Origin of the sequence: Runella sp. (genome assembly GCF_965279615.1) — a bacterium.
Lineage (GTDB): Bacteria > Bacteroidota > Bacteroidia > Cytophagales > Spirosomataceae > Runella.
Genome location: NZ_OZ257252.1, coordinates 2306727 through 2364397, shown reverse-complemented (window position 1 = coordinate 2364397; position 57671 = coordinate 2306727). Strand labels below are relative to the sequence as shown.

Here is a 57671-nt window from a genome sequence, read left to right as displayed (position 1 = left end):
CAACGAAAGATAATACAGCCATTCGAGCCCTTGCATAAGTCCTAATAAGCCGCCACCTTTCATGGTCGTAATTCCTGTCACAATTCCGACATTTGGCTTGAAATGCATAAGCATATTTTCGACCCAGCCCGTAGGAACTTCAATATCAGCATCGGTAAAGAATAGGTAATCTCCTTTGACTTTATGGGCCAATTGTGCTAAGACATTGGTTTTGCCTTTGAGTAAGCTTCCTGAAAGTTTGGAGGCTTCGGGAAGGATTTTTACCAACTCAAAATAGGGTTTATCCTGAATAAACTCCTGAATTAATGCGGACGTATTATCTTCCGAAGCATCATCGCCAATGAGTATTTGGAGGTTTTCTGAGGGATAACTCAATGCTGCCACTGACTTCAAGCAGGTAATGATATTGTCGGATTCGTTGCGAGCGGCGATGAGAATAGAGACTTTTTTCACAAACTGCTTTTTTGCAAAGGTAATGGTTCTTGGAGTGTATTGAGCGTTGGCAAAGCGTTTATTCATTATTGTTGCTTCCAACTTAGGTGTCGTTGTCAGTAAACAAAACATCAACTGTAATTTATTTAGACACTTTAGTGAACGGTAATTGAATAGGAAATTGTTAGAGTGAACATAGTGTTAGCCTTCTTATTTACAATGAATTACAGTTTACAAATCGTATGACTACACATCGACTTACCACCAAAGTTAAAAACAGCAAACTTCTTGAAAAAGAAGAAGAACGGAGAGATTTAGGGTTTGGAACGCGCCTTACAAACGACAGCGGAAGATTGATAAATACCGATGGCACATTCAATGCCCGCCGCATCAATGTTTCGTTTTGGGCATGGTTGGATATATTCCACCGCCTGACGGTCCTTTCGTGGCCGCGCTTTTTTTTGGTTGTGTTCCTGATCTATTTTGTGGTGAATTGCTTTTTTTCGCTGCTTTACATGCTGATCGGCGTTGAACATTTGCAGGGGATTCAGGCCACCGGAACAATGGAGCAATTTTGGGGAGCGTTCTTTTTCAGCGCTCAAACCTTAACCACGGTCGGTTATGGCCATGTAGCGCCGGTAGGATTAATGGTCAGTGCGCTGTCGTCCATTGAGTCATTAGTGGGCGTTTTGGGATTTGCTATCGCTTCGGGTTTGGTGTATGGACGGTTTTCTCGCCCCATCCCTAAAATTCTTTTTAGCCGGAATGCTATCTTTGCTCCTTATTTAGATATTAACGGCTGGATGTTTCGAATGATCAACGAAAGTCCGACGGAATTGGTAGATGTGCGGGTCGACGTTTCCCTGTCTCGATTGGAAACGCTCGCCAACGGGCAACGCTCGCGGCGTTATTATCCGTTAAAATTAGAACGCAGTCAGGTAAATTTTTTCCCTTTAAGTTGGACACTTGTTCATCCGATAACTGAAACCAGCCCCCTGTACGGTGCCACGGAAGAAAGCATGGCGGAATCAGATACTGAATTTCTGGTGTATGTCCGGGCGATTGAAGAGACTTTTTTACAACCGGTACACGCTCGCTATTCATTTAGATATGAAGAGATTGTCTGGGGAGCCAAATTCAGCCCAATGTTTGATAGCGGTAAAACGGAAGAAATAGTAAGAGTAGACGTACAAAAAATTCATGATTTTGAGCCAAAAACCCTGAATTAAGATTTCACTGATATTAGTCAAATGATGGACAATACGAACGACGAAATCCCTAAACGCACCACCAATTACGCCAAATATTCGGGCATTGGACTGCAAATGTTAGGCACCATAGGACTGGGTACGTATGCAGGAGTGAAGCTTGATGAATGGCAGGGAAATAAAACTCCCGGCTGGACGTTGGCGTTGGCATTACTTTCTATCAGTGCGGCTTTATACAATTTTATTAAGCAGGTAAAAGGATAAGGCAGAAAGGAGAATTGCCCCAATAATTTTTTGTTATTCACTGTACTTGCCCGATAATTATTGCCTCTATTGTAGATTAACTTTTATAAAATGCTTCGAACCATCCTTGTCACTGTCATTTTGGGAATTGTACTTTTTACAGCCGATTACTTTTCAATAGGCACCTACATTCACCCTGAAAAGTGGAGCATCCTGGCATTTTTCTTTGCCGTTTCACTGCTTCAACATCGGTTGATGGAACAGGGTTTTAAGGAAAACAGAGAAAAATTCGTCCAATTTTACCTGACAACGGTGGTTGTGCGCCTGTTGCTGTGCCTTGTGTTTGTAGGGGTGTTTTTGTATTTCAAAGTACCGTCACCGAATAGCTTCGTCATTACCTTTTTTGCATTTTATTTATTTTATACTTGTTTTGAAATCTACGGATTGTATCGTAACTTGCGCCGCGATTTGGAATAGGAACGTATTCTTAATTTGTAATCAGTTAATCGTCAGTTATGTTTCAGAGCTTACGTCATACATTTTTCGCGACATTCGCGCTACTTTTTGTTACTTTTTCCGTTGCTTTCGCCGAAGAACCTGCTCATGATCACGAGCATAAAGAAAGCAAATTCAACATTGGAGAAATGATCATGCACCACATTGCGGATGCCCACGAATGGGAATTTGCCCACGGTGCCGCTATTCCTTTACCGGTGATTATTTATGATAATGGCTTGAAGGTATTTTCATCGAGCAATTTCTATCATTCTCCCGATGTTACTCACGAAGATCACGAAAACCATGTATATCCTAATAAGTCATTGGGATATGTTTTGGAACACGAACACATCTATCGCATCGGTGCTGACGGAAAAGCCGACAAAGATTCTCATATATTGGATTTTTCCATTACTAAGAACGTGGCCTCTTTGCTTTTAAGCGCCGTCATTTTGTTGCTTATCTTTACTTCAGTAGCCAAAGGATATTCTAAGAATAAAGGCAAGGCACCTTCAGGTATTCAGTCTTTTCTTGAGCCGATCATTTTGTTCATTCGGGATGAAGTTGTGAAGCCCGCCATTGGTCCTAACTACGAAAAATACCTTCCTTACCTGTTGACGTTGTTTTTCTTCATTTGGGTAAACAACCTTTTGGGTTTGGTACCGGGCGGAGCAAACTTAACCGGAAACATCGCCGTAACACTTATTCTGGCGGTTATCACCTTTATCATTGTTCACTTCAGTGCCAATAAGCATTACTTTGCTCACTTGATCAAACCAACGGGTGTACCGGTAGCCCTATTACCGATCATGATTCCTGTAGAGATCGTCGGAGTATTCATGAAGCCTTTCTCTCTGATGGTTCGACTTTTTGCCAACATCACGGCCGGTCACATCATCATTTTGAGCCTTTTAGGTTTGATCTTTATTGCCAACAATTTAGGCGGTGGCGGTACCGGTTGGGCAGTAAGTCCGTTGGTGCTTATCTTTACGTTATTTATGAACGTCATTGAGTTGTTGGTGGCGTTTTTGCAGGCGTTTATCTTTACACTGCTAACGTCTATGTATATCGGAAGTTCTATCGAAGAGCATCACGAAGCCGACCACGGGCATTAATAATTGCCGTTAAGAGTTAAAAATCAGAATTGACAAATAACTCTCAGCATTTTCAATCGAATTCTTTTGTTTCACTATATAATTTATTACAATCATGTTGCTTCAAATCTTACTCCAAGCTGCTGCTGAAAGCGGTGCAGGTCTAGCGGTATTAGGTGCCGGTATCGGTGCAGGTTTAGCTGCAATCGGTGCAGGTCTGGGTATCGGCCGTATCGGTGGTAGCGCAATGGAAGGTATTGCTCGTCAGCCGGAAGCTGCCGGTCGTATCCAAACTGCGATGTTGATCATCGCGGCTTTGATCGAGGCCGTTGCTCTTTTCGCTGCCGTTATTTGCTTGTTGATTTCTTTCAAGCTCTAATCGCAACAAATGTATTTCGTACTGTGCGCATTAGGCGTCGGTACGAAATACTCCTTTTGTAGTAAACAAGAGACATTCTAAATTATTATCTCAATCTGTAAACTGTATTCAAATGGAATTGTTAACCCCCGCAATCGGCTTACTTTTCTGGATGTTGGTGGTATTTGTTATCTTGGTGGTTATCCTGCGCGTAGCTGCCTGGAAGCCCATCATGAATGGCTTAAAAGAACGCGAACACCAGATTCAAAGTGCGCTTGATCTGGCCGAAAAAACCCGCGCCGACATGGCAAAGTTGCAATCAGACAATGAAAAACTGTTGATTGAAGCCCGTGCAGAGCGCGACAGCATTTTGAAAGCCGCCAAAGAATCGGCTGACCGTCTTATCGCCGAAGCAAAAGACCGTGCAAGTATTGAAGGAAAACGTATCATTGAAGATGCGCGCGAAGCCATCAACAACGAACGCGTTGCCATTGTTGCTCAAATGAAGAAAGAGATCGTTACGATTTCGCTTGATATCGCCGAAAAAGTGTTGCGTAAAGAATTAGGTGACAAATCTGCTCAGGAGAAATTGGTCACTGATTTGGCAAAAGAAGCAAGACTTAACTAGTCAATTATCATTCAACATTGAACATTGGCCTGATGCCTGTTCAATGGTAACTGCTCAATAAATTATGTCTGAATCTACCGTAGCATTACGATACGCCAAATCACTCATCGACTTGGCACAGGAACAAAACTTAGTGGACACAGTTTATCAGGACATGCTTTTCTTCAAAAAAACAGCAGAAGAAAATCGTGGACTGATGTTGGCCCTGAAAAGCCCTGTGGTACGTCACGACAAGAAATTAGCTATTCTGGAAGGTGTATTCAAATCCAGAGTAAGCCCGACTTCTTATACCATCTTTACGATCATTACGAAGAAAAACCGCGAAGCAATCATGTTCAGCATTGCGGAAGAGTTTGTTAAGCTTTATGATGAGAAAAAAGGCATTGTCAAAGCGGTCATTACTTCTTCGATGCCATTGACAGCTCCATTACGTAAACAATTTGCGGGTTTAGTAGCGGAAGCTACCGGCAAAACGGTTGAATTAGAGGAGAAAGTAGATGAGAAACTCATTGGTGGATACGTATTACGGGTTGGAGACAGACAAGTAGATGCCTCTATTCGTACGCGCTTAAACGATTTAAAATTAGAGTTACTCAACTAAGATATTATTTTTTATCTGCTTAGAGTGACAGAAGCCCTCATTGCTTTGCGGTGAGGGCTTTTTTGTGTCTTTCTTTATGTAAAAAAAACCTTCTCTTTGTGAGAAGGAAAGCAGATCATAAAGCATCAAAAATTTCTTCGATGGCATCGGCCAGCGCTTCGTCTTTTTCGGTGATTTTATTGCCCGCATCGTGCGTGGAGAGCTCGAAAGTAACTTTATTGTAAGAGTTTGACCACCAAGGGTGATGCTGCATTTGTTCGGCCACTTCGGCTACTTTGGTCATAAAAGCAAATGCTTCTTTGAAGTCTTCAAATTCGTATTCCCGAACGAGTTTATTGTTTTGTTCCAGCCACATAATTTTGTTTGTTATAGTGAGGATTAACCGCCTGTATCTCTACTAACGATTAATCCGCCACAACTAACATACTTTTTTATTCTGTAATGTTATCTGACACGGAAAAGGAAGCCCCGGATTAAGCTTCCATCGCATCATACACTACAACCTTGCTCCATAAATGAGAGTAATTCTTGATGAATTCCTGATGGATCGGATGATCCTGATATACTTTTTGGCCTGCTGTATCGTCAAAGAACATCAGTTCCGATACGTCCCAGGTAGTATCTACTACATCTCTTTTTTCGGTACTGGCCAATACACCAACATGTATTTTGCGGATGGTTTCTATTTTAGATAAGGTTTTTACGCCTTCTACCAATTTATCGCGGTCGGTGACCGATCCGGGATTTTTCAGCCAGAAAAAAACGTGATGAACCAATTGCTTTTTTAGTGGAGCATCAGCTAAAGCAGAAGTGGCAGCCCCGGTACCGATCATGGCAGCAGTAGTTAAAAAGGAACGACGATTTGATTTTTTCATAGTAAAAATTAAATAGGTGAGTATATAACAAAAGTACAAAAAAGAGGATTGACCATTGTTATTCTACCGTTACTGATTTAGCCAAATTACGTGGTTGGTCTACATTGCGCCCTCTCATTACGGCCACGTAGTAGGAAAGCAATTGGAGTGGAATGGATGAAAGCAAAGGAATCAATATATCATGCGTTTCGGGAACTTCGATCACAAAATCGACCATGCCGGGAATGAGCGTGTCTCCTTCGGTCACGATGGAGATCACGCGGCCTTTGCGTGCTTTTACTTCCTGAATATTAGAGACGATCTTTTCGTAAGAACTGTCTTTGGTGGCAATAAAAACGACCGGCATGTCTTCATCGATCAGCGCAATGGGGCCGTGTTTCATCTCGGCTGCGGGATAACCCTCGGCGTGGATGTACGAAATTTCTTTCAATTTCAGGGCACCTTCCAACGCAACGGGAAAATTAAGGCCACGACCTAAATAGATGAAGTTACGAGCGTACGTGAAGATATAAGCGATTTCCTTGATGCGGTCGGCGGCTTTAAGTACTTGTCCAACTTTGCTTGGGATGTTTACCAGTTCAGTAAGTAATTGCTTATAAAGTTCTTCCGTAATGGTGCCTCGTTTATGTGCAATAGCAATGGCCATTTGCGTCAGCACCGTTACTTGGGCCGTAAAGGCTTTGGTACTTGCTACGCCGATTTCCGGTCCGGCGTGGGTATAGGCACCGGCGTGGGTTTCACGGGCGATGGAAGAACCCACCACATTACACACGCCGAAAATGGTCGCTCCTTTTGATTTAGCGAGCTGAATGGCTGCCAAGGTATCAGCCGTCTCCCCTGATTGAGATATGGCAATGACGAAGTCGTCTGCGTGAATGATGGGATTCCGATACCGAAACTCAGAAGCGTATTCTACTTCTACGGGAATTCGGGCAAGTTCTTCAAAAACGTATTCGGCTACCAAGCCGGCATGCCAAGATGTTCCGCAACCAACGATGATGATGCGTTTGGCGTCGGCCAGTTGGTCCATGTAATCGCTCAAGCCGCCTAATTGCAGAATACCTTCTTCGCTGTTGACTCGTCCGCGCATACTGTCGGCAATGGAGCGAGGCTGTTCGAAGATCTCTTTCAGCATGAAATGATCGTATCCGCCTTTTTCGATGGCTTCCAGTTCCAATTCCAGTTTTTGGATATAAGGTGCCTGCCGCTCATTTTCGAGGTTGACGATTTTGAGTTCACCATTCCGAACAAGTGCTATTTGGTTGTCGTCCAAATAAATAACGTCTTTGGTGTATTCAATAATGGGCGTAGCATCGGAAGCAAAAAAGAATTCGTTTTTTCCGACGCCAATCACCAACGGACTGCTTTTGCGGGCGGCGATCAACTGTGTAGGATCATCTTCAGACATCAGAACAATGGCGTAAGCGCCAACAACTTCCTGTAAGGCAAGGCGTACGGCTTCTTCCAACGAACAATGGGTTTCCTGTTGAATATCTTCAATAAAATGAACCAGTACTTCCGAATCTGTCTGAGAACGAAATTCGTGGCCTTTTTTGAGCAATGCCTGTTTTAGACTATCGTAATTTTCGATGATGCCATTATGAATGATCGCCAGCTTTTTATGATTCGAATAATGAGGGTGAGCGTTCACGTCATTAGGCTCTCCGTGGGTTGCCCAGCGCGTGTGTCCTATGCCTACGGTAGCATGCAGGTCTTTATTCTGCAATTCATTTTCAAGGTCAACAACTTTGCCTTTTTTCTTGTAAATTTTTAAGCCGTCGCCGTTGAGAAGCGCAACACCTGCACTGTCGTAGCCTCTGTATTCGAGACGTTTGAGGCCTTTTAGAATGAGAGGACACGCTTCGCGGTATCCTACATACGCTACAATTCCACACATATTGAGAGATGTTTAAGGTTGGTGAAGGCCTCTATCATTTTTAAAATAAATTACCAACTGAAAGCGCCATACAAACTTTTTTGAAAAACTTACTTTTGTACAATAAATTTAGCCAAAATCCTCGAAATGTACTGAAATATTACAAAAACAAAAAGAGAGCGAAATATTTTCGCTCTCTTTTATAAGAATCATCAATATGCTGATCTATTACTTTATTAGGGTATAGAATATTCTCAATTTTACGTTTTCCTTTGTGGGGTTTATCGTTAAACGATCCACTTTATTGCCAAGAAACGGATAAAAACTCGTCAATGCCTGATTGTTGGTAACGTATGTCTGCAAGGTAGGACCCTGACTGGCGGGCAATAATAACAAGCCCGTACTTTTTTTGAAACCGATAGAAACCGCCTGCAAATATGTAGTAAGTACAAAATTATAATTACGGAATTTAGAGGTATACGGAACGATCTGCGGTAAAACATACGACTGGAAAGTCGCACCGTCTACCGGCAGCAGCAATTCAGTATCTCCTTTGGATCGTAATAATCGATTGGTCTCATCGGTCTCGGCCATCGTGAGGGCACTTGGCAACCCGAATAATCCTCCGACGTGTTGCGGTTGATTGGGTACAATATTTAATTCAGCGCGATTAATGGCTACTCGGCCATCTCCAAACAATTTTGACAAATACGGAAACTCAACTTTAGTCACTACCCCAAGCGCATCCTGAACATAGTTAAGACCACCGGTTTGCGCCGCAGAAAGAGGTTTCAATGGTTGGATAGAACTCAATGCTGTTCCCTGACGGTCTGCCTGCATTTGGTTAAATCGTTTCAGAATGGGAACCTGAAAAATATAGGCAATCGTATCGTTGGTGATATGGTAGTAGAGATTAAGGCTAATACCTGAAGTTCCCGGAGAGAAACCCATCATCATTCCATTACCTGCCGAAGGAACCAACGTAAATCCTTTGAGCATCTGGGCGAATTTAAGCGCAGTACTCACCTCTGTTTTTCCACTCAGATCCAAAATTTGCTGCCCCAGGGTTTTTGAAAGCTTAAATTGGAACGTATTATTGGTAGAAGGAGCAGGATTAAATTTTACAGTGGCCAATGGAGATGCTTCGTATGGAATACTACTGTTGTTGTAGTATGTTTTACCTGTTCGAAGTGTATCGGTCAGGCGGTGGAGGCCGATCTCAAACGGTTGAAGTGTATCTCCGTATAAATACGAATAAGCAACATCCAAATTGAGTGAATCAACCACGTAGGTGTTTGTACTCCCATCCGCATTTAAATTCAAGATCCGTCCCATTTCGAAGAAGGGCTGTCCCGAAACCCGACCAAAGATCGGGTCTCGGTATCTTCCCACCAGCAATTGTTGAGTATTGGACGTGCGTACAGAATCCATAAGAACGGTGCTGGTACGAACGGTAAGCGTATCGGTAAACTGTACCTCTGCTATTACTTCCGGAGGGAGCCCTATTTCTTTGGGCGCCTCGCACGAAGCCAAGGTAACGGCCAAAGCGATGACTGAAAAACAGGCAGCCTTAACCGGCCAATTCATTATATAAGTTGTAATAAGCGTCGGTATAATTTTCGTCTTCTTCAACCAGTTCAAGCTTGCGTTCGGGCAATTCATCAAGGATTCGGTTTAAACTTTCACTAAAATCGTCATCAGCTTTTACTACAGCATCGGCATACGCACATCCAATTTTGATAAAACCTTCAAAATCGGCAGAACGAAGATGTGCCAATGCCTCATCGCTGACATCCATGGCTTTGGCTTTGTCCATAATTCCACCTTCAAATTTGTAATTGAAAGCGTTGTTATAAACGGTGAAAACACACTTCGTATCCTTAAACATCGGATCGTTTTTGTAAGTGGTTTTGAGGTACAAAGGAATCAGAGCGGTCATCCAATCGTTGCAATGCACGATGTCGGGAGCCCAGCCCAACTTTTTAACGGTTTCGAGTACGCCCTTGCAAAAGAAGATGGCGCGCTCATCGTTGTCGTCAAAGAAGTTGTTGTCCTTGTCTAAGAAAACGGACTTTCTGTGAAAATAGTCTTCGTTATCTATAAAATAAACTTGCAACTTGGCGCTTGGGATAGAAGCGACCTTGATTACCAGCGGTTTCTCATCGTCACCGACTGAAATATTAATACCTGAAAGGCGGACTACTTCGTGAAGGCGATTTTTGCGCTCGTTGATGAGTCCGAAACGTGGCACTAATATGCGTATCTCCATGCCCCGCTCTTGCATCGCTTGGGGAAGTCTTCTAACGTAGTCGGCTACCTCGGTGATCTGGAGAAAGGGATTTATCTCGCTGGCTACATACAAAATCCGTAGTTTACTCATAGGCTTTGGTAAAGCTTGATAGGATTGGTTTTGAAGAAAAATTTTGCAAAATTATACAAAATTTTGGCGATTTTCAACCATATTCCCTGAGATTTATTTGATATAGGTGAAAGATATTACCTTTGCAGCCTCAAATTCTTCTGTATCGAATCTATGAAAACACCTTTGGTTGAGAGCTTGGTAGGTTGGGCCACGTTGGGCTTTTTTATTTTATGGGTCATGGAATTCCGCCGAACTGAGTTTCAGGAAAGTTATTGGTTGTTAATGCTTAGCCTGTCTTGTTTGCTGGGTTTTCAATATTTACGCTATCGTCGCGGAGCGGTACCGCTTATTGATCCGGAAACCAAAAAAGAGGCAAAACCAAAGGCAACGGTAAAGCCTTCGATCAAAAAGAAAAAATAATAAAAATTGGTGTTAACTGTCATGAAAATTTTTGAAGATTTCAGGATATTGAATGACTTACAGGAGCCAGAGCGTAATCAAAAAGATACCATCTCCCAAGCGCCGGTAGCGTTCGTCGGCGAGGGCGGTGGCCGAAGAGCGTTTTAACCAATGCATACAGGCACTCATCACAACGACCACTACTGCCGCTCTGACGCAATACCGATGAGTAGTGAAGATAATGACGCAAATTGCCCCCACAACGATTAAGCCTAAAAGCCAATTCAGCACCGCAGAAACCGTTTCTGTACCCCACGCAATGGCCAGTGAAAAGCCCTCTTCCAGTTCGAGCGATTCATACCATGAGAACAGCAATAAATTCTGAAAGGCCAATAACCCATATAAACCCATCAACACGGGACTTTCCCACGCAAGGGTAGTCTCGGTCAGGATGGCAGGTCCCCAGATGCCTGCGGTGTACGCAAGGGCCACCAGCGGCTCTTTAAAGATCTGCGCCGTATGCGTAGAAGAAATTTTGAAGGTAAACCACAAATAAAGACCCACAATACCGGCTAATCCTGCCCCAAATAAAAGCACTTTGGAGGGCAACCAAAAAACAAGCACTAATGCAACAAGCGCAAGACCCGCAACTATTTTAATAAGCAACGGCTCGTGTTTAACGTGAAATTCATGTCTGGGAGTAGGCGCGTGGTCAGATTTGCGATTATCTAACAACCGATCTGTGACGTAAATAATAAATACGGCAATGCCTACCAAAAGAGTGGATACCCATGAAACTTCGCCGTGACCGTTGGGTAATCGACTCGCAATGATGTGGGTTACAACAGCTCCCGCTACTACATCCAGACTGAGCCAATGCGCTCGTTGGAGGTAGTAATTAATGATGAAAACCGTATCTTGAAGCCACTTCATAAGTGTGGGAAGTTAAGAATTGGAAAGATTTGAAGCAAAAAGACGAACTGTTTTAACTCTTTGCTTTTAGGCTTCCTTTGATCTCTCGGATGCGTTCATTGAAGTTCCAATTATGAAAATCGACGTTGGGGAGGCAGGTGGTTTCCAGATAATCCATGACCGTTGGTGGGTGAACAACCCGTTCGCCCACGCGGACATCAATGTATTTTGACGTTACCCAAAGTACATTTTTAAGCTGAGTTCGGTTATCGTCCGTCATGTAATATTCGGTGACGGTGGTATCTTGGTTAAAATAGATCAGTCGAGAGGTAATACGGACCCATTCACTCACCATCGCCGGACGTACGTATGCGATCTGATGCTGATAAACGACCCAGCTTTGGCCCAGTTCGCGGAAAAGTCGTCCGAAATTAAATTCGTATAGTTTTGCTACCTGATCTTCCCGGGCGTTGAAATAATAATCAAAATACTTGGCATTGTTGAGGTGTTGCAAAGGGTCGCAATCCTGAAAACGGATGATTACCCGAGATTCCGGTTCTTTGGGATATTCTTTGCCCGGTATACGTTCGAAAAACATGGAAGTAACAGTAAGTCGTTGAATGAATGAGTTATCTGTAAGGCGCTATTGCCCCTTTTTTTTTGCAAACCAATAGCCGTTTATCTCCATTGGCGAGCGTTGTAGCCGGCAAATATACGTCACCACCGTCTTTTAGTTTTAGTTTTTTACGAAGTTGGTCAGGAAATTACGAATGGTAAGATTCGCTTTTCCACTCAATCCTTTGCATACCAAAACGGTACGGCCACATAGTCAGTCCACACTTTTTTGGGAAGGCTGTCGGTTTTCATGGTTTTTATGTAGAGCGTATTTCGACCTATTTTGCATTTTTCGGTACTCAAATATGTCTTTAAGCCTTTCGTAGTGTGGTATTCTTCAAAGAAAAATTCTACGGGTGTTAATGTACTGTCATTCAATATTATCTTAAAATACTGATTAAAGCAGTCGAGCCGGGTTTTATCTTTCAGTATTCGTTTTTTATAGTTTTTGAGAGTGTCGGGAAGCGTTGGGGCAGAGCAAAACTTCGATAAATCGGCATCAAGCCCCTTATTGTAGGTGATAAACAGCTTCACAAAAGGTTCTTCAATAACGTCAGACTGAATACCGGCTATTACTATTCTTTCGCCTTCCTGCCTGAGATTATCATAATAATTGGCTATTAATTGATGTTCTGCCGAGCCGCTTGAATAAAAATTGCGAGATTCTAAATAAGGAAGACCGTTGTGATCTAATAACTTGAGTGTATATATAAAAATAGACACCCCAAAAAACAAAAAACCGATCAAAGCAATAGCTCGGAAATACTTTTTACGAGGTAGGTTCGAGCCAAATGTAAAGTTTATGTATTGTATGGGCTTATACATACCCATATATAACCAAGTGCTTTTCTGTATGAAGTGTTTATATAATTTCCCTACCAAAGGGTGTTCTCTGTATTTCTCTTTTGAACTAAGTAAAAATATGAGCATGCTTACTACTGCTATAGCCAAAGCAATTGCCATAAAAATAGGTTTAGCTTTGGTGTAGAGCTCCGGAAAATACGTTCTAACGCCAACTGTGCCAAGAAATATAACGACATACAATAGGGCAAGCATTAGGCTAAACAGAACCAATACAAAAGCAATGGAAAAAATTTGACTGCATATTTTGTCCAATCTGACGATGAAACCGTCTAAACTGCCAAATTTCTTTTTATAGATTTCTGCCAACTCTTTATTGGTATTCGGTATATTTTCGAAGTTTATGCCTTGCGGAAATACTGCTCTCAAACCTACCAAAGCTATCCAAAATGCCCGAAGTATAAAGTGTGAAACAAAGGTGATAATAAGTAAATAGGTAGAAGATTTGGCAAAACTATAGGCTAAAATAGGAAATAATTGATCCGGAAGATCATTGGTGAGTTGGTAGTTTTCAAAATAACTCGCTATAGCTTGGTCGGTTAGTTCCGGCAGAAAAGAGGTAGAAAAAATAGCCGCACCGGAGACTACAAATTCCAGGTTCCAGCTTTGGTTTGATAATTCCTGGATCCAGTTGCTTTTTTCGTGAGGAGGAATTTCCATAGAAATTATTTTATGGTAGTTTAGGTGGTAGCAGAAATAAAAATTTATTAATTTTTTGGCTGCAGCTTTATAAGTAGTTGTTATAACGATGCCTTGTTACACACCAATAGTCGTTTATCTCCATTGGAGAGCGTTGTAGCCAGCAAATATACGTCACCACCGTCTTTTAGTTTCAGTTTTTTACGAAGTTCATCGGCCGTTGCCGGAAAATTACGAATGGTCAGGTTTGCTTTTCCATTTGTTAAATAAGGGATAAGGGCCTTAGTATCAGCTTTTATTACGTCGATGAGTTCAAATATTCTTCCAGGGAAATGGGGGAGTAAACTTTCAGAGGTATAAAGGTGACTGTGCGGAGCGAGCTTCGCAACTTGGTACATTGCGGCCAATGACTTAAAAGCACCTGCCTTTAAAACCGCAGCATTGGGTTCATAAACGTATCGAAGAGGATTGCTGAACGAAACTGCGGCAGTAGGTTCATCGGCCCATTGAAAATCAAACGATTGGCTACTGCCGTCGTTCTTAAAGTTAATGGTTTTTACGAGCAGCTCAGAAGAAGAAATTCCGATTTCCAATAACAATTCTTTGCATTCATTTTCAACGGCCACTACATACACCGTTGTGATCTGCGGTACTTCCCGAAGTGTTTGTGTTAGGTCTAATAAGGGAGAAACTTTAATAAGAAGTCGGTGAGCTTTTTCCAACAACAACGGTAAATGAGTTGTAATATCAGGCTCGCAATCGGCCAATCCTACTACGCGGCGTTGATCGGCGGTGCGGCGGGCGGGGTCCAAATAGAGCCAATCTGCTTTGTCTTTCAATTGACGTAAATGAGCAATAGAATCGCCGCAGATAGCGGTAATATTGTTGGCTTTTAGTACCTCAAAGTTATGGTGCGCCCGTTCTGCCAGTTTTTCATTTTGTTCAATATACGTAACGGAATCAAAATAATTTGAGAAAAAAAAAGCATCAATTCCCATGCCGCCGGTCGCGTCGATCAGTGTATGTGAGGCTGCCTGACGCATGATTTCAGCTTTGTAACGGGCGGTGGTTTCGGAAGAACTTTGCTCTACCGAAACGGCAGGAGGGAAGACCAAACGAGGCTCGGCAAACCAGGTCGGAAGTTTGTTCCGTGCCTTTTGCCGAGCCTCAATTTGTGCAATTAAAAATTCTTTCTCCTTCCCGAATTTAAGCAGTAAAGCAGTTGGAGTAGCCGTAATATGTTGTTGGATAAAGGCAATTTGTTCGTTAGATAGCATTGTACTTCGCAACCGCAATCACGAGCTCACGCTCGGTTTTCATTTCTAATTTTTCGTGTTCAAAAAGAGCTTTCAACGCCTCTTCTTTGTCAGACAGGGCACCTAAAACTGATTTTTTGTTCTTTTTGACTTTTACCATGCTGCCGTCCGCTTTAATGAGATAATACTCGTTGGCATCCTCATAGGTATCAAAGCGTACGTTGTTGCTGTACGGGTCTTTGAAATCGGCTTTTTTTAGCGCCTTACTGACTAATTTTACTAAGCTTGTCTTGCCTTCGTACAAGGTCAGAAAGTATACTTCACGCAGGTCGTATTTTGGGGTTTGGGCAGCCGGATAACGCTTGAATTCAAAATTTGCCTTTGTCACCGGATCATTGATCACAAAAGAACTGATCTGGTAGGGAAATACAATGATAGAATCGCCACCCGGGCGTTTCATGAGCAATTCTTTGCTGTAGGCATTGTATTTAATGGGCACTTCTTTAAAGATACGCCCATCCACAAAAGCCAGTTGACCTTTGATCCATTCTGAAATAAAAAAAGGCGAGCCTTTGATTCCTTCATAGCGACTATCAAAAGAAGAAGTCATGTAAGTACCCGTACTGAGGCGCCCGTCTACATCCCGGATGAGGTTGTTGGCATTGTTGGTTTGGGCAAAAAGCGAGGTGCCTGCCAAGACACAGAAGCTGAAAAGGAATACATTTTTCATGTCTTATTGTTTTTATCGGCCGTACAAACAGCAGTTAGCTTTTGAGGTATTCAAAGCTACGATAGATAAACGTCAAACCCAAACCAATGAATGAATCTTTTGGGCAGATAAAATGAAAAAATAGTACGAAGCTAAGATATGCACTCGACGCTTTTGGAGTGAAACCAATAAGAAAAGGCCTCAGAAACTATCGTATTTGGCTACAACCCTTACCAATTCAGCTTCGGTTTTGACAGTTACATTTTGTTGTACCATAAAATCCTTTACTGCGGGCTCTTTATCAGACAACGCTTCCGTAATGGCTTTTTTGCTTTTTTTAACTTTTGTGAGGGTATTATCGGGCTTAAGCAGGTAATATTCGTGTGCGTCTTCGAAGGTATCGTAAGGGATATTGTTGCTGTAAGGATCTTTGTAATCTGCCTTTTTGATCGTTTTATTGATCAACTTTACTAAGCTTGTTTTTCCTTCATACAGCACCAAAAAGAATAGATCGCCGGCGTTGTTCTTCGCCATTTTTGCGGTAGGGAACCGCTTAAATACAAAATCATTTTTGGAAACGGGATCGTTGATCACAAACGAATCCATCAAATTGGAAAATACCTCAATGGAGTCACCAACGGGGTTTTTCATAAACAGTCGTTTGGTGTAGGCGTTGTATTTCAGCGGAACATCCTTAAACAATCGACCATCTGTCAACGAGACCTGACCATTGAGCCATTCATTAATAAACAACGCAGAACCTCTAAAACCTTCGTACCGAAAATCATGGCCGGTGTACGCCCCATCCATCCACATGGGTTGTTTGGGAACAGGATTGGTCGTTTGAGAAATAGCGACGTTTATAATTCCCGGCAGTCCAAAAAGAAGTAGTAAAGATATTCTCATGATTGTATTTTGAGCGTCAGTCAGAAATATTGGTTTTCTGACTGACATTCAATTATATGTTTTTGCTATTTTTCGCCTGCTTTTTTGAAGTAATTATCGGCTTCGCGCTTGTAAAAAGGTGCAAAACTTGGCGGTACAGTACGCAACAACTCGGTTTGTCGCTGCTTGTCTTTTACGTATTGTTCAAACTCGGCGGGCGGATTGCGCGGTTGTGGCTTGGCCGTTTCGGCTTTGCGTTGAGTATCTTCTTCCTGTTGACGTAACGCTTTTTCAGATTCCAACAAACGCGTCACAATTTCCTCCTGACGTTTGATCACTGTAGGATTAATGCGCTTGTTCACCAAGTCGGTTTCGGTCTCATCCATTTTTTCCATTAACTCTTTAACGTCATTGCCAACCTTACGACCGCCTTCCGAGCCTTTTTGAGAATCCATTAACTCCTTAAGCATCTGACGAATACGTGCCTGTTCGGCGGCCATTTGCGCCAATTGCTCCGACATCTGTCGTCCGCCCATGCCGCCTTGACCCTGACCTTGCCCTTTTTGCATTTGCTGGATGCGGTTATTGAGCTGCTTTTGCAGTTCACCCAAATTGCCCGGACTCTTTCCTTTGCCTTTACTGCCTTTTTTGTTGCCACTGCCCGGACTGGCCATCGCCATCATCGCTGCCTGCATTTGCTGAAGCGTCTGGCTAAGCATCAGCGATAGGTTGTTGATGGACGTCATGGCGAACTGTTGCTTGCTGGTAGCCATATTGAGGCGGCGTTCGCGAATGTAGCGTGTGCTTTCTGTCATGTGAAACTTCATGTCGTTGAGCTCACGGGTCACAAACGTCTGGATTTGCATCACTCGTTTGGCCAACGCGTACAAACTGTCTTCTATCACCTTGGCATCGTCCTGAAGTTTAAGTTGATCCTGTGCCAATTTGATGAAACGAGGGTCTTGCAAATTGACGCCTCTGAAATCTTTCATGACGCGCTCTTGGTCAAACGAAAGGTGTATCAGGTTTTCCAAAATATCGCGCAGGTTGTCCATGTTTTCGTCCATCTCCTGCATTTCAGCACTTTCCATTGACTCTTCCATTTGCTGAGCCATTTTCTTCATGGACTTGGCAGCTTTCTTCTGAGACTGGGAAGCGCTTTTGTTTTGCTTCTGCTGAAGTTGTTTCGAGCTGTTTTGCTGTTCTTTTTCTACATCCTTCTGATCTTCTTTGCCCGTATCCATTTCCTGCTTATCGGCAAGTTCTTCGTTCAACTTTTCGAGTTCTTCGATGTCCTTTTTGGTTTCTTCAAACTCTTTGTTCAACTCTTCCTGCTCCTTTTTCAGCTCTTCCTGCTTAGCATCTTCTTTACCATCCTTATCCTTACCATCCTGCTCTTTATCTTTGCTATCCTTATCTTTTCCGTCTTTGTCTTTTCCTTCCTGATCCTTGCCTTTTTGGTCTTTATCTTTCTGGTCTTTATCCTTTTGATCCTTCCCGTCTTTGCCTTTTTGGTCTTTCTGATCTTTCTCTTTCCCTTCTTTCTCTTTGCTTTCCTGCTCTGTTTTTTCGGCCAGTTTTTCCTGTTTTTCGGCCATTTCTTTCAAATCCTTCTGAATCTGTTCGGCTTTTTGTTGAAGCTGAAGCTGTTTGAACATTTCCAATGCTTTTTCAATTTCTTTCTGAGCATTGAATTCTTTGTTTTTCAGCTTGTTCATCAACTCCTGCATCTTATCGTCCTGCTGTTGTTGTTGCAGGAGTTTTTCGAGTTGATCGTAGAGTTTCTTGGTTTCAGGGTCGAGCAATTCTTTCATCAGTTTTTGCAACTGCTCCATCTTTTGCTTCATTTCGGGACTTTGCTCCGCAAAACGTTCCTGCTTTTCCTGCGCGGTTTGAGCCTGCTCCTGCATGCTCTTCATGTCGTTCATGAGTTCTTCGCGCTTTTTGAGCAGGTCTTCGATTTGTTTTTTGTCTTGGAAATCCAACTCACGCTCGCTTTTCAGACGTTGGTCAAGTTTTTCCAACTCTTTCTGCAAACTCTTTGCTTTCTGTAATGTTTTGTTGATTTGAGCTTCGGTTTTCTCGGCCGATTTTTCCGCTTCGGCGCGCACTTCTTCTTTCGAAGGAACGGCGAAGTCGATCATGCGCGATTTGGCTGACTTAGGACCATTTACGCCGTCGTTGTCCCATACCTGTACATAATATTCAATGCGGTCGCCCGGCGTAAGACGAAGGCTGTCCACGTACCATTGGAAGTAAAATGTTTGGTTGGTCGTCGATTTGTTGAACGGAATACCAAAGCCTTTGTAAGCGACTTTTTTCTCGTCGGTTTTATCGCCTTTGCGACGAAGGTTGTAAAACACGCGCAAATTGGAGAAACCGTAATCATCGGCGATGTTGCCGCCCAACACGAAGTAATTGTACAGGGTAGTATCCTGATAATTCTCCAACGTCAGCGTTGGGTGTTTGTCGTTAATAACGTTTAGGAAATAACTGATCTTCTCGCGGTTGTCTGACTCATCGTTTTTGAGTTTGATCTCGTAATTGGCTGAGTGCCGAACGTTTTTCTGAAATTCATAACCGCCCGTCAGTTTGCTTTCGGCGGGATACACTTTTTTGTCGCCTTCAAATGCCAAGGCCATATCTTCGGTAGCGTCGGTGTTGAAATCCCACGTAATGGTGGTGCCTTCGGGGACGGTCAGGTTGCCTACATTGCTCAATTGCTCCGCAGGTTTTCCTAAATAAGAAGGATATTGAAGCGTGACATCAAACGACAACAGGCTTGGGCGCTCAGCTACGATCAACTTATAATTGTTTGATTTATAGCCGGCTGCTTCAAATTGAAACTCTATCGGACGCTGAACATTTTTGAATGTATAGCTATAAGTATCGGCATCTTCGGGTTCGAGTTTGAACTTGGCTTTGTTATGTACTACGTAAACTGCTTCGGGCAATGCTCCGCCCGCCAACGAAACCTGTAACGTAAAATCTTCGTTACGGAAGGCTTTGAGGTTGGGGTTGTCTAGTTTGAAGGTAAATGGAGCGTCGTTGTATTCTTTTTCAAAGTGAATGATACGGTCAGAACTGTTGGCAAAAAAGCGGGGATTGATAAGCAATACCAAGCCAATGGCGGCCAATGGGTAAATAGCGTATTTAAGATAACGACGATTTTGGTCGATCTTGACGGCATCTGAAAAGCGCACGATCAGCAATTGCTTCGATTTTTGCTGAATACTGGCTTCGATCAGGTCGGTTTGCGCTCCGGATAAATTGCGTAACTGTAAGGTATTGATGAGTTTGTCGCCGATTTCGGGAAAGAAATTTCCGATTTGTCCGGCAGCTTCTTCGTCTGAAAGCGACTTGCGCAAACCGTATAAATGCACTAAAGGAGTAACTACCCAACGGGCCAACGCATAGCCCAGAATAGCTAAAAAGCCAAAGAAAAGCGTACCCCGTACCGTTGAACTGAAACGCCCGAAGTACTCTATGGTGTTGACAAATAAGTACGCCGACAGCACAAAAGCTGCCGCGAAAATCACACCTTTGACGAGTTGGTTCAGATAAAATTTCCGTTTGTACTCACCAATGCGCTCCTGCAGTACGGAAAGTGTTTGGGTTTTCATATAGTAGTGTTTGGGCGGTGCTTAAAGGTTGGACGTCGTTATTCCAAAGTTACTAATAAATTTAACGCAAAAATGATGCAAAAAGTAAATTTGGGAGAGAAAGATTCTGAGAATAACGCAAATTGGGGGAAATCTTATAGGCGATAGGGGGATTTGTAGGGGCAGGCCTCGCGTCTGCCCCCTTCGCACATCAAACCGGGTAAATGTCAACTTGGTCAGATTGGGCAGACGCGAGGCCTGCCCCTACGGTTTTATTCGCCGGGTTTATAAATTCGTTCGGCGTTATTCATGACGTCTTTTTTATAGAAAAAGATTTCTTTGAATTGGCTGTTAATGTATCCTTTCACTTGATCGGTAAAATGCGGTGAATTCGGGTCGGTACTGGCACCACCGGTCAGAATAGTCTTGGCTTTCAGCGTTTTGCCAAATTCAATTACAGCCACAAAGGTATTGCCATTGACCCCGTAACGGGCTTTCGCCTGCGGAACTTTACGGGTTGAATAGGCATTGAGCGAACCCATTGGTCCCGGTGTGGCGGTTACGGCCCGGCTCGGGCGACTGTCGCTGAAGGTTTCTCCTTCTTTAATGCGTTGAAAACGATTGATACTTCCCCAAGGTACTTCCCACGTTCCAAAATCTTTTTTCAATTCCTGAATGACCTGCGTCAAAAGGTTAAGTTGCTCTTTTGAAGTAATAAAATCCGTTGAAAGGTTGGCGCCGTTGGTCACGGAATAATTTTCTTCGTTGGCAATGGGTTTTTTGAGTCGGGCAACGTTCAGCGGAATGATCTTTTCTACCCACATAACCGCCAATGTTGTTGCCACAGAGGTGGTATCTGCGCGAAAATTCCAACGACGAAGCGTTTGAATAGGTGCGGCAAGCAGCGCTGATACAGAATCAGTTTGATTTGATTCAAACGATTTGATCAACGTTGGAATAAAACGCTCGGCGTTAGGCAAGTAGGTGTCATGTGCCGCCGTAATGACGTCGTCAATGGTGGCATTTTGAAGCTTACTCAGTAGCCGTACAGCGTTCATGGCACGGGGTGTATGGCCATCCGGAAGCATGTACGCTGGTTTACGACTCATCAGTGTATCAAAAGTACCTGCGCCATAGAGGGGTGTAGAATTACAATTTTGCACCCAACCGTTTACGGGATTAATATAATGTGGAATTTCGCTTAGAGGGTGTGTTCCCTGCCATTCGGTGGCGTCAGTACTGCCATCTACGGGGCGTTTCCAGTCAAAAGAAGGGTCGCGTTGGGGAACGTAATTGCCGTGCCAATAGGCAATGTTTCCTTTGCGGTCGGCATAGATGATGTTATTCCCGACCATGACACGTTTCCCAATGGTTGACTGAAATTCTTCAAAACTTTTAGCCTTCATTTTCTTCCAATGAACTCCCAACAACTCAATATTGGCATCGGTACTTTTCAGCGTTATCCATCTTTTATCCCTGACCGCCACAACGGGGCCGTGATGAGTACGATAAACGGTGAAAGTTTTGGAAAGCAATTCATTGTCTTTTTTGTAACGAACCGTGATGCGTGAGCTGTCAACGCTCCGCAATTCGCCGTTGTAGCGATACGAATATTTGCCGTCTTTCTTCTCTACAGTTTCGGCATACAGGTCTTTGGCATCAGAGAGAGTGATGGGATGCATCCATCCGCAAAAATCATTAAAGCCCTGAAAGATATTGAATTGACCCAAAAACGGCGCGCCATACGAGTTGAGTCCCTGCTTGCTTACCAAATGGATTTCCAGCCGCCCGTAAAACTCGGAGTGAGGATTGATGAGCAACATAGCGTTCTTATTTTGCGTCCGCGACGGAGCTATGGCCCAACCGTTGGAACCGCCCGCTTCCTGATAAAATTCATGGTTGACCTTGGGTAGATAAGAGAGGGAAATAGCTGCATTTTTGGAATAAAATTGACGAAATTCTATTTCCGTAAGATTGCTGTTGGCGATGGAGGGAATATTGTTCATCAGCACCATCCAAGGCTCTACGCGGGTGATAAGTTTGGGCTTTTGAGCCGGGTGCGAGATCATGTAGAAATTAATGCCGGCCGCGTAGGCATCGCATAATTTGCGAAGCCACTTGGGGGTTTGATGATATAACGCTATGGCTCGGGTCGAATCAATAAAGGTTCGTGCCCACAGATCCTGATACAGTTCCTTTTCCCCTTCGACTTCCGCCTGACGTCCCAAACGGGTGATCAGTGTATTTTCCACTTTCTCAAAAAACTCTTCGCATTGAATATACATCATGCCAAACACCGCATCGGCGTCAGTTTTTGTATAAACGTGCGGTACGCCCCATTTGTCTTTGACAACGGTAATGCGTTGGGCTTGTTTTCGAAGTTGCGCGATTTCGTCAGATGAAAAAGTTTGAGCTTGTAAGAAGCTGTTAGTGAACGCAATAAAGATTAATATAAGGGTAAACAGTCGTTTCATACTGTTGCAGGGTGGTTTTTGTAGATGTTGATGAAAAGGGGACTTGGACTATGGCAATTTAGAAGAAAATTTTGAAAAACAGAAGAGAGGTTGTTGGTGTTTTTTCACCAACTAAATCCAAAAAGCCTCAGCGAGGCGCAACCTTTGTAGAATCGGTGAGGCGCAACCTTTATTGATTTATAAATGCAATTTCATTCCTTCATGGGAAGCCTTAAAGCCCAAATTTTCGTAGAAGCGAATGGCGTCGGGACGTTTTTTGTCGGTGGTTAACTGTAAGACATGAGCGCCTTTTTCTTTGACTCTCTCAATGGCCCATTTGAATAATGTTTCGCCAATTCCCTGCCCGCGTTGATCACTTCGTATTCTAACCGCCTCAATTTGAGCTCTAATGCCGCCTTGATAGGTTAAGTACTGAATATAGCTTAACTGTAAAGTGCCGATGATTTCTCCCCTTTCATTTTCAATTACAATCAATTCCTGATTAGGGTCATTGTCGATATTGGCAAAGGCTTGGTAATATTGGTCAGGCAAAGGTTCCTGATAGTTTTCTCTCAATTTCCCCAATTCATCATCCGCCAACATTTGGACAATGAAGGGGACATCTTTTTTAGTGGCTTTTCTGAATTTCATTACAAAGGTTACGCTTCCGCGCGGCGGATCCTGCTGAGGCTTTTTTGAACTCACCTAAAGTGGCAATTTATGCAAAAATAACTTATTTGAGCGGCATAATCAGAGCATTTATCAGATGTTAACAGGCCTTTTTCTTTGAGTTTTTTCTGCACTGATCGCTGCAATACTTTACTTCCTGCCACACTTTTTCCCACTTTTTGCGCCACGTAAACGGCCGCCCGCAAGCAATGCAGGTTTTTTTGGGAAGGTTTTCTTTTTTGACATTTTTCATGGCTAGGTACTGCCTGTCACCCTTTAGCGATTTTATTCATGCTGATACTACGCTGTTGCGAACAATGGAAGCGTTCAACTGTATCATTGCGTAATGCTTTATGTTTGGTCAAGCGGCCGTTCATGCGCTTGCGCCACATCTCAAAACTGCTCCGTTTCATTTGCTTTCGCATGAGGGCAATCACTTCTTTTTCGGGAAGCCCAAATTGTGCTTCAATCGCTTCAAAAGGGGTTCGGTCTTCCCACGCCATTTGCACGATACGGTCTGTTTCCTGATATGATAAATTCATGTGGTACAATAATCTTTGTACGTTCTAACACGGTTGGGACGGATTTGTTTGGAAAGAAGTCTATCTATACTTGTAAGCAGAAGAATTTTGGTGTATATGTAACTTATTTACCGGTTATGAGTCTAATATTTGAGCTATCGGTAAAAGTGAGATAGGTAGGGTAAGGATAAACCAGTACTTTTGTGTTATTATGATGTACTATAGACGCAAAATATTGCTTTCAATACTTGAAGTTTTCGGAGGTCAGCTTAATAAGATAAACCTTCAAAAACTGCTGTTATTATTCACAAAGTATCAAGATAAACCATCTTTTGAGTTTGTCCCTCACCGTTATGGCTGTTTTTCATTTCAGTCCAATTGGGATATACAAGCTTTAAAGACGTACGGCAAAATCAAAGATACAGGGAAAGGGTGGGAGTTGGAAGAAATGACTTCATTTCGTAATGAATTAACTGCTGATGACAAGAATAAACTTTCTCACTTATATAGGGTGTATAAAAATTTTTCAACGGATGAGTTAATGCGGGAAACCTATATAAAATACCCTTACTATGCCTTTAGAAGTGAAAAAGCAAAAGAGTTATTAACAGATGTTGAATTTACCAGAGTAATGAACCAAAAGCCTGAGAAAAAAAACACCGTGCTTTATACTATTGGTTATGAGGGAATAACGATTGAAAAATATTTTAATAAACTTTTGCTAAACGATGTAAAAATCTTGTGTGATGTGAGGCGTAATCCGTTGAGTCAAAAAGTTGGGTTTTCAAAAAATCAATTAAAGTCAGTTTGTGATGCTATTGGGATAACTTATATCCACTTACCCCAACTTGGTATTCCCAGCGAAAAACGGCAAAATTTGGTTACCCAGAAAGATTATGATGTGTTATTTGAAGACTATGAGACAAACTATCTGATTAATCAGGGAGAGTACATTAAGACCATTTTTGACCTTCTGGAGAAGAACCAACGGATTGCGCTGACATGTTTTGAAGCGTCTTTTTGCCAATGCCATAGAAGTAAGGTTGCTAAAGCTGTAACTGAGTTAGAATTTTGGAATTTTGAACTAATACATCTATAAAATGGCTAAAATGCGTGTTTTGATTACTGTTAAAACTTATCCTACTTTATCGGGCAAATATGATGAATTAGTATGTACAGCAGGGGTTACTGAAGAAGGAGATTGGGTTCGTATATATCCGATTCAATTTCGTAAGCTAGCATATGTAAATCAATACAAAAAGTATGATTGGATAGAAATTGATTTGGTTAAAAATACGAGTGACTTTCGTAGAGAAAGTTATAGGCCTGCGACACTAGAGACAGAACCTTTACGAATTGGAGAAGCTTCTAAAGACAATGATTGGGAAGAGCGAAAAATGACAGTTCTTAAAAATGTTTTTACTGATTTAGATGAATTAATCGCTGATGCGAAAAGTAAAGATAGAAGAACTTCGCTTGCTACTTTTAAGCCTACAAAAATTTTGGATTTCACATGGGAAGCTGTTGACAGAGAGTGGGATAAAGATAAGATTGCGGTGATGAACCAACTAAGCATTTTTGAACAAAGAGGTAGCGATTTTAAAATAGTAAGGAAATTGCCTTATAAGTTTAGCTATTTATTTGAAGATATTAATGGGCGAAAAAGTAAAATGATGATTGAAGATTGGGAAGTCGGGGCTCTTTTTTGGAGATATAATAATGAGAAGGAAGCTTGCGAAAAAGTAAGGCAAAAATATTTTGACGACTTTGCGAAAACAAAAGATTTATATTTTTTCTTGGGCACTACTCAAGCATTTCATCTTCAAGCTAAAAATCCATTTATGATTATTGGGACATTTCATCCAACTTTTCCAAAGCCCCCCAAAATTGATCCTCAATTGAGTTTATTTTAATTAACTCACTCTACATCTTTTACACACCGAAAGCCTACATGAAACAGGCTCGTTTCGGTAGTGGAAGAGGAACGTCCCGATACGCGGTAGCCGTGGCACCAGCCGGGTTCACAAAGGAAAGAGCCGCCGCGTTGGGCACGCTCGTTGGAAAGATCAGCGTCGCGGGTAGGGGTCCGGAAAAGGGCTTCATAATTGAACTTTGGATTGGATTGCCATTGCCATACGTTCCCGCTCATGTCGGTAAGGCCAAGCGGTGTTTTGCCAAACTGTCCAACCGGTGACGTATAGGGAAAGCCGTCTTCGTTATAATTCTTCACCGGAAATTTTCCCTGCCAGATATTGGCGTTGTATTTTCCTTTGGTTTGAATATCATTGCCCCACGGATAAATAGCACGGCTGTTGCGGGCATTGCGAGCGGCGTGCTCCCATTCGATCTCACACGGAAGGCGCTTTCCGGCCCATTTGGCATACGCATTGGCATCGTTCCAGGAGACTTGTGTGACAGGAAGGTCATCGGTCGCAGCGGGAAAATCAGGGCCCATTGGATGATGCCAATTGGCGCCGTCTTTCAGAATCCATTGTTGGTCGGTCGATTCGTCGATGATGCCGGCGTTTCCAAATTTTTCAGCTTCCGTTTGATAATTTGTGGCGGTAATAAACTTCCGAAATTCCGCTACCGTGACGGGGTGGATGTCCATCAAAAACGGTTTTACCTTGGCCCAGAAAGAAGGGCGTTCGTGTTCTTTGCCTTCGTCGGCACCTACCTGTACCGGTCCGCCCGGAATGTATATCATGTTTGGAGGAATGGCAGCCGGTTTTGTATTCACAACGGTGGTGTCTTTTGGCTTTTCCAAACCGATGTAACTAATAGTTGACGGAAATGCGAGTTTTTTCAGGAAGTCATTATTAAGTTCTGTTGCCTGAACCGTAGAGGAAGTATTTTGTTGATTATCAGACTGTTTTTGGCAAGACGATATTATAAAGACAATTGCTGTACTAAACAATAAAAGATGAAAAGCGCGTAACATATCAGAATGAAAATGTTGAACAATTAAACCTTAGGCGGTTTGATCCGTCAAAGGTAATGAAACAGAAAACAACCGCATTGACGGTATTTAAAAACCATGAAAAAAACACACATCATTCGCACCATTTTTGTAATGGCGCTGGCCATCGGAGCTCAAGTTTCATTTGCTCAACGTGAGCCGATGGATCCCGTAAAACGTGCGGAACGCGTTTCCGCAGATTTGAAGCAGGCACTGACGCTGGACGATGCCACCACCAAAAAAATCTATGATCTGGAATTGGCCCGTACACAGGAAGCCGTAAAAATCAGAGAGAAAAATGCAGGCGACCGCGATGCCATGCGTGAGAGCATGAAGGGAGTTAACGAAAAATTCCAGACGAGCATTAAAGGTATTTTGAGCGAAGATCAATTTAAGAAATACCAGGAATGGCAAGCCGCTGAACGCGAAAAACGCGGACCGCGCGGCGGGGGAAATCGCAGAAGAAAGTAAGTTTTAAAGTGAAATGAGAGTTATGAATGTGGAACGTCGGCGAGGCTTTAAGCCTCGCCGACGTTTTTTTATGCTACACTTTCCAAATGCATCAACCATTGTTTAGTCCCTTCCCGACACCATTGGCGAAAATTCTCACCTACGGGTTGATGTTGCGGTAAATAATTCATTAAGATCGACAGATCAAATTGTTTGGCAGCTACGCCTGCGCCAACGCGCTCAGTATCAGCGGCATTGCACGCCTGTTCGTAATGGATCGGTACCACCATGACCGGTTTGTCTAAGTACATCGCTTCGCAAACTGACTCAAAACCTGCCGTGGTGACCAAGGCTTTGCATCCGGACATCATTTCCAGAAACTTAGTGCCGTCCAAACGGTGAAGAGTGAGCGTATTGTCGATTTTTTCTTCAGAAGGAGCCTCCGGTTTACTCCAAAAACAATGCAAAGCCACTTCAGGATGTTGTTGGTGCCATTGGAGGATTTGGGCGTATAAAGCAGGATGATTGAGATAAACCAAAATATATTCTTTTTGCGAGGGAGCCAACGAATGGACATCGTGCCGCAACAGAGGAGATACTACGTATACCTGTTTGGCAGGTTGATCGGAAAGAGCATCAAAGGAAAGTGCCAATAACCGTTTAGCTCGCAAAGCGGTAAGCCGAGAATTGAAGTTGACCAGGAATCGGTCTATGCGACCCTTTTGCGGAAATTGAAATTCGGAATGAAAAAACAAATATTGGTGTCCAACACAAATCATTGGAATGGAGGGGCGGTATAACCAATTGTAGAAACCACCCAGAATCTCGTAAAAATTCAGGATCAAGTCGGGTTGATAGTGCTTAACGGCTTTGTTGATTTGCTGTAAGCTTTTGCCGAATCGCAGGATATTGGGCAGATGATGCGTAACGGTTTTTTTGAAATCCACTTTCCCTTCGGCATTGAAGACCAGATTGGGACTGGAAAAGGCCTCAGTTGGAGCGTGTATTTGGTCATAAAAGAAGGAAGGAATCGGTCGTTCGGCATTTCCTCCCACCAGTACTGCAACGAGTTGATAACCCGCTTCACGCAATGTCTGACTCATTGAAATGGCCTGGGTAAGGTGACCGCGCCCTTCCCCCTGCACTAAAAACAGCACTTTTTTCATCTACTTTGAGTAATAAATTAGCATACTCAAAGTACCGAAATACAAATTACCTCTTCATTACCAAATGATTATGGATTTGTTGTTTTTACCAACCTACATACCCTTCAGGGATTACGCCCTTTAGTCGCAAATAGCAGATGGCTTGCCCACGGTGGTGGATAAGATGATTTTCCATGGCGTAAAAAAACTGCCATGCCTGAATTTTGCCGCCTGCAAAATTTTCCTGTTTGGCAAGTTTTTCAGGTGGAACTTCTGCCGCTACTTTTTCCACCCAAGCGTAAAAGTTCTTGATTTCGTCTGCAACCTGAGCCTTGGTAATTTTGGTCCAATCTTTCTTATTTTCAAACGGATTGGGAATTTCCAATCTCCCGGCCAATTGCATGGAAGTAAAAACGATACAGTGCACGAATTGATTCCGAAAACTGAATGATTCAGGAGTGTATCTATAGTCCAAATGCTCTTCGGGCATTTGGTTGAATACCGTAAGCGTATATTCCTCTGAGCGCTTCCAAGCAACTGAAAATTCCTGTTTAAAACCCTGAAGTTCTTTTTTGCTGCGGGAAAAACCTAAAAAAGGCATTGAGACCAGTGTTCCCGTAAGGGTATGCAGGGCGGTTTTACGGCTGATTTTCATGGAGTGCTGATTTAGTTTGTTGGCGTCTCTACAACCTGCCCGGTTTTATAAATCTACTATAAAACCGGGCAAGGTTCAAAAATACTCCTGTTAGCATGAAAATCAAAATAACACTTTATAAATCAGTGACTAATTGTGATACGATCACTGACTTACCCTCACTACCTTTTTGAAGTTCGTAAGCCAATAACAGGCCGTTGGGCGTGGGAAAAAGCACCGGATAGGAGGCATTTTCATAATCGGCCGTTAAATAATTGGTAGTTTCCCGGCCTTTGTTATCAATGATTCTAAGGGCGATTTTGGTAAAAAACTCTCCTTTCTTTTCAATTGATTCATCCCAAACAATGGCTAAATTACCGTTCAGGTCGGCGATTTGAGGGTGTTTGGCCCGTACCGTCAATTGCGAAGAAAAGAGTTTCTCTTCCCCCAATTTTACTATTCTGACACCGGCTTCGTGAGTTTCTGATTTCCCACTGAACCACGTGACAAAGAAATCATTGCCTATTTGAGCCATGCCCGGCCCGGTATGCGGACAGGCGTTGACTTTCCAACGGTCATTGTAAACCAATTGGGGTTGGGTAAACGTTTTACCGCCATCCGTTGAAACCGCGTGACTCATATCGCGGGTGCCGTCGGCGAGTAAGTCGCGGTAAGTGAGGTGAATGTTTTTGTTATTGTCAATGAATAAAACGGTGCGACAGCATTGGCAGGCGTTGGAGTCAACAACGATCTCTTCTGAGAAGCCTCCATTGGGCAGTGTTTGTACGAATTTTACACTTCGGCCTTCGTAATTGCCCATTTTTTCGTCCAACCACACAAAACCTAACTGCCCGTTGGGCAAACGAATCATATCGCTGAAGGAATGGCCTTTGCCCGGTGACGTGTCTTTATGTACTGCTTTAGGCACCGACCACGTTTTACCGCTGTCGGTTGAAGATACATACATCAAATCTGCCGCGCGAGGCGCTTCTTTCGTCGGTCTTTTAATTTCAAACGTCGCCCAAATGCTGCCATCGCTTTTGAAGGCAATGCGTGGCATTCCTTCCGCATGAACGGTTAGGTCAGTAGGGGCGTTGATCTTGACTTTTTGGCCAAATGTGCGCCCGCCGTTTTCAGAAACGGCAAAATAAAAATAGCCTTTGTCGCCGTCTTTTTCTACCCAACTCAATACCGGATTTCCTCGATGATCAGTGGTAAAACGGGGTGTAGCACCCGTGAATTTTTCGTTGGAAACAGGCGTTGTTTTGTGGTTGAAAGTTGTTGAAACCCCAAAAAAACTTAAAACAAGAGCTAATGATATTTCGATAATGTATTTCATAGTGCTTTTATTTAGAATGCAAGGTTTTTACTAGATTTGTTAAAAATTAGTGAAATGACAGTTACGTATCAACTTACCGAGGACGAATTCGACTATCAGCTTTTTCGTCGCATCAAGTCTCAGTTTGCTCGCCGGAACAGTTCCTTCAAAATTAAAATTGAAATTGAAGAGACCGAAACCGACGAAACCGATGCCATTATGGCTAATCCCTATTTAGTTGAAAAAATAAAAAAGGGTATTGAGTCTATTGATAATGGCAATGTAATCTCTTTTACTTCTGAGCAATTTGATGAACTCGTCAAGAAACATTCTGTTCACCCCACAAGCCTTTGAGGACTTTATGAGTTGGATCAACGAGAATAAAAAAATCTTTCTCAAAATTTCGGAACTCATTGAAGAAACGCGCCGTCATCCTTTTGAAGGCAAAGGCAAACCCGAAGCACTCAAGCATGATTTTAAAGGATTCTGGTCTCGCAGGATTACAGATGGGCATCGCATGATATACAAGGTGACCAACGAAGCAATAGAGTTTTATTCGTTCAGAGATCATTACGGCGACAAATAGTTTCTCAAGGTCATTTTATTTCCCATTAAAATTATACTGAACTCCCATCGTAAACGTACGTGGTGCGGCGGGAGTAAACGTAGTGCGGTCGGTGACAGCGTTGCCTCGGGTAGCGTTGGTGGCATATAAGGCATCGGTTAAGTTCATGACGTTGGTAAAAAGCTCGATGCTTTTCCATTTATAACCTGCTCTGAAATTGATCAGGTTATATCCTTCGTAGCGGACGGTATTGGTCTGATTCTGAAACCAACCGGCCACGTGCTGCCATTCCAGCGACGTACGGAAGTTTTTAAACCAAACAGGATAATAGCTGATTTCGGAGTTCCACAACCGGCGCGGTGCTGAAGGCATATCTTTGCCATTGACATCTTTGAGCGCATCCGATGCCTTCTGACTCAGCGTAAATTCCACAAAACGGTGAATGGCAGTAGTGCCCCCAAAACGCAGAAATACTTGTTTATTAGGCTTGTAAGTAATGCCGAACTCAATGCCCCGATGGAGTGTTTTTCCGGCCGATTGATAATCGGTGGAATTGTCGGGCTGACGAATGTTCAATAGCTCGTTGGTTCCATTCATTTGGTAAGCGGCAATATCAATGTACACTTTATTGTTCAGCAACGAAGCCCATCCACCGATCTCGACATTGTCAAATTGGGCCGAAGCAAGGTTATAATAAAACAGATCGCCGTTGGGAAGCGGAGTCGAGCGTTTGCGAAAAATCGCCGTTAACCCCGGAGGCGAAAAACCTTTGGAGTAATTGGCATAGATGCCTTTCCCTTTCCCCAAATCGTAGGTTAAACCAATTTTTGGTGTTGTTTGACTATACGATTTGTTCCCCGAAGTATTGTCCAGATAATTTACAAAATCGAAGGACATATTGTCGTAACGCAACCCTGCCGAAATGCGCAATTTGGGCAAAGGCTCAAAGTCGTATTGCGCATAAAAGGCCGTGTTATGAATATCAGCTTCGTAATTAGCGATCTGAATATCCGGGCGCTCCTTGGCAATGGTGTATTTTTCAACCGATTTTTTGTCGGCGCGTAGTTGGGCAGTTAAATCGATCTGATAGGACCAATACGTGCTCGGCGAAAAATCAATCGTGGTTCCCGCGATCAGTTTTGAGTTCAGGAATTTGAATTTTTGCGTGTGTTGAGCAATAACTCCCAAACTCTTGAAGTCACTTGAGTTGATCTCACCTTTTGCCGTGCTTGCGCCCGAGGTCCATCGAATGCCGTACGAAGGATTCTGCCCGTGTTTGTTGTCGCGGCCAAAAACGGTGATAAACGATTGTGAACCGTTATTCCAATCTTTTTCAAACGTTAGGCGTGAGCGAAGCGAATACGATTTGCGATAGGTAAAGTCGGTAGTGCTCACGTATTGGCGACTGTAAAACGCGACGCTGTCTACGCTGCCGCTGGTTTGTGAGTCGTAATTGTTGTATGAAAGGGTATAGACCAACCGCGATTTTGGTGTAAAATGATACTCTAACCGCGCATTTACGGCGTTTTTGTCGTAATCGGAGCTTGTCATCCACGCATTGCGCTGACGGGCAACGAACCCGCCTACGTACACACCAAACTTGCCCTTCATTGCCCCCGCACCGTATTGCAGACGTTGATAGCCCCATTGGTCGGCCTGAATGCCGATTTTGGCCGTCGGAACCGACGTAGGGCGGTGCGTGATAAAATTGATGGCTCCTCCCACGGCTTCAGGCCCATAAATGGAAGAAACGGGACCCTTCACTACTTCAACCGAACTGATGGCAAACTGATTGAATTCTAAGATGGAATTGTGGTTGAAAACGCCCATCGGTCGAATGGGTACGCCGTCTTCCATGTAAAGAAAATAGGCATTGGTGGTCATCGGTTGCCGAATGGCCATCATGTGTTGTTCATTGTTTAGGTTAACCATCATAACGCCCGGTGTTTTATTGACAATTTCAAACAAGGCCGTTGCTTTGGCTTCGTCGATCTGCTTGGGTGTCAGTCTTGAAATGGCAATGGGAGATTCTGTGCGTAGAGAAGCTTCCCGATTGCCCGTTACTACGATTTGCTGCAGGTTTTCCACGGCGGGCTCCAACGAGATTGCCAGGGGTTGAGCGTCTGTAACGGTCAGTTCCTGAGCGGTATAACCAATCGTGGAGATTTTAATTTTAGCGTTTTGAGGAACTGATTTTAGCTGAAATTGACCATTTTGGTCAGTTACTGTACCATCAGCAGTGGTCAGAATCTGAATAGTAGCCCCTACGACGGGTTCTTTGGTGGTGGCGTCAAAAATTTTGCCTTTAATAAGGTGTTGCGCCGCCGCTTCGCGGGCAAAAATTCCCACAAGAAGCAGGAGTAATAGATGTATATTTTTCATTGTTGTTTCAGAAAGTTTTGTGTTTCTTCGATACTCTTGAGCATGTCGTCGCTTACCTGCTCAATGTTGATCTTTTCCTGCGTGAGTGCCTGAATCGCTTGGGACGGGAGTAATTTTTTGAGTGAATCACCACGATATCGGTGCATCCAATCCATCATAGCATGATCGGCCTTTTTGAGCTGAGACGAAAGAGTGATTGATTTTTCCAGCACATATTGCAGTGTGGAATCATTAGGGGTAATTTTCAGCAAACTGTCTGTTTGGGCAATTTGCCTTTGAATGGCGCTTTCCATTGCCACCAATTCGCCCATTTTGGGCATGACAGCATCATGAATCGTCATCACATCTTTTTCAAGGGCATTGATTTGGGATTGTTCCCTGCTTTGACAGGAAGCCGCCAATAATACCCCACCGAATAGTAATGGGTTGATTTTCATAGAGTATAATTGCCAATGTGTAAAAAAAGCGTTAAAGTCCCTTCGTGGTAGGTTGGGAATGGCTTTTTAGTACAAAAAATCAGGCAATCGGAGGCATGACAGGCTTAGACAAAAAGCCTTTCTGTACTGAAGAAGAAAAAACTGAAAAAAGGTCGGACTCGTGATAAGAAACGGTAGCCAGGATAAGATTAAACTGACTTTCTTCAAATACTTCCTGAATCACACGCTTAGCGGAATCACTTTGTTTTTGGGCTTCATCACGGGCGTGGCCTTCGGCTACTTTGTGTAGCTGTTTGGCTAAATAACATTTTCCGTCGCAATGAAGTTGGGTTTTGAAACGGTTTTCGCAGAGGTTATGAATAATGTATTCTTTGCGAAGTTCAAAATCCAAATAGATAAACGGCACCACCAGCGTTTTGAGGCTGATCAGTAACAGCAAAAAAAGGGATATGTGCCGTTTGTATGACATGTTTAGGTTTGTTCAATTACCGCAAAAGTAAAGGATTCTTGGTAAAAAGGCGGATTAAAATTGATTTAAGAACTCATACACATTTATTTTAACTATCACGCAAAGTAGCCAAGAGGCTAAGTAAGCTATTTATTCATCAAGCAATTATAACTTTGCGACTCTGCAGCTTTGCGTGAATAATAATATTTCAGCTGCCTGTCCGGCGTAGATTGTGCCTCATTCCTTTTGAGTGATAGGGAAATAATTAAATGTCTTTTTCTTTCGACGCCTCCACAACAAAAAGCCCGTAACAGAAAGCAATCCCGGTGTGAGTCCAATAATAATGTAGAGAATTTTGAGCAAAATTCCCCCGAAATTTCCCACATGCAATGGATAAAAAGTAGCCTTAATTCGACGCCAAAACGATAAATCCTCAAAGGTAGTTTGGCTCAGAAATCGGCCTGTTTGACCATCAAATTGAATAGAGTTTCCACCGGCAAATAAAGGATTTTGGCCTTTGAGGATGCCCCGAACGCTGAATGTTCGCTTCGGTTGCGTTGGAAAATAGACATACGTTGGAGTCAAATCGGGCATTTTTTGAAGTGCTTTGGCATATAGGCTGTCAAGTGAAACGTTTACCAATGTGTTGGGAGGTGTAGGAATCATTTCGTTTTCCCAGACTTTCTTTTCAAATGAAAACAGGTTCAGCCAAAAGCCGGTAAAAAGAATCACCACGTTGAAAATCAGCGCCCAAACCCCTATGATACGGTGCAGTGACGATGACAACGTACGTCGGTTTTTACGATTAAAAGGAACGTTGAATGTCACTACTTTCCAAATATACTTTCGATAAATGACAAGGCCTGTAAAGACTGAGATTAACATCGCAATTCCGAAAATAGCGACCAGAGCGGCTCCGGGAGTTCCCAGATGAAATGAAAAGTGAAACTGAAAAAGCCACTCCATCCAACCTACTTCCAGATCATCACTGCGGCCTTGTCGTAAGATTTTGCCTGTGTATTGGTCAATGTTTAAGGCTCCCAGATCATACGAAATCAGTCGACTATCGTTGAGATACAACCTGAAATGATAAGAATGGTCTTTGGGGGCAGAAGGATTGATCCACGCCAAACCATCCAGATTCGGGTAGTGCTTTACTGCGATTTTATAAAGACTGTCGAGCGTGAGAGGTGTTTCCTGTGGCTTGACGGTGAGCAGATCATGATACATTAAGTGATCCAGTTCTTCTTTGAAGATCAGCAGCGATCCACTTACTCCTAACATGAGCAGAAACACCCCGGTGACGAGGCCAAACCATGAGTGAATCGTGAATAGTTGCCGTGATAGATTCATTTCCAATAACTTTATGCAATCCGTTGCGTAAAAGCAAAATTAGCCTTTTTAAACGCTGTTTCGATAATTTTATCTCTTTGTCTAAACCGGATAAAAAAGCGACTGAAATTAGAAGACCCCGGAAAAGGAGAAATTGCAAAGATCGCAGAAAGGTTGTATTGCCCGGTCGAAGAATATCCCGGAAAACGGGTGAGGGAGAAAAATATAGATGAAATGAATCAGATGTGGATAAGAGACGAAATTCCTTAGGGGTATAAACACTTTATTGTTTCTGGAATTTCTTCGCTTTTTTGAGCATGGCTGCTACTGCCAATGCCTCTTCTTTTTCACTCACCAGCGACCATCCAAGTTTGAATGCGATGCCAATGAATACACCCAACATGATAAAAATAGAGAGAGAAATAGTTATATCAGAGTGGGTAGAAGGTTGTTGAATTGTTTGAAAAATGCCAAAAAGCAGGTATAGCTGTGTTAAAAACATTCCTCCCAACATTATTAGAATAGAAGTGGGCAGTTCCTGTACAATAGCTTTGACGATTCTGCCGGTTTTTGCTGAAAATGTTTCAAAGAAAACCAATTCCCCCTTTTCATTAACATAAGAGCCGGATAGTTCAGAAGAGGAAGATGAGTTAGAAGGTTTCATAGGTGATCAAATAAAAGAAAATAGACAAAATATATTTTCTACCTCTCTAACACTGCCTGATTTAGAGAATAGCCCGGCCTACAACTTCGGTAAAACGATTGACTTGATTTAATAAACTGATTAAATCGTAAAAGGCAGTTTTTGCAAATCTTTCAAATGTAGTAATAGGATCTATCCAAAATAATGACGAAAGTCATATTTGGATGTAATAACATATAAATAGTGACGATTGTTTGAGTTTTTGTTGATAACCTTTTGGTTTAGAGAAGGAAAGCATTAATGAGTGCAGAGCAAATAAAAAAAATAAGTTCTTGAGCAGGCCCAAGAACTTATTCAGAAGTGTGTTTTTTCAGGAAAAACTAAGTGCTCAGAATTTTTACCATTCGCAGCATATCTTCATTAATAGGCTTTGGCAGCCGGATCGTATCTCTGAAAGGAGTATATACTATTTCGTTGTGTATGATGCCGACCATTACGTTTTTGTGCTCATTCATAAGCCCTTCAACGGCACCCAATCCGAGGCGACTGGCCAAAATACGGTCATAAGCTGTGGGAACTCCTCCCCGTTGGATATGTCCGAGGGTTGTTACGCGGATATCAATGTCAATGTCAACGCGTGATTTGATTTTTTCGGCCACTTCAGCAGCGTTTCCTTCTTCGTCGCCTTCTGCTACCACAATGATAGAGGAGGACTTTGAACGATTCCAACCTTGCTTCAGCGTTTCGATCACTTCGGTGATAGGAGTCAGTACTTCAGGTACCATTACGATCTCGGCACCGCCCGCAATTCCTGATTGAATGGCAATGTAGCCGGAGTCGCGCCCCATTACTTCGATGAAGAAGACGCGGTCGTGGGAGTCGGCTGTATCACGAATTTTATCGATTGCTTCAAGGGCGGTATTAACGGCCGTATCGTAACCAATGGTATAGTCGGTGCCGTAAAGGTCATTGTCAATGGTGCCGGGGGCGCCTACGGTAGGAATGCCGTACTCATCGTAAAAAATGGTTGCTCCCGTAAACGTTCCGTTTCCACCGATAGCGACGAGTCCTTCAATACCAAACTTTTGGAGTTGTTCAAACGCTTTTTGGCGACCTTCTTTGGTCATAAATTCTTTGCTGCGTGCCGACTTAAGAATGGTGCCGCCACGCTGAATAATATTACTTACAGAATGAGAAGTCATCTGATAAATATCACCGGCAATCATGCCATTGTAACCGCGACGGATACCATATACTTCAATTCCATAGTACATGGAGGTGCGTACCACAGCGCGGATGCAAGCGTTCATACCGGGAGCGTCACCGCCGGAGGTAAAAACCGCAATTTTTTTGATCATAAGTTAGGTATTAAGGTGGTTGCTTATTTTGGTAGGGAACAGTGTATATTGAACTGAGTTCTACTTAAAACACACAAATTTATTTTCTATTTCGATGAAAAACCGAATATTTTGAAATTTTCTCAAAAAATTAACCGGATGTTAAAATAGAAGCCCTTCGCTGCCGGCACTTACTTGTCTCTTATATTTGCAGTATGAAAATAGATGAACGCCTATCATTTAACCCTGCCCATAAAAAGACTATTGGGCTGACTATCAGCCTTATTCCTGTTGTTATCTACTTTTTATTATTGCTTCGTTACAGTTATAATTTCCCTTTTTATGATGATTATATCGCCGTTTTAGAGGCGATTTCCCGTTGGCAACATGCCTCTTCCTTTAACGAAAAGTTATCGTTATTAGTTGAACAACACAACGAACATCGAATAGTATATATCCGTTTTGTCTCATTGGTAGATTATTTTTTACGGGGAAGTGTGCATTTTACCGATTTGATATGGTGTGGAAATATCAGCCTACTGTTAGTAATTTTCTTACTCTATAAAAGTGCAAAACCGTTCAGTGAACTATCTGTGTGGTGGCTATTGCCCGTCGTGTTGTTGATATTTCAGTTCCAATCTTGGGATAATACTTATTGGGGAATGGCTTCATTGGCCAATTTCGGTATTCATGGATGGGTTATTTCGGCCTTGTATTTGGCTTCCCGTCGTGAACCTTGGGCGTGGTTGGGAGCTATCATTGCTTCTTTATTGGCGCTCGGTACCATCGGCAGCGGGTTGTTTTTAGTGCCCGTTGTATTGGCCGTTTGGGGTGTTCAGAAACGTTACCGTGAATTGGTATTAGGAACGGTCGTACTCGGAGTTGCAGTGCTACTGTATTTTAAAGGGTATCAGCAACCCGAAGGATATCCATCCATTACTCAAACATTGAAGCATGCTGATTGGGGACAACTGCTGCTTTTCTGGGGGGCATTTCTGGGCTCAAATGCTTATCACCCTACCGTGGCCTTTGTAGCTCCTTTGCTTGGATGGTGTGGTATCGGGTGGTTTCTGGTACTTACCTTTCGGTTGTATTTTCAAAAAAATCCGGTCTTGTACGGAATATTGGGTTTTTTGGTACTTACGGCCTTAGCGGTTGCACTGAATCGGTATGGACCGGGTATCCGGGGTGCTTATCCATCGCGCTATCGGATGAATTCCTCGTTGTTTCTGGCTGTTTCTTACCTAACCATGGTTGATTTTGTAGCGCCTGCCCGGAAAAAAAGGCTGATTGGCGCTGCCGTTGCGGCTACATTTGCTCTGTACTTACTATCTGTCGCTGCGTATTTGCCTCGAATCAAAAATAACCTTGAATTCCGGATGGCGGATAATTGGTTGCATCAGCATGAATTACCCATTGCAGGAAGTTACCGTCTGAAAGATACCAATGAGATGCTGAAGAAATTTGTGAAGGAAGGTTTGTTTGTTCCTCCCCTTTTGCCCAAGGATCTATTTGAACATTCGGTGGAAAGAAAGCAACTTAATGTCGGCCTTCCCGTTGCTGCGGATACTTCTGCAAAAAATAGTGAGGCAGAATATGATATTGACTGGATAAAAATCGTTGACAATCAAGTGGTCATTCGGGGTTGGGTACGTTTTAAAAAAACGGGTTTATTCCTCAAAGAAGCGTACATTTTTGTCAATAATGAGAAAGGCTATCCTACTTTATTTCAGAAGCGGTACGATCTATTTGACAAATACCATGACGTTCGCTACCAGGATACGGGTTTTTTAGGGGTAATACCACTTAGTGAATGGCCAAGATCAACCAACAAATGGCACCTGTTGGCAGAAGCATATAAAGGTCAACGTATTTGGTTATCCCCGAAATAACTATTTTTGCGATGCGCCCCGGCAAATGGGCATGATGTTTGTCAATCCTTAACCAATCAGCACCTAACTACATAACACTTAATTACTTCTTTACTAATGAAAAAATCCTTTAATTTCAAAGCTCTGTTGCCTCATTTATTGGTGGTTTTGGGTTTTGCAGTCCTTTCCATCGTGTACATGAGCCCGGTGCTCAAAGGGAAAACCCTCATTCAAAATGACCCTTTACAGGCAGCGGCGGCCTCTCGCGAAGCGTCGGATTTTTTTAAACAAACAGGTGAATGGACGGGATGGACCAACAGTACATTTGGCGGAATGCCCACGTATTTTATCTGGGGACACCATTCGCGCGGTATTTTGATCCCGATGGGGTCTGTGATCAACCAATTGGGGCAGGGGGGCTATATTTTCTTTTATTTGTTGGGGTTTTATATACTTTTATTGGCGCTTGAATGCGGTTTGCTGACAAGCGTTTTGGGTGCCATTGCCTTTGCCTTTTTTTCCTATAACATCCAGATCATTGAAGCAGGGCATATTTCCAAGGTACAGGCGCTGGAGTTTGCTCCCATTATGATCGCGGGTGTGATTTGGGCTTACCGAGGTCGAAGTTGGATAGGCGCTGCGGTATTCAGCCTTGGATTAGGGCTGGACCTTTGGGCCAACCACGCTCAGATCACCTATTATTCGGGCATCATCATCGCCATCTTTGCCATTTTCGAAATTGTGCGAGCCATTCGCCAAAAGAAACTTTCTTCGTTTATTACTTCCAGTGTGCTATTAGCGGTTATGGGAGTTTTGATCGTGGCCAACAATACATCAGTGCTTTGGACAACGTTGGAATATACCAAAGAGACCATTCGCGGCAAATCGGAATTGAGTCCCAAACCGGGCGAAAAAAGTACCAGTGGCGGCCTTGATCGCGATTACGCTTTTGGTTGGAGCTACGGAAAACTCGAATCATTGACACTGCTTATTCCTAACTTTTCAGGCGGCTCATCAGGCGGGGAATTGGATGAGAAATCAGAATCTTATAAAGCCCTCGGGCGCTATAATATTCCGCCTGAAACGGCCTCTCAGTTTGTGCGTTCGCTGCCTACGTATTGGGGTGATCAGACGTTCGTGGGCGGTGGTATCTATTCAGGAGCCATTATTTGTTTTTTGTTTATATTGGGTCTTTTCCTTGCCGACAATCGGTATAAATATCCTTTTGTGGTTGCGTTTGTTTTCTTCCTGTTTGTGTCATGGGGGAAAAACCTGGCCATTCTCAATTATACACTTTTTGATTATTTCCCAATGTTCAATAAGTTTCGGGCGGTGAGTATGGCGATGTCGTTGGTGCAATTGTGTGTTGCGGTCATTGCGGCGTTGGGCGTGAAAAATTTGCTGGAAAACAAACCCGATTGGGAACAGTTGAAACGCCCTTTTTTCATTAGTTTGGGACTGACCGGCGGTGTGGCTTTATTATTTGCGTTGGTGCCCGGCCTGTTTGATTTCAGAAGTGAGAATGATCCTCGATTTATTGAAGGGCTAACGCAGCAATTTGGCAATAATAAGGCCGCAGCCAACGAAATTTACAACGCATTGTTGGCTGATCGAAGCGATATGCTGCGCTCAGATGCTTTCCGAAGTTTCTTTTTTATCCTCCTTGGTGCGGGTGTTGTGTGGGCTTACGCTACCCAAAAACTGAAGAATGTAACCGCCGTTGCCGGTATTTTGGTAGGGCTTACTTTGATTGATATGTGGGCTGTAGACCGTCGTTATGTAAATACTGACAGTTTCCAACAAAAGTATTATTCGTACGATGAACTGTTTCAGCCCAGCGCGGCCAATCAGCAGATCTTACAGGATACTGATCCCGATTACCGCGTTATTGATCTGACAACCAATCCATTGATGGATGCGCGCCTTTCCTATTTTCATAAATCACTGGGCGGTTATCACGGAGCTTCTCTGCGACGCTATCGCGAAGTAATGGATGCGCAATTGAGTAAGAATACAATGGCGGTCTACAATATGCTTAATACCCGCTATTTTATCGTGCCCGGACAAGACGGCCAACCAACGGTACAAAAAAACCCCGAAGCATTAGGAAATGCGTGGTTTGTAAAAGAAGTGAAACAGGTAAACAATGCTGACGAAGAATTGAAAGCTTTGGATACCTTTAACCCGCGCCAAACAGCACTTGTCGATAAGCGTTTTGCTGACCAGTTGAAAACCGTGACGCCTCAACCGGATACAACCGCTACTATTCGATTGACGGAGTATAAACCAAATCATTTAACGTATGAATCAAATTCACCAACGACACAAACTGCCGTTTTCTCCGAAATATATTACCGGGGCGGAATTGATTGGAAGGCGTTCGTGGATGGTCAGGAAACGCCGCATTTCCGCGCTGATTATATTCTTAGAGGGATGATCGTCCCCGCAGGAAAACACAAAATTGAGTTTAAGTTTGATCCGCCTGCGGTTAAAACAGGCCGTCAGATTGATCGAATTGCGGCGGTGGCTTGGGTGTTGCTGTTTGCAGGAGCTATTTTTATGGAATATCGCCGTAAGCCTTCCAAAGAGGCCTAAACGAAAAAGAGCCAAATTAGAAAGGGAGTTCGGTCAATGGCCCGGATTCCCTTTTTTATTTCGGGCATAAATGCGCACATCTTCCAATTCTTCCTTTAGCGTATAGTTATCAGAAATGTACTTTGCCAACGTCGGGAAACGTTCATGTCCGTATTTGGTTCGGTCACTGATCCAAATGGCTTTTTCGCCAACGGCATCTACAAATACGGGAGGCTGAGTTCGCTTTAGATCGTTGAGATACCGTTGGAGGTAAACAGGTTGCAAAGGCTGCGCAAGAGCACTTCGGGTGGTGTGGTTCTCGTTGACGGCCTGCGGCATTTGGGTAAGTACGTAAAAAGAGCACGACCAGCCCCATACCGCCAAATAATCGCCTTTTTGCCCATATTTGAGAATAGTATCAGCGACTTTTTTGTTGCTGACATCTTCTTTTCGAGGTAAATACGTGTAAGTATTGGTTGGCTGATCGAGCATTGTTTTCTGTAACAAAACGATCAAAAAACATATTTGTGTAGAAAGCACAAACCATTTTCCCCACGATGGAAGGTGCTTTAAAAACAAACTCATCAGCAACAAAAAGGGTAGCAATAAAAAGTGATCATAATGGTCGTAGAAGCTTCCCGTGCGCGTAATGGCTACATCGGCCATGACCAAATAAGCAAGAATCATTGCCCAAAAGTAAGAATCCGTAGATAGCAGGCGAATGCCTTTTTTACGATAAAAGGAAAATAAAACGAAGAGAAAGGTTACTAAACAGAAAGGTAAGAAAAGCCATTCAAAGCCACTACCACCCCGAATGATGACCCACGGAAGCCGGAAAAAATTAAGCAGAGGGCTGCGGGTATTGGTTGCAGCCAGCGCATCTGTATATTGAAAATTGGCTTTAATGTAAAATAATATAAAATCATCCAAGACCTTATTTTTCCAAAGGAACAGGCTCCAACCTGCCCACACTGAAAGAACACTTCCTGCAAGGATTGCCCCATAACGAATCGCTTTGGTTTTCCGGAATAAGAAAATTTGAAAAAAAGCAAAAACGCCTATTACAAAAGCCATAGGCAACACCTGAATTTTGCAGAGCGGAAGCAATCCGAGGAGAATGCCAAAGACGATAAGTTCGACGATAGTAATGGCTTTAACGTATGACCAACGGGCTAAGAAACAGAGACTTGCACTCAATAAAATCATGCATGTGATTTCGCTGTAAAGACTAACGAAATCCGCTAATTGAATAAAACTCAGAAAGGCAATAAATGGAAGCATGGCCCACTGAACGGTAGTTTTCAGGTTCAAAAAAATCGCTGATTTGTATACCAAAAACAACGAAATCAATGTAAGCAACCATCCCACCAAGTGCGCCAAGTGAAAATTGAGTGTAAAGCCTAATTGCGCTAATGCTGCCAATAAGTAACTCGTTAAGGGGCCGCCCGTAGTTGGATCAACGGACTGATAAATGATGGGATCAACCGCCAGCGTAATTCCCTGCGTCAATGCCTGACTTTCATCGGGGTCGAGTTCGTAATTAAACAAAAAAACGGGCAATCGCATTAAACCGGTCAGCACCACAACCACCGTAAAAAACAGCCAATCCTGAAGTGGGCGCTGTCGAAGTAAAAGCCAAACGCTGAAAATTCCTATAAACAAATGTCCCGCCATCCAAAAATAGGTCGGAGATTGATCAAATTGAATCCAACGCAGAAGCATACAGGAGAATGTTTTGCAGAATTGAAAAGAAGTTAGGTTTTAATCCTTGCGTAGACTCTAACCCCGTTGATGGTTGCTTTAAGGGCATAATGAGTTGCAATGTAATGGGCCAACTCAGGATAATTTTGATGGCCGTATTTGTCAGGGTCATCCATCCATAAGGTGGTTTTGGTCATAGCATCAACAAACACCGCCGGCTTGGTACGCATGATGTCGCGTACGTAGCGTTGATAATAGGTTTTTTGAAGCGAGTGTTCCATCGCACTCCGAACACTGTGATTTTCATTGACTCCCTGCGGCATTTGTGTTTCTACATAATATTGACAATCCCAACCCCACACTACCAGGTATTCGCCGGGCTTTGCGTATTTGAGGATTTCGCGGCTTACAGGACTGAACTCTGCTTCGTCAGAAAAATTGGTTGGGTATTTGTTAATTCCCGTTCTTGTTACGGTTCCAACTGCAAAATAGAAAAAATATACTCCCTGGGTTATCATAATCAACCAACCCCACTGGGAAGGAAGTCGGCGGAGGAAAAAGCCCATGAGGAGGCAGCAAGGGACGATAAAGAAAAGGAAATGGTGAGGGTAAAAACTGCCCGTTCTGATCACCGTGGCAATGACCGCTACAAAATAAATGCCAACGAGAACCCAAAAATAATGCTTGGATGACAGTGTTTTCCAAAACGTTTTTTTTGAAAAAAGGTAGAATAAATACCCCAATCCTGAAAGGATGAAAGGCAAAAAGAAATATTCGAGTCCTTTGCCAAGGGTGTAGACAATCAGAGGAAACGTTACCCATAAAGTAATTGCCGGCTTGGGGGCATCGGCACCAAAATTTCTTTTCAGCAGGGCATTGGCCTTGATATAGTAAAAATAAAAATCTTCCAACATTCCGTAGCTCCACAGATGGGCTAGCCATACTCCCCAAACGCCGATTACGCCCAGAGTAAGCACTGCTGCATAAACGAAAAACTTGGGTTTATGATAGGCGTAAATGAAGTAAAGGCTGCCTGCCCCCAGCACAAATGCCAATGGAATAGCCTGAATTTTACACAATACGATGAGTGCGGTGGAAACGCCAAAAACGATGAGTTCGCCGAAAAGAACCTTTTTACGTTGGTCCCAACGGGACATTAAATATACATTCAGACTCAAAAATACGATGGCGATACTTTCACTGTAATAATGCAGATAGTCTTCATCCTGCACAAAACTGACAAAGGCCGCCGCCGGCAATAAGGCCAATTGGGCATTTACACCTAATTGAAGCCGTTTGAGTGACTTATAGATCAATGTCAGAGAAATAAACGTAAGGACCCAACTAAGAAAATGAGCTAGCCGAAAATCAAGTTTAACTCCCAAAAAGTATAAAAAAGTAAGCAAAGAACTGTTGATCGGGCCACTCGTGGTAGGGTCGACTGAACGGTAAAAAATAGGGTCGTAGGCCAACGTTAACCCTTGCGCCAGTAGCTGACTTTCATCGGGGTTGAGGGGTAAATTATACACAAAAGCAGGAAAACGCATAAGTCCCGTAACAACGCCGATAACAACTAAAAAAAGCCAATCAGAAAAAGGTTGTTGCCGACGAATGAGCTGAAAACTTACTATGCCTAATGCTAAGTGGCAAAGCAACCACCAAATAGTGGGAGAGGTATCAAAATAAATCCAATGCGTTGGCGTCATAAAAAGAGGTAATACAACCGAATAGAATAAGGTAGATTTTGTGATTGCTCGCAAAAATAAGAATTTATTCAGGGTTTAATGCGGGTGAAAAGAACATTGAAGAATCTCCACCCGGTTAAAAAATATGTAGGGGCAGGCCTTGCGTCTGCCCTTTTTGCGTTGGTGGTTTCGCGGTTATCGGGCAGACGCAAGGCCTGCCCCTACACATTAACAAAAAAGACAGACCTAACGTCTGTCTTTTTTTGTTTCTACCTATTTCTAAACGCAATTAATTGGGTTTCAAACGTGTAGGGGCAGGCCTTGCGTCTGCCCAAAATTACCTCGCTCCAACAAATTTAAAAACCTAATCCTATCGCCATGCCACGCACGGTTGGGTTGCCTTGCAGGGATGAGCCTCCTGTGGCGGCACCTGTGGTCAGATTGATGGTATACACTTTCGTGATTCCGCCCACACGGAGCAACGCATAAGCAGCATTGCTGGCTCCGCCGATGTCAAATCCATTGGCACTTTCCACTTCCATACCCAATGAACCTACCAAGTTTAGAGTACCGTTGTTAGGGGGATTTTGCGTATAAAGCATAGCATTGCTGCCAACAGGAGTATCAATATCGTATAATGTAGTGGTCGCTGTGCCGGCAAAATTATTGGAATAAGCCGCCGCTGTAATCGTGGCTGATACAATGCTTAGGTCTGTATCCGCAGTATTGAGAGCTCCCGTTAACGGGCTTATTCGTAAATTCTGCCGTGTATTGCTGACAATCCGAATAAGGTCAGGCACGGGATTGAAATCAAAACCGAAACTTGTTCCTGATAGGGCGGGAGTGAAGGGGCCTGAACCTAAAGCCGTAGCAGTATAAGTGGCAGTGTTGGCGGCATTGACCGTAAGCGTATAAATTCTGCTCGTGCTGCCAAGGGCGTACAGCTGACCGTTGGAAGGACGGAAATCAATTCCTAAAATGTTTTCGCCGACCTGTAATCCCATGATCGTTTTGGTTGTTGGAGCAATGGGAGAAGCTGCCATTGGATTGAAAATGAGCAAATTGTTAGCATCATTGATAGCATAAGCAACGGGTTCCGTTGGGATGGCAATACCAATAATGTTGGCCGGTAAATTGCCCAATTTCTGGAGTTGGCCCGTGGTAAGATTTACCTGATTTAATTCTGACTGCCCTAAAATAGTTACGGCGGCAATAGCATCTCCATTTGGAGAAATATCAAATCCTGCTGTTCCGGTAATGTCAATTCCAAGTGAACCTACAAATTCCAGTGTTCCGTCATTAGGCGGATTTTGTTTGTAAAGTCGGTCGTTGACAGGATCAATATCGTATAAAGTAGTGCTCGTCACTCCTGCTTTATTGTTGGTGTAAGCTACTGCCGTGATCATCGCTCCGGCGGCTCCGTTGATGGAACCATCTACTAAGGCTACCGCGCCCGTTTCAGGGTGCAGGCGCAGGTTTTGACCTGTATTCGTGACCAAACGAATGCGGTCTACGGTTGGGTTAAAATCAAAGCCGATCATGCTGCCGTTCAAGGCCGAGCTCAATGGACCCGTGCCAATGGCGCGGGCGGCACCTGATGTAGGATTAATGACGTACAAACGACTGTCGCTGCCGATGCCGTACAATTGACCCGTGGCGGGACGGAAATCAATGGCCAGAATTTTTTCTCCTGTGGGCAATCCCGAAATGGTTGCTGTTGCCGTTGGACTGCTTGTGGTCCGTACGTTGATCAACATTAATTGGTTGTTGTCATTGAGCGCATAAAACGATACATCGGGTAATGTCAGAGGAGCAGGCGGTAACCGGTGGTCAGTGCACGAATTAAGCGTGAGCAGTGAAGCCACGACGGCAATGACAAACAATCGTAGATGTTTGACGTGGAGCATAGTTGTAAGTTGTTAACAGTGTTAGTAAGAGAAATTTTAACAACCGTACCTACGTAGAAAACCAAACCCCGGATTGAGCAAAAAGGATGGAAAAAAGCAGAGAATTGCTTCGTAAAGCACTTTTACTTCAAACAGTATGATGAATTATATTGGCAAATAAAAGGCTTAGAAAGGAATGAGTTTAGTAAAATGCCTGAACAAAGTAAAGAATAGCGTTTTTTTTTATGACGGTTACGGATTATTTTTTTACCGTAACCGTCATAAAAAAAACAAACTTTATTAATAAATCTCAACCGCAGAAATTACCGGAGATGCTTTAGCAGCGGTAATGGTCACGCGGATTTTGTTTGTTTGCACAGGCGCTAATTTTAAAATACGCTTGTAGCCGATGGTAGTAGCTTGGGCTACTTTCTGCCAAGCACCATTTTGCCATGCTTCTACCTCAAAAGCCTTAACGCGCTGCCCTAAGGCAATGTATTCTTTGAGGGTTACGTATTTCACGGTTTGGGTCTTTCCCAAATCAATTTCCAGACTTCCCGTAGTTACATCGTCGTTGGTGGCCCAGTAGGTTTCTTTATTGCCATCCGTAACATTACCTGCCGCGTAATTAGCCGCGTTTCCACGGAATGAATTGGCTTTTACTTTGGCGTTAGCGGCCAAGTTAGTTTTAAATTCACGGTCAATCATCGCCCGCCATCCCTGTAATGCTTTTACGTCATTTTCATGGATCAATCCCCGGCGGTCGGGCGGAACATTGAGCAGGAGCGTTGAGCCACGTCCTACGGAGGTCAGGTAAATGTCAAACAGATTTTCGGGCGTGCGTACTTTTGCATCTTCTTTGGCGTGATAAAACCAACCCGGACGAATCGACACGTCAACTTCAGCAGGTATCCATTGAGTGCCGTCTTCTGCACCGGTGTTCAAGAGCTTTTCAATACCGCCTTTGCCGGCAAACAGGGTATCGGGGGTAATGCTGTTCCAATTGGTTTCGCCCGCTACTCCGCGCTCGTTTCCTACCCAACGCACGCCCGGGCCGGCATCGCTGAAAAAGATGACGTTAGGTTCCATCTTACGAACTAAATCAAGTGTAGTCGGCCAATCATAGTACGTAGAACCTTGAATTCGGCGTTTTTCGCGAGCACCGCCATAATAGCCATCGCCGCCGTTGGCGCCGTCAAACCACATTTCAAAGGCGGGGCCGTAGTTGGTAAATATTTCTTTGAGTTGATTGCGATAATATTCTACGTAGCCGGGTTTGCCGTATTCGGGGTGGTTGCGATCCCAAGGCGATAAATAGACTCCGAACTTCAAACCGTATTTTTTGCAGGCATCGGCCACTTCTCTGACAATATCGCCTTTCCCGTTTTTGTAAGGGCTGTTTTTGATAGAATGTTCGGTATACTGACTGGGAAATAAGCAAAATCCGTCGTGGTGTTTACAGGTTAGAATGGCTCCTTTGAAGCCCGCATCTTTGAGTGTTTTTATCCACTGATCCACATCGGTTTGAGTAGGATTGAAAATAGACGGTTTCTCGTCGCCATAGCCCCATTCCAAATCCGTAAATGTATTGGTAGTAAAGTGAATAAATGCATTTTGCTCCATTTCATGCCAGCCCATTTGTGCTTTTGAAGGAGTAGGCCCAACGGGCTTGGGAGGTAGCACATCAGGGACTTTCAGCACTACGTGCTTTACTTTTTTGCGCTCGTGCGTATAGGTAATATGGACCAATCCGTCGGTAGTTTGAATGACGGCCGGATAGCTGAATTCTCCCTTGCCTTCGTCTTCCAAGATATAAATGTCCTGCCAGTTGATCCCGTCTTTGGAGGCTGCTACACGCAATTTATTGCGCCCGTTTTGCCAATCTTTGCCGCGTATCAGCGGATTGTAGATCAAAATCTGAGTGCCGTTTTTGAGTGTTACGGCATCTGTTCCTGAATTAGGATTGGGAAGAGTGGTTGCGCTTACCGGGCTCCAGGTTTTGCCGCCGTCATTCGACCATGTTTGTACTACCACATTCTGTTTACTACGACACAGCAACTGCATTTTACCGTCAGGATAGGTCAAAATGCTGGGCTGAATGGCACCGAAATCGCCGTTATCAATGTTGATTTTTTGCCAATTATTTCCTTCTTTATCTGTTTTCTCCAAATGCACATGCCAAATGCCTCCCGTCACACTTTCAGTGCTGGTTGGGTGTAAAATAGTGCCGTTGGAAAGTTGGATGGGCTTGTTTTTGATAGGGCCCAACATACCATCGGGCAGCTTTTCGGGTGCCGACCATGTTTTCCCGTTGTTGGTCGAAGAGCGCACCATCCCCCACCATTCGCGCGGATTAGGCCCCACTTTGTAATAAAGCATGAGCTTTCCTTCTTTGGTTTTGAACAAAACGGGGTTCCAGCAGGGATACCGTTTCGTGGCATCAATGATGCCATCGGCCATTTGTTTCGGTTGACTCCATTTCCCTTTTTGGTATTCTGACAGCCAAATAGTTACGTCGGGTTTTCCTTCGGCAGTGCCGCCAAACCATGTAGCCATCATGTGTTGATCGCCCAGTTGTACAATACTTGAAGCATGGCAGGAAGGTACGGGCGGATTGTCAAAAATAAATTCCTCTTTGACCAACACAACCGCAGGGGTCTGCGCAAAAAGTGTGGTACTTACAAAAGCAGATAGAAGAAAAAAGAATGATTTTAGATTCATAATGTAAGGGTTGGGAACTGGAAGATTGTAAACTGAAAAATGTAAAACTGAAAAATTATAAACCGAAAAATGTAAAACAAAGAGCAACCGTCGTCCCACAATGTAAAACTCACAATCGGAATTTCGAGATAGTGTGAAATTAGGAAAAGGTAAAATTAAAAAATTTTAAAAAGTAAAAACAAAAAATATCAGCCGATTCACTTAAAAGTGCCGACAGATAAATTTACCGGTGAAAATGAAAGAAGATTTTGTGGCCTATATACTAAAAAGCGGAAGAGTAAAGTAATAAAACAGGGTTGTCTTAACAATTACCATCGTTTTTTTACCCCTACATATCCCCCAAAAGTTTGAGGAAACAAGGCTCCATGATCAAGCGCGGCAGAACCGATCAAGGTCAGCCCTTTTACTTTAGGAAGAATGATTTGCGCGGAAAGCAGATGAGAAAATTGCTGCAAGGCAGGCGTATAAATATAAGAGAACGATCCAAAATTTTGGCTGAATGAGCTGCGCGTGGTGATATTTACGTTGTTACCAAGCGTCCAGGCACTTCCGACGTACCAAACCTTTAGCTGATTATTTGGAAAAAAGAAACCCTTAAAACGGTCCTGTACTTCGGTTTTCAGCGTTGAGCCGGGAGCTATAAAGGGAGTGCCCAACGTATGTTTCAGATAAGACCAGCCTTCAATGTATTGGCCGTGATTAAAATAATTGTCGGTGCCTTGGTACTGCGCAGAAGGATCAAAAACGGCCCCGCTTTGATTAAGTGTTGATAAATATTCAATGGTTAATTTGTTGATTGACAGTATGTTTTCTTTGGTATTTTTTTTTCTTGAAATGCTGATCCCGGTCAATCCATCGGGGAAATTCTGAAATGCCAATCCTGATGCATCTTCGTAAATGTGTTGATGGTAAAGCAAAAATCTGTACGATTTTTGCTGCCACTCCAAGGCAAAATCATAACTTCCTAAGTGGTTACCAATACGATTGGTACCGTCGAAAACGGTGTAGCGGTCGTTGCTGAGGTCGTCGGGATAACGACCTGTGATGAGCGAAATATAGTCACGAAACGTAGAAGGTAATTGACCGTTTTGAGCCAGCAACGTTCCCTTCAAATAATCAGCTTTCCCACCCCATTGCACCTGATGATTTAGGCCCGCGTAGAATCGAAGCGCCCAATGAGGTTTGCCGAAACGCAGATAAATTGTCTTTTGATGGAGATAAGCACCCTGAATATAAGGCACTGTAAACCACCCATGAGCGTAGCTTGCTTTAAAGGACAGAATGCTTTTTAGGAATTTAAGCGGCACATAATCAATGGTTTGCAATTGGATCTTTGGAAAAGGCATTGCATTGCCCGACCACGCCACAAAACCCGACGTCAGCGTGCTGTCTCCTAAGCCAAAAATCTCACGACGATTGCCGCCTGAGAGTTCAAAAGGACCTAGCTTTACTTTCACATACAGGTCAGGCCACCAAATTTTGTTGTTATTTTCGGTTACATTGAACACTCCATTAACCCCAAATCCCCAATCAAAGGCAGATTTTAGGGTTGTATCAGTGCGGTACTGACGACTCATGCCCATCCGCGCCGTGCCAAATTTGCTTTCTAAGGGAATAATGCCGTATTGATTGGTTCGTAACCAAAAAGGTGTTTGTGAAGAAGTAGCGACAACGCCACCCAATTCAAGTTGATAACTATAGGCGCTTACTTTCTGCACAGACTGTGTTCGAGCCGCTTGGGAAAAAAGACCGACGGTTGCTGCCAATAAGTAGCGTAGCTTCATATAGTTGTGAGAGAGGGTCTAAAACTGTCAATACATACGTGGCAAATGAGGGTTTTAGACGTATGCATTGGACAATTTTATAATGTTAGCTTAGAGTAAAAACCGAAAAATGATGAATGTAAAACTGAAAAATGTAAAAGGATACAAGCAGTCGCGTGGCTCTGCCGCGTGACGGTTATTAAAAGGCCTCCGGCCTGAATGTTTGTAACGGACGGAAATTGTAGAGGGAATTTTAGTACTTGACCCTTAAATGCGGTAGCTCGGGCGGCAACGGTATCAGTTCGCCTTCGCCATCAATGCGGGGAAAAACATCTTCTTTCCAGTCTTTCTTTGCCTTTTCGATGATTTCCTGACTCGTCGCTACAAAATTCCAGTAGATGAAACGTTCTTCGGGAAAAGGTTCTCCGCCGAAGATATAAATGGTTGTGTTGGCATGGATGACAAACTCACACAGTTGACTGTTTTTGGCAACCAAGATGCGTTTGGGTTCGTAAGTATTGCCTTCGCTTTCAATGCTTCCTTCTAAAATATAGAGGCCTGCTTCCCCAAACAATTCATCCCCAAGACGGATGGTTTTTGTGGTAGGGCTTTTAATTTCCAAAAAGAATAATTTGCTGTAAACCGGTACGGGTGATTTGTGTCCAAATGCCTCACCTGCAATTAGTTTATATGAAACACCATCAGTTTCCCAAGCGGGAATTTGGTCGGCTTCTGCGTGGTAAAAAGCGGGAGGCATGTCTTCCAACTCTTTGGGCAAAGCCACCCAAATTTGAAGTCCATGCAGTTTTTTGTCTGAATGGCGTAAGTACTCGGGCGTACGTTCAGAATGCACAATTCCTTTGCCGGCGGTCATCCAGTTGACTTGATTTGGAAAGATTTCGATAGCCGTCCCCAACGTGTCACGGTGCATAATGGCTCCTTCAAACAGGTAAGTGAGGGTTGAAAGTCCAATGTGGGGATGTGGTCCTACATCGATATTTTGGTGTTCTTTGAGGAGGGCAGGACCCATGTGGTCAATAAAAATAAAGGGCCCAACCATCCGTTTCCCCCGAAAAGGAAGCAAACGGCCTACCAGAAAATTGCCAATGTCGGCAGGCCGTTCCTCAATAATCATGTTGATGTTTGACATTGTCGTTGGCGTTATGTTAAGAAAGAACGTCTTGCCATTCAGGAGTTCTCTGAAACGTAGCATTGGCAAAAGGGCACAGAGGAATTACTTTCAGATTATTATTCCTTACAAAATCAACCAATTCTGATTGCAGCTTTTTTCCAATGCCTTGCCCTTGTAGCGACTTATCCACTTCGGTATGATCGATGATGATCTTATCGTCTCCTGATTGAACGTACGTCATGGCGGCCAATCGTTTGCCCTCCGATTCGTAGTAGAAATAACCTCCTTTTTCGGTTTGTTTATGCTTGAACTCTCCCATGAACCGGTTGTTTTTTAAAATGTATGAAGACGCGAATATAGGCCATATTGTGAATAAATGATGTATTCGTCTTTGGTGACTTTTCAGCCAAGGTATTCCAAAATGGTGCAATGTTGTTCGAAAGCTATGCGAGCCGGAATTGCAGTGATGGCGTGCCGGGCCGGGTTGTGAGCAACCCTCTGCACGGAGAGTTTGGCCCTGTGTGGAGAGCGGTCACAACCCGACCCGGCCGGTAACCGGATACCGGCATACTGTTTCAACTATCCTAGCCAAAGCACTTAACTATTAAAATGCATTGATTTACAGATAGATATAGTGCATAATTGCGGTCGCTGAAGAAATAGTGCCAGCGACCGCAACTGCGTATTTATCGATTTGTTTTTGTTAGCTAACCGTAGATGTTAGTGTGCTTTTATCCAATCCAGAATGTAGTCCGCGTCTTCTTTCCAGGTAGGCTGTCCCAATACGTAGTGGTTACGGCCTTTAAATTCTTTGTAATCCGTAACAGAGCCCGGGGTATTGTATCTTTTGAAATTACGTAAATTCAGCGAAGCAGGGAGAATGTTGTCAATGCTGCCTGACGTAATTAGCAATGGTGCGTGAGGTTTGTTGAAATCCACTTTTGCGGCGCTTGACAGCCCATCTCTGGCTACTAACTTTGATTCAGGAATGGTATATTTTTCGTAAGAAGATTTCTGATCTTCCAACGACATCTCATTGGTAAAAGCGTACTGCCAATCACTCAGCGACATGAGGTACGTTTTCTTGGTGGAAGTAAAATAACCGAGGGCTTTCCAGCCGGCTTTCAAAAAGGAAAATTCGTAAGGAATAACGCCAAGCGGTGGCACGGGGTGAATAGCGATGCCGGCGGCTGCCAAGTCACGATTGACTAAAATCTGCGTGACCAACCCACCCAACGAGTGACCGATCAAAATGGGTTTTTCGGGTAATTTTTTGACAAAATCAGCGTAATGGTCAACCAATTCGCTCAATCGTAAGCCTGCCAAGTCGGTGTCGTTGGGTTGTCTTTCTCTTAATTCTTTGGCGGTTCCGTTTTTAAATGGCCAGGCAGGGGCAAATGTTTTGTAGCCTTTGCTTTCAAAATATGTTTTCCAGTCATCCCAACTGCTGTTGCTTACGAAAGCTCCTGTGATAAATACGACGGTTTTTGTTTTGATCGTTTTCATTGTCTTATTGATTAAAGTTTAAGTATCTGTTTGTGTTAAATGATGATACAAATGTCCGCCGTGCACGTGTCAAAAACTTTAACCCAAGTTAAAATCGATCATTTCCCCGAAATTCTTTTTCGAATGCGGCTGAGAGAAGGGCCTTGGATGCCCAGATAAGAAGAAATATGATAAAGCGGGATGGATTGCAATAGCTCAGGATGCTGTTGGGTCATTTCCAAGTAACGCTCTTCGGGTGTTTTAAAAAGAAAACCTTCGTTTTTATCCATGACGATATTGAAAGCATATTCGGCAATAAGCCGCCCGAAACGCTCCCATTGGTGCGATTTTTTGTAAAGAAGGGTCAGGTTTTCGATGCTGATCATCCAAATTTTGGCATCGGTCATGGCCTGTGTGTAGTACTTGCAGGGTGTTTGGGTAACAAAACTTTTATAAGAAGTAATTATCTGATGCTGAGTAAAGAAGAACATGTTTTTGTCATCACCCGTTTTGTCGTCGGTATAATAGGCTCTGAAAACGCCCTCTAAAATGAAACCCAAGTAGCGGCAAATGTTGCGCTGCTCGTTGTAAAAACTTCCTTTTTCGTAGGTCTTGTATTGCCAATAAGAGGAGGATAATTGGAAGTTTTCCTCGTCCATCTCTGCGAATTGGGACAGGGAATACTGGAGAATTTCTTTCTCGGTCATTGCTGGAAGAGGGTTTAGACTCTCCAAGTTAGAAGAAAAGAAGGGAATATAAAAGCGAGTGTTTGCTTGAAAAATAAGTTAGAGCTAACTTCTTATTTAGATACCAAAATATATGGTTTTGGGGCAATTTTAGGTCAAATGTGAAGTGTAGCCCAAGGTCACCAACTGTTCATAAGCAGCCCAAACATCTTCAGGAATTTCCTGAAAAATCTGAAATCCTTTTTCGGGGTAAATTTTTACGCGTTGAAGGTCGCCGACCATGATATGAATAACTTCTTCGAACGATATTTCTTTGTTGGGGTATTGGTCCAACGTCAATTGCGGAGAGGTTACAAGGAGTTGTTTATCAGGCCGGTGTTTCTTAAAGGTAGCATAACTGCGGCGCTCCATGTACGGTTTTTGAACCACGATAAATGTTTCAGGCGCAAGGCCGTGGGCGGTTAGAAGCTGTTGGGTAAACAGAATATTTTCGCCTGTGTTGGTGGATTTGTTTTCGATATAAATGGCTTCTTTGGGTACGCCCATGCTCATTGCGATGGAAGCAAATTTATCTGCTTCGGCATCTTTCCACATGTCTTGCGTCAGCCGGCCAAGCCCTCCCGAGAAAATCAGGATCGGCGCCCATCCCTGTAAATACAGCTCAGCCCCGCGCTCGGCAACGCGCAGATCATGACTGCCCAATACTAAAATACAATCCGATTTTTCGAGTGTATGATTGAGATGGTGATAATCCCACAGTTTTTGGGCCAAAGCCAAGGTTTCGTCGGAGAGCATTATGGGCTGTTATAATTTAGATCTGTACAAGTTGAGGGTTTCGTTCAAAATGGCATTGAGTATTTCTATCGGTAAATCCTCGGCCGGTTCCAATAGCAAAATTTTCATTCGCGTTCTTTTCTCCTGAATAAGCAATGGATGATGTATTTTATTACCTTCTACGATGCCAATATAAGGCTGCCCGGATTTTTTTTGCGTCCACAGATAGCAAAACATTTTTTCGTTATAACAATAGACAGGCATGCTGTATTTCCAAGTCTCGCGGATGTTACTGTCAAGGTTGAGCAAATAACTTCTCAAAAATAACAAACAACTTTTTGCAGGTTCTGCTTTTTCAAGAAAATAAGTGTCGATTTCCCTCATTACGCGGGTCTATTACATAAACTTGAAATTATACGCCAACGATACCACGGGCGAGGAGAAAATTTGAAGTTGGTACGTGTTATATGCCGTGCCTTGGGTACGCATAAATACCGAATATTGATTCTTACGCCCGTAGAGGTTATACACCGTAAAAATCCAACTTCCTACCCAACGATTGTTTTTGAGACTTGGATTATTGATCTGCCACGAGAAGTCGAGGCGGTGATAATCCTTGAGTCGGCCTTGGTTACGTTCGGCGTAGTAAGGGTAGGCTTTACCCTGAAAACTTATAAAACCGTTCGGGATCGTATACGGGCGACCTGTTCCATAAGTAAATGTAAATGAAATATTATGGTACTTATTTTCTGAATAATTGAAGGACATATTGATGTTATGAGGACGATCAAAATTGGCAGGATACCATTTGCCGTCGTTGACCTGCTCCGTAAAAAGCGGCCCTTCGTTCACTTTGTTCAACACACGGGAATAGGTATAATTGACCCAACCCGTGATCTCGCCCTTTTTCTTGGTCAACATAAATTCTGCGCCATACGCGTGACTTTTACCCTGCAACACTTGTGTTTCGATGAAACTTTGCAGTAAAAAATCAGCACCGGGTTTAAAATCCAGAACGTTGTCAGTGGAGCGATAGTACCCTTCCACCGACAATTCATAGATATTGCTCTTGAAATTCCTGAAATAACCCGCCGACAACAATTGACTCACCTGCGGACGAATGTGGGCATCGCTGGTTTTCCAACGGGAGGTGGGCAGGGGAGTGGTCGTATTGGAAACAACCTGTAAATATTGACGCATCAGGTTATAGCCAAATTTGACTGATGTTTGTTCGTCGATGGTGTAACGTAACCCGATACGCGGTTCAAACCCACCGTACGATTTAGAGACTTTGCCGTTGCCATAAAAAACCGAATCAATAATGGTCGATTCCAAACGGGGACCGCCTGCTGCGTAGGTGCGTACGGCACTCGGGCCCAATGCCATAAAGTACGAATACCGCAAGCCAACCGAAACCGTGGTTTTGGTAGTTACCGTTATTTCATCTTCTGCGTGTAAAGCCAACTCAATGCCGTTTTCAGTAGGAACGGTTTGGGCATTTACGCGTTGATTACTTCCGGGGTCCAGTGTTCCGGGCTGAAGTTGGTAATGGGTCATATTAGCCCCTAATTCTATCTTATGTCGACTGTTTGGTGAATAATTGAAATTGGTCTTTACCTGACGTTGAAGAATTTCCGAGCCAATGGTTACCTTATTATCGCTGTCTACTTCGGGCAATAAAATACGCGGTCGGTATCTGCTGTATACTCCCGTGGTCTGGACATTAAATTGGTTATTGAATGAATGAAACCACCGTGCCGTAAAGTTGAGTGTTTTATATTTGTATTGAGTCGAGCTGGAATTAATGTTGTTTATCCCCCCAAGCAGATCGGTTTGAAAGAAGTCCGTGCTGTAATAATTGGAGAGCGATAAGGTGTTTTTTGTGCCGATGCGCCAGAATAATTTTGCGGCAGCATCGCCAAAGCCGGCTCGAATATTTTTGAGTTTTTGCGGCCCCCACTGAAAGGCAAAATCATTGAAAGCACCCCGCCCCGTCACCAAAAGTCCTACTTTTCCTTTGACAAGCGGAACTTCAGCGGTGAGCCGA

54 protein-coding genes and 1 pseudogene (2 of these 55 cut by a window edge) are annotated in these 57671 nt (G+C 43.4%); 15 read left to right on the top strand and 40 right to left on the bottom strand.

Translation table 11 applies throughout. From position 1 onward, the window contains the following. Nucleotides 1–519: the beginning of a glycosyltransferase gene (locus ACQY73_RS10335; RefSeq protein ID WP_428665145.1), read on the bottom strand. 546 nt of this gene lie to the left of the window's left edge; only the first 519 of its 1065 coding nucleotides appear in the window; its start codon is at nucleotides 517–519; its stop codon lies beyond the left edge, outside the window. Between the two features lie 155 nt (nucleotides 520–674). Here ACQY73_RS10335 and ACQY73_RS10330 point away from each other — a divergent pair, with 155 nt between their 5' ends. The 7 genes from ACQY73_RS10330 to atpH all read left to right on the top strand — a co-directional run bounded on the left by ACQY73_RS10330 (nucleotide 675) and on the right by atpH (nucleotide 5062). Continuing rightward, nucleotides 675–1661 carry an ion channel gene (locus ACQY73_RS10330; protein ID WP_428665142.1) on the top strand — a complete coding sequence of 329 codons (987 nt, stop codon included), beginning with the start codon at nucleotides 675–677 and terminating at the stop codon, nucleotides 1659–1661. A gap of 21 nt (nucleotides 1662–1682) precedes the next feature. Beyond that, a complete protein-coding gene (locus ACQY73_RS10325) occupies nucleotides 1683–1904 on the top strand; it encodes an AtpZ/AtpI family protein (RefSeq protein ID WP_428665140.1) in 222 nt (73 codons plus the stop codon). A gap of 90 nt (nucleotides 1905–1994) precedes the next feature. Beyond that, entirely contained in the window at nucleotides 1995–2360 is a 366-nt protein-coding gene (locus ACQY73_RS10320) for a hypothetical protein (RefSeq protein ID WP_428665137.1), read from the top strand. A 38-nt stretch (nucleotides 2361–2398) separates the two neighbouring features. Further along, nucleotides 2399–3496 (top strand): F0F1 ATP synthase subunit A, encoded by a 1098-nt coding sequence (atpB, locus tag ACQY73_RS10315; protein WP_428665134.1) that lies wholly within the window; start codon nucleotides 2399–2401, stop codon nucleotides 3494–3496. 94 nt (nucleotides 3497–3590) lie between these two features. Continuing rightward, nucleotides 3591–3854, top strand: coding sequence for an ATP synthase F0 subunit C (atpE, locus tag ACQY73_RS10310; protein WP_114069480.1), 264 nt, complete (start codon nucleotides 3591–3593; stop codon nucleotides 3852–3854). A gap of 112 nt (nucleotides 3855–3966) precedes the next feature. Continuing rightward, on the top strand, nucleotides 3967–4461 hold the full coding sequence (gene atpF / locus ACQY73_RS10305) for a F0F1 ATP synthase subunit B (protein ID WP_428665131.1): 495 nt from the start codon (nucleotides 3967–3969) through the stop codon (nucleotides 4459–4461). A gap of 64 nt (nucleotides 4462–4525) precedes the next feature. After that, nucleotides 4526–5062, top strand: a complete 537-nt coding sequence (gene atpH, locus ACQY73_RS10300) for an ATP synthase F1 subunit delta (protein ID WP_428665129.1) — start codon at nucleotides 4526–4528, stop codon at nucleotides 5060–5062. Between the two features lie 115 nt (nucleotides 5063–5177). On the opposite strand, the gene ACQY73_RS10295 is transcribed toward atpH, so the two are convergent. The 5 genes from ACQY73_RS10295 to ACQY73_RS10275 form a co-directional block, all read right to left on the bottom strand. Continuing rightward, nucleotides 5178–5417: a 4a-hydroxytetrahydrobiopterin dehydratase gene (locus tag ACQY73_RS10295; RefSeq protein WP_428665127.1), complete on the bottom strand. Its 240-nt coding sequence runs from the start codon at nucleotides 5415–5417 to the stop codon at nucleotides 5178–5180. Between the two features lie 118 nt (nucleotides 5418–5535). Further along, entirely contained in the window at nucleotides 5536–5937 is a 402-nt protein-coding gene (locus tag ACQY73_RS10290; RefSeq protein ID WP_428665124.1) for a Dabb family protein, read from the bottom strand. A 58-nt stretch (nucleotides 5938–5995) separates the two neighbouring features. Then, a complete protein-coding gene (gene glmS, locus ACQY73_RS10285) occupies nucleotides 5996–7834 on the bottom strand; it encodes a glutamine--fructose-6-phosphate transaminase (isomerizing) (protein ID WP_428665121.1) in 1839 nt (612 codons plus the stop codon). Between the two features lie 207 nt (nucleotides 7835–8041). Beyond that, nucleotides 8042–9400, bottom strand: a complete 1359-nt coding sequence (locus tag ACQY73_RS10280; protein ID WP_428665118.1) for a DUF4270 family protein — start codon at nucleotides 9398–9400, stop codon at nucleotides 8042–8044. Next, nucleotides 9384–10193 carry a glycogen/starch synthase gene (locus ACQY73_RS10275; protein WP_428665116.1) on the bottom strand — a complete coding sequence of 270 codons (810 nt, stop codon included), beginning with the start codon at nucleotides 10191–10193 and terminating at the stop codon, nucleotides 9384–9386. Before ACQY73_RS10275 ends, ACQY73_RS10280 begins: the two co-directional genes overlap by 17 nt. A gap of 153 nt (nucleotides 10194–10346) precedes the next feature. Here ACQY73_RS10275 and ACQY73_RS10270 point away from each other — a divergent pair, with 153 nt between their 5' ends. Next, entirely contained in the window at nucleotides 10347–10595 is a 249-nt protein-coding gene (locus ACQY73_RS10270) for a hypothetical protein (protein WP_428665113.1), read from the top strand. Nucleotides 10596–10652: 57 nt separating this feature from the next. Here the strand turns inward: ACQY73_RS10270 and ACQY73_RS10265 are convergent, their stop codons facing one another. The 12 genes and pseudogenes from ACQY73_RS10265 to ACQY73_RS10210 form a co-directional block, all read right to left on the bottom strand. Then, nucleotides 10653–11507, bottom strand: a complete 855-nt coding sequence (locus ACQY73_RS10265; protein WP_428665110.1) for a hypothetical protein — start codon at nucleotides 11505–11507, stop codon at nucleotides 10653–10655. A 52-nt stretch (nucleotides 11508–11559) separates the two neighbouring features. After that, complete coding sequence (locus tag ACQY73_RS10260; protein ID WP_428665107.1) at nucleotides 11560–12084, bottom strand: acyl-CoA thioesterase; 525 nt, start codon at nucleotides 12082–12084, stop codon at nucleotides 11560–11562. Nucleotides 12085–12115: 31 nt separating this feature from the next. Next, nucleotides 12116–12199, bottom strand: a pseudogene (locus tag ACQY73_RS10255) (hypothetical protein); the annotation flags it as partial. Between the two features lie 79 nt (nucleotides 12200–12278). Further along, a complete protein-coding gene (locus ACQY73_RS10250) occupies nucleotides 12279–13622 on the bottom strand; it encodes a hypothetical protein (protein WP_428665105.1) in 1344 nt (447 codons plus the stop codon). An 80-nt stretch (nucleotides 13623–13702) separates the two neighbouring features. Next, the gene (locus ACQY73_RS10245; protein WP_428665102.1) at nucleotides 13703–14878 is read right to left on the bottom strand and encodes a class I SAM-dependent methyltransferase; all 1176 of its coding nucleotides are present in this window, start codon (nucleotides 14876–14878) and stop codon (nucleotides 13703–13705) included. Beyond that, complete coding sequence (locus ACQY73_RS10240) at nucleotides 14868–15587, bottom strand: hypothetical protein (protein WP_428665100.1); 720 nt, start codon at nucleotides 15585–15587, stop codon at nucleotides 14868–14870. The genes ACQY73_RS10245 and ACQY73_RS10240 overlap by 11 nt, the downstream gene beginning before the upstream one ends. Nucleotides 15588–15767: 180 nt before the next feature. After that, nucleotides 15768–16472: a hypothetical protein gene (locus ACQY73_RS10235; RefSeq protein WP_428665097.1), complete on the bottom strand. Its 705-nt coding sequence runs from the start codon at nucleotides 16470–16472 to the stop codon at nucleotides 15768–15770. 65 nt (nucleotides 16473–16537) lie between these two features. Next, nucleotides 16538–20074 carry a DUF4175 family protein gene (locus tag ACQY73_RS10230; RefSeq protein WP_428665094.1) on the bottom strand — a complete coding sequence of 1179 codons (3537 nt, stop codon included), beginning with the start codon at nucleotides 20072–20074 and terminating at the stop codon, nucleotides 16538–16540. Nucleotides 20075–20325: 251 nt separating this feature from the next. Next, a complete protein-coding gene (locus ACQY73_RS10225; RefSeq protein WP_428665092.1) occupies nucleotides 20326–22527 on the bottom strand; it encodes a penicillin acylase family protein in 2202 nt (733 codons plus the stop codon). Nucleotides 22528–22704: 177 nt separating this feature from the next. Continuing rightward, entirely contained in the window at nucleotides 22705–23211 is a 507-nt protein-coding gene (locus ACQY73_RS10220; protein ID WP_428665090.1) for an N-acetyltransferase family protein, read from the bottom strand. A gap of 64 nt (nucleotides 23212–23275) precedes the next feature. After that, nucleotides 23276–23428 (bottom strand): DUF2256 domain-containing protein, encoded by a 153-nt coding sequence (locus tag ACQY73_RS10215; protein WP_428665088.1) that lies wholly within the window; start codon nucleotides 23426–23428, stop codon nucleotides 23276–23278. Nucleotides 23429–23444: 16 nt separating this feature from the next. Continuing rightward, nucleotides 23445–23717 carry a TIGR03643 family protein gene (locus ACQY73_RS10210; RefSeq protein WP_428665086.1) on the bottom strand — a complete coding sequence of 91 codons (273 nt, stop codon included), beginning with the start codon at nucleotides 23715–23717 and terminating at the stop codon, nucleotides 23445–23447. Nucleotides 23718–23931: 214 nt separating this feature from the next. Here ACQY73_RS10210 and ACQY73_RS10205 point away from each other — a divergent pair, with 214 nt between their 5' ends. Then, entirely contained in the window at nucleotides 23932–24795 is an 864-nt protein-coding gene (locus tag ACQY73_RS10205) for a DUF488 family protein (RefSeq protein ID WP_428665083.1), read from the top strand. A 1-nt stretch (nucleotide 24796) separates the two neighbouring features. Next, complete coding sequence (locus tag ACQY73_RS10200; protein WP_428665081.1) at nucleotides 24797–25609, top strand: hypothetical protein; 813 nt, start codon at nucleotides 24797–24799, stop codon at nucleotides 25607–25609. A 5-nt stretch (nucleotides 25610–25614) separates the two neighbouring features. Here ACQY73_RS10200 and ACQY73_RS10195 read toward each other — a convergent pair whose 3' ends face one another. Continuing rightward, complete coding sequence (locus tag ACQY73_RS10195; protein WP_428665079.1) at nucleotides 25615–26637, bottom strand: formylglycine-generating enzyme family protein; 1023 nt, start codon at nucleotides 26635–26637, stop codon at nucleotides 25615–25617. A gap of 96 nt (nucleotides 26638–26733) precedes the next feature. On the opposite strand from ACQY73_RS10195, the gene ACQY73_RS10190 reads away from it, so the two are divergent. Further along, on the top strand, nucleotides 26734–27126 hold the full coding sequence (locus ACQY73_RS10190) for a hypothetical protein (protein WP_428665076.1): 393 nt from the start codon (nucleotides 26734–26736) through the stop codon (nucleotides 27124–27126). Nucleotides 27127–27194: 68 nt separating this feature from the next. Here ACQY73_RS10190 and ACQY73_RS10185 read toward each other — a convergent pair whose 3' ends face one another. The 3 genes from ACQY73_RS10185 to ACQY73_RS10175 form a co-directional block, all read right to left on the bottom strand. Next, nucleotides 27195–28271, bottom strand: coding sequence for a glycosyltransferase family protein (locus ACQY73_RS10185; RefSeq protein ID WP_428665073.1), 1077 nt, complete (start codon nucleotides 28269–28271; stop codon nucleotides 27195–27197). Nucleotides 28272–28356: 85 nt separating this feature from the next. Further along, nucleotides 28357–28905 carry a DinB family protein gene (locus ACQY73_RS10180; RefSeq protein ID WP_428665071.1) on the bottom strand — a complete coding sequence of 183 codons (549 nt, stop codon included), beginning with the start codon at nucleotides 28903–28905 and terminating at the stop codon, nucleotides 28357–28359. A 115-nt stretch (nucleotides 28906–29020) separates the two neighbouring features. Continuing rightward, nucleotides 29021–30223, bottom strand: a complete 1203-nt coding sequence (locus tag ACQY73_RS10175) for a sialidase family protein (protein ID WP_428665068.1) — start codon at nucleotides 30221–30223, stop codon at nucleotides 29021–29023. A 54-nt stretch (nucleotides 30224–30277) separates the two neighbouring features. On the opposite strand from ACQY73_RS10175, the gene ACQY73_RS10170 reads away from it, so the two are divergent. Together ACQY73_RS10170 and ACQY73_RS10165 are read left to right on the top strand one after the other, a co-directional pair. Next, entirely contained in the window at nucleotides 30278–30556 is a 279-nt protein-coding gene (locus ACQY73_RS10170) for a hypothetical protein (protein WP_428665065.1), read from the top strand. 7 nt (nucleotides 30557–30563) lie between these two features. Next, complete coding sequence (locus ACQY73_RS10165) at nucleotides 30564–30788, top strand: Txe/YoeB family addiction module toxin (protein WP_428665063.1); 225 nt, start codon at nucleotides 30564–30566, stop codon at nucleotides 30786–30788. A gap of 15 nt (nucleotides 30789–30803) precedes the next feature. On the opposite strand, the gene ACQY73_RS10160 is transcribed toward ACQY73_RS10165, so the two are convergent. The 6 genes from ACQY73_RS10160 to pfkA form a co-directional block, all read right to left on the bottom strand. Next, entirely contained in the window at nucleotides 30804–33149 is a 2346-nt protein-coding gene (locus ACQY73_RS10160) for a TonB-dependent receptor (RefSeq protein ID WP_428665061.1), read from the bottom strand. Next, entirely contained in the window at nucleotides 33146–33586 is a 441-nt protein-coding gene (locus ACQY73_RS10155) for a viral A-type inclusion protein (protein ID WP_428665059.1), read from the bottom strand. The genes ACQY73_RS10160 and ACQY73_RS10155 overlap by 4 nt, the downstream gene beginning before the upstream one ends. 79 nt (nucleotides 33587–33665) lie before the next feature. Next, nucleotides 33666–34055, bottom strand: coding sequence for a hypothetical protein (locus tag ACQY73_RS10150; protein WP_428665057.1), 390 nt, complete (start codon nucleotides 34053–34055; stop codon nucleotides 33666–33668). 216 nt (nucleotides 34056–34271) lie between these two features. Continuing rightward, nucleotides 34272–35387 carry a PepSY-associated TM helix domain-containing protein gene (locus ACQY73_RS10145; protein ID WP_428665055.1) on the bottom strand — a complete coding sequence of 372 codons (1116 nt, stop codon included), beginning with the start codon at nucleotides 35385–35387 and terminating at the stop codon, nucleotides 34272–34274. Nucleotides 35388–35649: 262 nt separating this feature from the next. Continuing rightward, entirely contained in the window at nucleotides 35650–36030 is a 381-nt protein-coding gene (locus ACQY73_RS10140) for a hypothetical protein (RefSeq protein ID WP_428665052.1), read from the bottom strand. A gap of 359 nt (nucleotides 36031–36389) precedes the next feature. Further along, nucleotides 36390–37364 (bottom strand): 6-phosphofructokinase, encoded by a 975-nt coding sequence (gene pfkA / locus ACQY73_RS10135; RefSeq protein WP_428668445.1) that lies wholly within the window; start codon nucleotides 37362–37364, stop codon nucleotides 36390–36392. 197 nt (nucleotides 37365–37561) lie between these two features. Here pfkA and ACQY73_RS10130 point away from each other — a divergent pair, with 197 nt between their 5' ends. Both ACQY73_RS10130 and ACQY73_RS10125 read left to right on the top strand, forming a co-directional pair. Further along, the gene (locus tag ACQY73_RS10130; RefSeq protein ID WP_428665049.1) at nucleotides 37562–39238 is read left to right on the top strand and encodes a hypothetical protein; all 1677 of its coding nucleotides are present in this window, start codon (nucleotides 37562–37564) and stop codon (nucleotides 39236–39238) included. A gap of 96 nt (nucleotides 39239–39334) precedes the next feature. Beyond that, on the top strand, nucleotides 39335–41812 hold the full coding sequence (locus tag ACQY73_RS10125; protein ID WP_428665046.1) for a hypothetical protein: 2478 nt from the start codon (nucleotides 39335–39337) through the stop codon (nucleotides 41810–41812). Nucleotides 41813–41845: 33 nt separating this feature from the next. Here ACQY73_RS10125 and ACQY73_RS10120 read toward each other — a convergent pair whose 3' ends face one another. The 12 genes from ACQY73_RS10120 to ACQY73_RS10065 all read right to left on the bottom strand — a co-directional run. Then, entirely contained in the window at nucleotides 41846–43513 is a 1668-nt protein-coding gene (locus ACQY73_RS10120; RefSeq protein ID WP_428665044.1) for a hypothetical protein, read from the bottom strand. 32 nt (nucleotides 43514–43545) lie between these two features. Further along, nucleotides 43546–45198, bottom strand: a complete 1653-nt coding sequence (locus ACQY73_RS10115) for a hypothetical protein (RefSeq protein WP_428665042.1) — start codon at nucleotides 45196–45198, stop codon at nucleotides 43546–43548. 335 nt (nucleotides 45199–45533) lie between these two features. After that, a complete protein-coding gene (locus ACQY73_RS10110; RefSeq protein ID WP_428665039.1) occupies nucleotides 45534–47084 on the bottom strand; it encodes a DUF4394 domain-containing protein in 1551 nt (516 codons plus the stop codon). Between the two features lie 279 nt (nucleotides 47085–47363). Further along, the gene (locus tag ACQY73_RS10105; protein ID WP_428665036.1) at nucleotides 47364–49784 is read right to left on the bottom strand and encodes an exo-alpha-sialidase; all 2421 of its coding nucleotides are present in this window, start codon (nucleotides 49782–49784) and stop codon (nucleotides 47364–47366) included. A gap of 308 nt (nucleotides 49785–50092) precedes the next feature. Further along, on the bottom strand, nucleotides 50093–51568 hold the full coding sequence (locus ACQY73_RS10100) for a capsule assembly Wzi family protein (RefSeq protein ID WP_428665033.1): 1476 nt from the start codon (nucleotides 51566–51568) through the stop codon (nucleotides 50093–50095). 232 nt (nucleotides 51569–51800) lie between these two features. Continuing rightward, complete coding sequence (locus ACQY73_RS10095) at nucleotides 51801–52697, bottom strand: pirin family protein (protein WP_428665030.1); 897 nt, start codon at nucleotides 52695–52697, stop codon at nucleotides 51801–51803. Between the two features lie 16 nt (nucleotides 52698–52713). Continuing rightward, nucleotides 52714–52998 (bottom strand): GNAT family N-acetyltransferase, encoded by a 285-nt coding sequence (locus tag ACQY73_RS10090; protein ID WP_428665027.1) that lies wholly within the window; start codon nucleotides 52996–52998, stop codon nucleotides 52714–52716. A gap of 401 nt (nucleotides 52999–53399) precedes the next feature. After that, nucleotides 53400–54185, bottom strand: coding sequence for an alpha/beta hydrolase (locus ACQY73_RS10085; protein ID WP_428665024.1), 786 nt, complete (start codon nucleotides 54183–54185; stop codon nucleotides 53400–53402). 98 nt (nucleotides 54186–54283) lie between these two features. Continuing rightward, nucleotides 54284–54871 (bottom strand): Crp/Fnr family transcriptional regulator, encoded by a 588-nt coding sequence (locus tag ACQY73_RS10080; RefSeq protein WP_428665021.1) that lies wholly within the window; start codon nucleotides 54869–54871, stop codon nucleotides 54284–54286. Nucleotides 54872–55000: 129 nt separating this feature from the next. After that, on the bottom strand, nucleotides 55001–55645 hold the full coding sequence (locus ACQY73_RS10075) for a YdcF family protein (RefSeq protein ID WP_428665018.1): 645 nt from the start codon (nucleotides 55643–55645) through the stop codon (nucleotides 55001–55003). 9 nt (nucleotides 55646–55654) lie between these two features. After that, the gene (locus ACQY73_RS10070; RefSeq protein WP_428665016.1) at nucleotides 55655–56008 is read right to left on the bottom strand and encodes a DUF1801 domain-containing protein; all 354 of its coding nucleotides are present in this window, start codon (nucleotides 56006–56008) and stop codon (nucleotides 55655–55657) included. A gap of 12 nt (nucleotides 56009–56020) precedes the next feature. Further along, nucleotides 56021–57671: the 3' portion of a TonB-dependent receptor gene (locus tag ACQY73_RS10065; protein WP_428665014.1), read on the bottom strand. 770 nt of this gene lie beyond the right edge of the window; only the last 1651 of its 2421 coding nucleotides appear in the window; its start codon lies beyond the right edge, outside the window — the gene reads right to left on this strand; the stop codon is at nucleotides 56021–56023.

Excerpts from the sequence above, each read along its gene's own strand:
- ACQY73_RS10330 (WP_428665142.1), top strand. The coding sequence starts at position 675 with ATGACTACACATCGACTTACCACCAAAGTTAAAAACAGCAAACTTCTT.
- ACQY73_RS10325 (WP_428665140.1), top strand. The coding sequence starts at position 1,683 with ATGATGGACAATACGAACGACGAAATCCCTAAACGCACCACCAATTAC.
- ACQY73_RS10320 (WP_428665137.1), top strand. The coding sequence starts at position 1,995 with ATGCTTCGAACCATCCTTGTCACTGTCATTTTGGGAATTGTACTTTTT.
- atpB (WP_428665134.1), top strand. The coding sequence starts at position 2,399 with ATGTTTCAGAGCTTACGTCATACATTTTTCGCGACATTCGCGCTACTT.
- atpE (WP_114069480.1), top strand. The coding sequence starts at position 3,591 with ATGTTGCTTCAAATCTTACTCCAAGCTGCTGCTGAAAGCGGTGCAGGT.
- atpF (WP_428665131.1), top strand. The coding sequence starts at position 3,967 with ATGGAATTGTTAACCCCCGCAATCGGCTTACTTTTCTGGATGTTGGTG.
- atpH (WP_428665129.1), top strand. The coding sequence starts at position 4,526 with ATGTCTGAATCTACCGTAGCATTACGATACGCCAAATCACTCATCGAC.
- ACQY73_RS10295 (WP_428665127.1), bottom strand. The coding sequence starts at position 5,417 with ATGTGGCTGGAACAAAACAATAAACTCGTTCGGGAATACGAATTTGAA.
- ACQY73_RS10290 (WP_428665124.1), bottom strand. The coding sequence starts at position 5,937 with ATGAAAAAATCAAATCGTCGTTCCTTTTTAACTACTGCTGCCATGATC.
- glmS (WP_428665121.1), bottom strand. The coding sequence starts at position 7,834 with ATGTGTGGAATTGTAGCGTATGTAGGATACCGCGAAGCGTGTCCTCTC.
- ACQY73_RS10280 (WP_428665118.1), bottom strand. The coding sequence starts at position 9,400 with ATGAATTGGCCGGTTAAGGCTGCCTGTTTTTCAGTCATCGCTTTGGCC.
- ACQY73_RS10275 (WP_428665116.1), bottom strand. The coding sequence starts at position 10,193 with ATGAGTAAACTACGGATTTTGTATGTAGCCAGCGAGATAAATCCCTTT.
- ACQY73_RS10270 (WP_428665113.1), top strand. The coding sequence starts at position 10,347 with ATGAAAACACCTTTGGTTGAGAGCTTGGTAGGTTGGGCCACGTTGGGC.
- ACQY73_RS10265 (WP_428665110.1), bottom strand. The coding sequence starts at position 11,507 with ATGAAGTGGCTTCAAGATACGGTTTTCATCATTAATTACTACCTCCAA.
- ACQY73_RS10260 (WP_428665107.1), bottom strand. The coding sequence starts at position 12,084 with ATGTTTTTCGAACGTATACCGGGCAAAGAATATCCCAAAGAACCGGAA.
- ACQY73_RS10250 (WP_428665105.1), bottom strand. The coding sequence starts at position 13,622 with ATGGAAATTCCTCCTCACGAAAAAAGCAACTGGATCCAGGAATTATCA.
- ACQY73_RS10245 (WP_428665102.1), bottom strand. The coding sequence starts at position 14,878 with ATGCTATCTAACGAACAAATTGCCTTTATCCAACAACATATTACGGCT.
- ACQY73_RS10240 (WP_428665100.1), bottom strand. The coding sequence starts at position 15,587 with ATGAAAAATGTATTCCTTTTCAGCTTCTGTGTCTTGGCAGGCACCTCG.
- ACQY73_RS10235 (WP_428665097.1), bottom strand. The coding sequence starts at position 16,472 with ATGAGAATATCTTTACTACTTCTTTTTGGACTGCCGGGAATTATAAAC.
- ACQY73_RS10230 (WP_428665094.1), bottom strand. The coding sequence starts at position 20,074 with ATGAAAACCCAAACACTTTCCGTACTGCAGGAGCGCATTGGTGAGTAC.
- ACQY73_RS10225 (WP_428665092.1), bottom strand. The coding sequence starts at position 22,527 with ATGAAACGACTGTTTACCCTTATATTAATCTTTATTGCGTTCACTAAC.
- ACQY73_RS10215 (WP_428665088.1), bottom strand. The coding sequence starts at position 23,428 with ATGAAAAATGTCAAAAAAGAAAACCTTCCCAAAAAAACCTGCATTGCT.
- ACQY73_RS10210 (WP_428665086.1), bottom strand. The coding sequence starts at position 23,717 with ATGAATTTATCATATCAGGAAACAGACCGTATCGTGCAAATGGCGTGG.
- ACQY73_RS10200 (WP_428665081.1), top strand. The coding sequence starts at position 24,797 with ATGGCTAAAATGCGTGTTTTGATTACTGTTAAAACTTATCCTACTTTA.
- ACQY73_RS10195 (WP_428665079.1), bottom strand. The coding sequence starts at position 26,637 with ATGTTACGCGCTTTTCATCTTTTATTGTTTAGTACAGCAATTGTCTTT.
- ACQY73_RS10190 (WP_428665076.1), top strand. The coding sequence starts at position 26,734 with ATGAAAAAAACACACATCATTCGCACCATTTTTGTAATGGCGCTGGCC.
- ACQY73_RS10185 (WP_428665073.1), bottom strand. The coding sequence starts at position 28,271 with ATGAAAAAAGTGCTGTTTTTAGTGCAGGGGGAAGGGCGCGGTCACCTT.
- ACQY73_RS10180 (WP_428665071.1), bottom strand. The coding sequence starts at position 28,905 with ATGAAAATCAGCCGTAAAACCGCCCTGCATACCCTTACGGGAACACTG.
- ACQY73_RS10175 (WP_428665068.1), bottom strand. The coding sequence starts at position 30,223 with ATGAAATACATTATCGAAATATCATTAGCTCTTGTTTTAAGTTTTTTT.
- ACQY73_RS10170 (WP_428665065.1), top strand. The coding sequence starts at position 30,278 with ATGACAGTTACGTATCAACTTACCGAGGACGAATTCGACTATCAGCTT.
- ACQY73_RS10165 (WP_428665063.1), top strand. The coding sequence starts at position 30,564 with ATGAGTTGGATCAACGAGAATAAAAAAATCTTTCTCAAAATTTCGGAA.
- ACQY73_RS10160 (WP_428665061.1), bottom strand. The coding sequence starts at position 33,149 with ATGAAAAATATACATCTATTACTCCTGCTTCTTGTGGGAATTTTTGCC.
- ACQY73_RS10155 (WP_428665059.1), bottom strand. The coding sequence starts at position 33,586 with ATGAAAATCAACCCATTACTATTCGGTGGGGTATTATTGGCGGCTTCC.
- ACQY73_RS10150 (WP_428665057.1), bottom strand. The coding sequence starts at position 34,055 with ATGTCATACAAACGGCACATATCCCTTTTTTTGCTGTTACTGATCAGC.
- ACQY73_RS10145 (WP_428665055.1), bottom strand. The coding sequence starts at position 35,387 with ATGAATCTATCACGGCAACTATTCACGATTCACTCATGGTTTGGCCTC.
- ACQY73_RS10140 (WP_428665052.1), bottom strand. The coding sequence starts at position 36,030 with ATGAAACCTTCTAACTCATCTTCCTCTTCTGAACTATCCGGCTCTTAT.
- ACQY73_RS10130 (WP_428665049.1), top strand. The coding sequence starts at position 37,562 with ATGAAAATAGATGAACGCCTATCATTTAACCCTGCCCATAAAAAGACT.
- ACQY73_RS10125 (WP_428665046.1), top strand. The coding sequence starts at position 39,335 with ATGAAAAAATCCTTTAATTTCAAAGCTCTGTTGCCTCATTTATTGGTG.
- ACQY73_RS10120 (WP_428665044.1), bottom strand. The coding sequence starts at position 43,513 with ATGCTTCTGCGTTGGATTCAATTTGATCAATCTCCGACCTATTTTTGG.
- ACQY73_RS10115 (WP_428665042.1), bottom strand. The coding sequence starts at position 45,198 with ATGACGCCAACGCATTGGATTTATTTTGATACCTCTCCCACTATTTGG.
- ACQY73_RS10110 (WP_428665039.1), bottom strand. The coding sequence starts at position 47,084 with ATGCTCCACGTCAAACATCTACGATTGTTTGTCATTGCCGTCGTGGCT.
- ACQY73_RS10105 (WP_428665036.1), bottom strand. The coding sequence starts at position 49,784 with ATGAATCTAAAATCATTCTTTTTTCTTCTATCTGCTTTTGTAAGTACC.
- ACQY73_RS10100 (WP_428665033.1), bottom strand. The coding sequence starts at position 51,568 with ATGAAGCTACGCTACTTATTGGCAGCAACCGTCGGTCTTTTTTCCCAA.
- ACQY73_RS10095 (WP_428665030.1), bottom strand. The coding sequence starts at position 52,697 with ATGTCAAACATCAACATGATTATTGAGGAACGGCCTGCCGACATTGGC.
- ACQY73_RS10090 (WP_428665027.1), bottom strand. The coding sequence starts at position 52,998 with ATGGGAGAGTTCAAGCATAAACAAACCGAAAAAGGAGGTTATTTCTAC.
- ACQY73_RS10085 (WP_428665024.1), bottom strand. The coding sequence starts at position 54,185 with ATGAAAACGATCAAAACAAAAACCGTCGTATTTATCACAGGAGCTTTC.
- ACQY73_RS10080 (WP_428665021.1), bottom strand. The coding sequence starts at position 54,871 with ATGACCGAGAAAGAAATTCTCCAGTATTCCCTGTCCCAATTCGCAGAG.
- ACQY73_RS10075 (WP_428665018.1), bottom strand. The coding sequence starts at position 55,645 with ATGCTCTCCGACGAAACCTTGGCTTTGGCCCAAAAACTGTGGGATTAT.
- ACQY73_RS10070 (WP_428665016.1), bottom strand. The coding sequence starts at position 56,008 with ATGAGGGAAATCGACACTTATTTTCTTGAAAAAGCAGAACCTGCAAAA.